The organism is Tepidiforma flava (assembly GCF_027594505.1).
GTDB lineage: Bacteria > Chloroflexota > Dehalococcoidia > Tepidiformales > Tepidiformaceae > Tepidiforma > Tepidiforma flava.
This window is the reverse complement of the sequence record NZ_CP115149.1, coordinates 2,662,147-2,718,145: the sequence shown is the minus strand read 5'-3', so window position 1 is coordinate 2,718,145 and position 55,999 is coordinate 2,662,147. Positions and strand designations below refer to the sequence as shown.

Annotated in this window: 58 protein-coding genes, 1 other RNA gene and 1 pseudogene (2 of these 60 running past the window's edge); 38 read left to right on the top strand and 22 right to left on the bottom strand. The window is 70.1% G+C overall.

Features of this window, described 5'->3' with window-relative positions:
* A protein-coding gene (gene mutL / locus O0235_RS14770; RefSeq protein WP_270056535.1) for a DNA mismatch repair endonuclease MutL crosses the window boundary here: on the top strand, positions 1-982 show its 3' portion. The gene continues 815 nt to the left of window position 1, outside the view; 982 of the gene's 1,797 nt are visible here — the last part of the coding sequence; the start codon falls outside the window, past its left edge; its stop codon occupies positions 980-982.
* A gap of 10 nt (positions 983-992) precedes the next feature.
* Here the strand turns inward: mutL and O0235_RS14765 are convergent, their stop codons facing one another.
* The 6 genes and pseudogenes from O0235_RS14765 to O0235_RS14740 all read right to left on the bottom strand — a co-directional run bounded on the left by O0235_RS14765 (position 993) and on the right by O0235_RS14740 (position 4,610).
* On the bottom strand, positions 993-1,586 hold the full coding sequence (locus O0235_RS14765; RefSeq protein ID WP_270056534.1) for a Fe-S-containing hydro-lyase: 594 nt from the start codon (positions 1,584-1,586) through the stop codon (positions 993-995).
* A pseudogene (locus O0235_RS14760) lies at positions 1,579-1,964 on the bottom strand (GNAT family N-acetyltransferase). The gene O0235_RS14765 and the pseudogene O0235_RS14760 overlap by 8 nt, the downstream one beginning before the upstream one ends.
* Positions 1,965-2,089: 125 nt before the next feature.
* On the bottom strand, positions 2,090-2,650 hold the full coding sequence (locus tag O0235_RS14755) for a GNAT family N-acetyltransferase (protein WP_270056532.1): 561 nt from the start codon (positions 2,648-2,650) through the stop codon (positions 2,090-2,092).
* A gap of 1 nt (position 2,651) precedes the next feature.
* On the bottom strand, positions 2,652-3,497 hold the full coding sequence (locus O0235_RS14750; protein ID WP_270056531.1) for a fumarate hydratase: 846 nt from the start codon (positions 3,495-3,497) through the stop codon (positions 2,652-2,654).
* Between the two features lie 54 nt (positions 3,498-3,551).
* Positions 3,552-3,731, bottom strand: coding sequence for a hypothetical protein (locus O0235_RS14745; RefSeq protein ID WP_270056530.1), 180 nt, complete (start codon positions 3,729-3,731; stop codon positions 3,552-3,554).
* Between the two features lie 81 nt (positions 3,732-3,812).
* On the bottom strand, positions 3,813-4,610 hold the full coding sequence (locus O0235_RS14740; RefSeq protein ID WP_270056529.1) for an enoyl-CoA hydratase/isomerase family protein: 798 nt from the start codon (positions 4,608-4,610) through the stop codon (positions 3,813-3,815).
* A gap of 124 nt (positions 4,611-4,734) precedes the next feature.
* On the opposite strand from O0235_RS14740, the gene O0235_RS14735 reads away from it, so the two are divergent.
* From O0235_RS14735 to O0235_RS14645, 19 genes are all read left to right on the top strand, one after another.
* Complete coding sequence (locus tag O0235_RS14735; RefSeq protein ID WP_270056528.1) at positions 4,735-5,904, top strand: acyl-CoA dehydrogenase family protein; 1,170 nt, start codon at positions 4,735-4,737, stop codon at positions 5,902-5,904.
* Positions 5,905-5,949: 45 nt separating this feature from the next.
* Positions 5,950-6,330 carry a preQ(1) synthase gene (gene queF, locus O0235_RS14730; protein ID WP_270056527.1) on the top strand — a complete coding sequence of 127 codons (381 nt, stop codon included), beginning with the start codon at positions 5,950-5,952 and terminating at the stop codon, positions 6,328-6,330.
* A gap of 64 nt (positions 6,331-6,394) precedes the next feature.
* Entirely contained in the window at positions 6,395-7,171 is a 777-nt protein-coding gene (locus tag O0235_RS14725; RefSeq protein WP_270056526.1) for an NAD(P)H-hydrate epimerase, read from the top strand.
* A 91-nt stretch (positions 7,172-7,262) separates the two neighbouring features.
* Positions 7,263-7,640 (top strand): NADH-quinone oxidoreductase subunit A, encoded by a 378-nt coding sequence (locus O0235_RS14720; protein WP_270056525.1) that lies wholly within the window; start codon positions 7,263-7,265, stop codon positions 7,638-7,640.
* Positions 7,637-8,161, top strand: coding sequence for an NADH-quinone oxidoreductase subunit C (locus tag O0235_RS14715; protein ID WP_270056524.1), 525 nt, complete (start codon positions 7,637-7,639; stop codon positions 8,159-8,161). Before O0235_RS14720 ends, O0235_RS14715 begins: the two co-directional genes overlap by 4 nt.
* 5 nt (positions 8,162-8,166) lie before the next feature.
* A complete protein-coding gene (locus O0235_RS14710; RefSeq protein ID WP_373324452.1) occupies positions 8,167-9,267 on the top strand; it encodes an NADH-quinone oxidoreductase subunit D in 1,101 nt (366 codons plus the stop codon).
* Complete coding sequence (gene nuoH / locus O0235_RS14705; protein ID WP_270056522.1) at positions 9,264-10,517, top strand: NADH-quinone oxidoreductase subunit NuoH; 1,254 nt, start codon at positions 9,264-9,266, stop codon at positions 10,515-10,517. The genes O0235_RS14710 and nuoH overlap by 4 nt, the downstream gene beginning before the upstream one ends.
* Positions 10,517-11,035: an NADH-quinone oxidoreductase subunit J family protein gene (locus O0235_RS14700; RefSeq protein WP_270056521.1), complete on the top strand. Its 519-nt coding sequence runs from the start codon at positions 10,517-10,519 to the stop codon at positions 11,033-11,035. Before nuoH ends, O0235_RS14700 begins: the two co-directional genes overlap by 1 nt.
* Positions 11,032-11,346, top strand: coding sequence for an NADH-quinone oxidoreductase subunit NuoK (gene nuoK, locus O0235_RS14695; RefSeq protein ID WP_270056520.1), 315 nt, complete (start codon positions 11,032-11,034; stop codon positions 11,344-11,346). Before O0235_RS14700 ends, nuoK begins: the two co-directional genes overlap by 4 nt.
* Before the next feature lie 6 nt (positions 11,347-11,352).
* Positions 11,353-11,550 carry a hypothetical protein gene (locus tag O0235_RS14690; RefSeq protein ID WP_270056519.1) on the top strand — a complete coding sequence of 66 codons (198 nt, stop codon included), beginning with the start codon at positions 11,353-11,355 and terminating at the stop codon, positions 11,548-11,550.
* Positions 11,551-11,553: 3 nt separating this feature from the next.
* Positions 11,554-13,509 carry an NADH-quinone oxidoreductase subunit L gene (gene nuoL / locus O0235_RS14685; protein WP_270056518.1) on the top strand — a complete coding sequence of 652 codons (1,956 nt, stop codon included), beginning with the start codon at positions 11,554-11,556 and terminating at the stop codon, positions 13,507-13,509.
* Positions 13,510-13,518: 9 nt separating this feature from the next.
* Positions 13,519-14,982, top strand: coding sequence for a complex I subunit 4 family protein (locus tag O0235_RS14680; protein WP_270056517.1), 1,464 nt, complete (start codon positions 13,519-13,521; stop codon positions 14,980-14,982).
* Positions 14,979-16,436, top strand: a complete 1,458-nt coding sequence (locus O0235_RS14675; RefSeq protein ID WP_270056516.1) for an NADH-quinone oxidoreductase subunit N — start codon at positions 14,979-14,981, stop codon at positions 16,434-16,436. The genes O0235_RS14680 and O0235_RS14675 overlap by 4 nt, the downstream gene beginning before the upstream one ends.
* A 3-nt stretch (positions 16,437-16,439) precedes the next feature.
* Entirely contained in the window at positions 16,440-16,925 is a 486-nt protein-coding gene (gene ybeY / locus O0235_RS14670; RefSeq protein WP_270056515.1) for an rRNA maturation RNase YbeY, read from the top strand.
* Positions 16,926-16,993: 68 nt separating this feature from the next.
* Positions 16,994-18,493, top strand: a complete 1,500-nt coding sequence (gene dnaX / locus O0235_RS14665; protein ID WP_270056514.1) for a DNA polymerase III subunit gamma/tau — start codon at positions 16,994-16,996, stop codon at positions 18,491-18,493.
* Positions 18,493-18,870, top strand: a complete 378-nt coding sequence (locus tag O0235_RS14660; protein WP_270056513.1) for a YbaB/EbfC family nucleoid-associated protein — start codon at positions 18,493-18,495, stop codon at positions 18,868-18,870. Before dnaX ends, O0235_RS14660 begins: the two co-directional genes overlap by 1 nt.
* A gap of 21 nt (positions 18,871-18,891) precedes the next feature.
* Positions 18,892-19,500 (top strand): recombination mediator RecR, encoded by a 609-nt coding sequence (gene recR / locus O0235_RS14655; RefSeq protein ID WP_270056512.1) that lies wholly within the window; start codon positions 18,892-18,894, stop codon positions 19,498-19,500.
* Position 19,501: 1 nt separating this feature from the next.
* Positions 19,502-20,263, top strand: a complete 762-nt coding sequence (recO, locus tag O0235_RS14650; protein WP_270056511.1) for a DNA repair protein RecO — start codon at positions 19,502-19,504, stop codon at positions 20,261-20,263.
* Positions 20,264-20,369: 106 nt separating this feature from the next.
* Complete coding sequence (locus tag O0235_RS14645) at positions 20,370-20,810, top strand: FmdB family zinc ribbon protein (RefSeq protein ID WP_270056510.1); 441 nt, start codon at positions 20,370-20,372, stop codon at positions 20,808-20,810.
* 9 nt (positions 20,811-20,819) lie between these two features.
* Here the strand turns inward: O0235_RS14645 and O0235_RS14640 are convergent, their stop codons facing one another.
* The 4 genes from O0235_RS14640 to rsmI are packed head-to-tail and all read right to left on the bottom strand — an operon-like array spanning position 20,820 to position 25,140.
* Positions 20,820-21,797: a polyprenyl synthetase family protein gene (locus O0235_RS14640; RefSeq protein ID WP_270056509.1), complete on the bottom strand. Its 978-nt coding sequence runs from the start codon at positions 21,795-21,797 to the stop codon at positions 20,820-20,822.
* The gene (locus O0235_RS14635) at positions 21,794-22,612 is read right to left on the bottom strand and encodes a TatD family hydrolase (protein WP_270056508.1); all 819 of its coding nucleotides are present in this window, start codon (positions 22,610-22,612) and stop codon (positions 21,794-21,796) included. The genes O0235_RS14640 and O0235_RS14635 overlap by 4 nt, the downstream gene beginning before the upstream one ends.
* Complete coding sequence (gene metG, locus O0235_RS14630) at positions 22,609-24,288, bottom strand: methionine--tRNA ligase (RefSeq protein WP_270056507.1); 1,680 nt, start codon at positions 24,286-24,288, stop codon at positions 22,609-22,611. The genes O0235_RS14635 and metG overlap by 4 nt, the downstream gene beginning before the upstream one ends.
* A 12-nt stretch (positions 24,289-24,300) precedes the next feature.
* Complete coding sequence (gene rsmI, locus O0235_RS14625) at positions 24,301-25,140, bottom strand: 16S rRNA (cytidine(1402)-2'-O)-methyltransferase (protein WP_270056506.1); 840 nt, start codon at positions 25,138-25,140, stop codon at positions 24,301-24,303.
* A 143-nt stretch (positions 25,141-25,283) separates the two neighbouring features.
* On the opposite strand from rsmI, the gene O0235_RS14620 reads away from it, so the two are divergent.
* A complete protein-coding gene (locus tag O0235_RS14620; protein WP_270056505.1) occupies positions 25,284-26,507 on the top strand; it encodes a GuaB3 family IMP dehydrogenase-related protein in 1,224 nt (407 codons plus the stop codon).
* The gene (locus O0235_RS14615; protein ID WP_270056504.1) at positions 26,488-27,081 is read left to right on the top strand and encodes a hypothetical protein; all 594 of its coding nucleotides are present in this window, start codon (positions 26,488-26,490) and stop codon (positions 27,079-27,081) included. The genes O0235_RS14620 and O0235_RS14615 overlap by 20 nt, the downstream gene beginning before the upstream one ends.
* On the opposite strand, the gene O0235_RS14610 is transcribed toward O0235_RS14615, so the two are convergent.
* The 10 genes from O0235_RS14610 to O0235_RS14565 all read right to left on the bottom strand — a co-directional run bounded on the left by O0235_RS14610 (position 27,078) and on the right by O0235_RS14565 (position 36,112).
* A complete protein-coding gene (locus O0235_RS14610) occupies positions 27,078-27,875 on the bottom strand; it encodes an HAD family hydrolase (RefSeq protein ID WP_270056503.1) in 798 nt (265 codons plus the stop codon). The two genes, O0235_RS14615 and O0235_RS14610, sit on opposite strands and share 4 nt — an antisense overlap.
* On the bottom strand, positions 27,866-28,687 hold the full coding sequence (prmC, locus tag O0235_RS14605) for a peptide chain release factor N(5)-glutamine methyltransferase (RefSeq protein WP_270056502.1): 822 nt from the start codon (positions 28,685-28,687) through the stop codon (positions 27,866-27,868). The genes O0235_RS14610 and prmC overlap by 10 nt, the downstream gene beginning before the upstream one ends.
* Positions 28,684-29,760, bottom strand: a complete 1,077-nt coding sequence (gene prfA / locus O0235_RS14600; RefSeq protein ID WP_270056501.1) for a peptide chain release factor 1 — start codon at positions 29,758-29,760, stop codon at positions 28,684-28,686. Before prfA ends, prmC begins: the two co-directional genes overlap by 4 nt.
* A gap of 83 nt (positions 29,761-29,843) precedes the next feature.
* Positions 29,844-30,284: a 3-hydroxyacyl-ACP dehydratase FabZ gene (gene fabZ / locus O0235_RS14595; RefSeq protein ID WP_270056500.1), complete on the bottom strand. Its 441-nt coding sequence runs from the start codon at positions 30,282-30,284 to the stop codon at positions 29,844-29,846.
* 2 nt (positions 30,285-30,286) lie between these two features.
* Positions 30,287-31,141, bottom strand: a complete 855-nt coding sequence (locus O0235_RS14590) for a PHP domain-containing protein (protein WP_270056499.1) — start codon at positions 31,139-31,141, stop codon at positions 30,287-30,289.
* Entirely contained in the window at positions 31,141-31,908 is a 768-nt protein-coding gene (locus O0235_RS14585) for a TIGR00282 family metallophosphoesterase (RefSeq protein WP_270056498.1), read from the bottom strand. The genes O0235_RS14590 and O0235_RS14585 overlap by 1 nt, the downstream gene beginning before the upstream one ends.
* Before the next feature lie 7 nt (positions 31,909-31,915).
* On the bottom strand, positions 31,916-33,445 hold the full coding sequence (gene rny, locus O0235_RS14580; protein ID WP_270056497.1) for a ribonuclease Y: 1,530 nt from the start codon (positions 33,443-33,445) through the stop codon (positions 31,916-31,918).
* A 113-nt stretch (positions 33,446-33,558) separates the two neighbouring features.
* Positions 33,559-34,191, bottom strand: coding sequence for a trimeric intracellular cation channel family protein (locus O0235_RS14575; protein ID WP_270056496.1), 633 nt, complete (start codon positions 34,189-34,191; stop codon positions 33,559-33,561).
* Between the two features lie 35 nt (positions 34,192-34,226).
* Positions 34,227-35,228, bottom strand: a complete 1,002-nt coding sequence (ilvC, locus tag O0235_RS14570; protein WP_270056495.1) for a ketol-acid reductoisomerase — start codon at positions 35,226-35,228, stop codon at positions 34,227-34,229.
* Between the two features lie 68 nt (positions 35,229-35,296).
* Complete coding sequence (locus O0235_RS14565) at positions 35,297-36,112, bottom strand: nuclear transport factor 2 family protein (RefSeq protein ID WP_270056494.1); 816 nt, start codon at positions 36,110-36,112, stop codon at positions 35,297-35,299.
* 228 nt (positions 36,113-36,340) lie between these two features.
* Between O0235_RS14565 and pepN the strand changes: the two genes are divergently transcribed.
* The 12 genes from pepN to O0235_RS14505 all read left to right on the top strand — a co-directional run bounded on the left by pepN (position 36,341) and on the right by O0235_RS14505 (position 50,716).
* Entirely contained in the window at positions 36,341-38,872 is a 2,532-nt protein-coding gene (gene pepN, locus O0235_RS14560) for an aminopeptidase N (RefSeq protein WP_270056493.1), read from the top strand.
* Positions 38,873-38,945: 73 nt separating this feature from the next.
* Positions 38,946-40,214, top strand: a complete 1,269-nt coding sequence (locus O0235_RS14555; protein ID WP_270056492.1) for an isochorismate synthase — start codon at positions 38,946-38,948, stop codon at positions 40,212-40,214.
* A complete protein-coding gene (gene menD / locus O0235_RS14550; protein ID WP_270056491.1) occupies positions 40,211-41,932 on the top strand; it encodes a 2-succinyl-5-enolpyruvyl-6-hydroxy-3-cyclohexene-1-carboxylic-acid synthase in 1,722 nt (573 codons plus the stop codon). Before O0235_RS14555 ends, menD begins: the two co-directional genes overlap by 4 nt.
* A complete protein-coding gene (gene menH, locus O0235_RS14545) occupies positions 41,929-42,771 on the top strand; it encodes a 2-succinyl-6-hydroxy-2,4-cyclohexadiene-1-carboxylate synthase (protein ID WP_270056490.1) in 843 nt (280 codons plus the stop codon). The genes menD and menH overlap by 4 nt, the downstream gene beginning before the upstream one ends.
* A complete protein-coding gene (menB, locus tag O0235_RS14540) occupies positions 42,768-43,598 on the top strand; it encodes a 1,4-dihydroxy-2-naphthoyl-CoA synthase (protein WP_373324332.1) in 831 nt (276 codons plus the stop codon). Before menH ends, menB begins: the two co-directional genes overlap by 4 nt.
* On the top strand, positions 43,595-44,683 hold the full coding sequence (locus O0235_RS14535) for a mandelate racemase/muconate lactonizing enzyme family protein (RefSeq protein WP_270056489.1): 1,089 nt from the start codon (positions 43,595-43,597) through the stop codon (positions 44,681-44,683). The genes menB and O0235_RS14535 overlap by 4 nt, the downstream gene beginning before the upstream one ends.
* Entirely contained in the window at positions 44,680-46,155 is a 1,476-nt protein-coding gene (gene menE, locus O0235_RS14530; RefSeq protein ID WP_270056488.1) for an o-succinylbenzoate--CoA ligase, read from the top strand. Before O0235_RS14535 ends, menE begins: the two co-directional genes overlap by 4 nt.
* A gap of 27 nt (positions 46,156-46,182) precedes the next feature.
* A complete protein-coding gene (locus O0235_RS14525; RefSeq protein WP_270056487.1) occupies positions 46,183-47,118 on the top strand; it encodes a TIGR03560 family F420-dependent LLM class oxidoreductase in 936 nt (311 codons plus the stop codon).
* 37 nt (positions 47,119-47,155) lie between these two features.
* Complete coding sequence (locus O0235_RS14520) at positions 47,156-48,310, top strand: 1-deoxy-D-xylulose-5-phosphate reductoisomerase (RefSeq protein ID WP_270056486.1); 1,155 nt, start codon at positions 47,156-47,158, stop codon at positions 48,308-48,310.
* The gene (locus O0235_RS14515; RefSeq protein WP_270056485.1) at positions 48,307-49,494 is read left to right on the top strand and encodes a M50 family metallopeptidase; all 1,188 of its coding nucleotides are present in this window, start codon (positions 48,307-48,309) and stop codon (positions 49,492-49,494) included. Before O0235_RS14520 ends, O0235_RS14515 begins: the two co-directional genes overlap by 4 nt.
* Positions 49,494-49,799 carry a hypothetical protein gene (locus O0235_RS14510; protein ID WP_270056484.1) on the top strand — a complete coding sequence of 102 codons (306 nt, stop codon included), beginning with the start codon at positions 49,494-49,496 and terminating at the stop codon, positions 49,797-49,799. The genes O0235_RS14515 and O0235_RS14510 overlap by 1 nt, the downstream gene beginning before the upstream one ends.
* On the top strand, positions 49,796-50,716 hold the full coding sequence (locus O0235_RS14505) for a sugar phosphate isomerase/epimerase family protein (protein ID WP_270056483.1): 921 nt from the start codon (positions 49,796-49,798) through the stop codon (positions 50,714-50,716). Before O0235_RS14510 ends, O0235_RS14505 begins: the two co-directional genes overlap by 4 nt.
* On the opposite strand, the gene nadC is transcribed toward O0235_RS14505, so the two are convergent.
* Both nadC and O0235_RS14495 read right to left on the bottom strand, forming a co-directional pair.
* Positions 50,713-51,567, bottom strand: coding sequence for a carboxylating nicotinate-nucleotide diphosphorylase (gene nadC / locus O0235_RS14500; RefSeq protein WP_270056482.1), 855 nt, complete (start codon positions 51,565-51,567; stop codon positions 50,713-50,715). The genes O0235_RS14505 and nadC overlap by 4 nt on opposite strands.
* Complete coding sequence (locus tag O0235_RS14495; protein ID WP_270056481.1) at positions 51,557-53,104, bottom strand: L-aspartate oxidase; 1,548 nt, start codon at positions 53,102-53,104, stop codon at positions 51,557-51,559. The genes nadC and O0235_RS14495 overlap by 11 nt, the downstream gene beginning before the upstream one ends.
* A gap of 121 nt (positions 53,105-53,225) precedes the next feature.
* Here O0235_RS14495 and O0235_RS14490 point away from each other — a divergent pair, with 121 nt between their 5' ends.
* The 4 genes from O0235_RS14490 to O0235_RS14475 all read left to right on the top strand — a co-directional run.
* Positions 53,226-54,776 carry an acetyl-CoA carboxylase biotin carboxylase subunit gene (locus O0235_RS14490; protein WP_270056480.1) on the top strand — a complete coding sequence of 517 codons (1,551 nt, stop codon included), beginning with the start codon at positions 53,226-53,228 and terminating at the stop codon, positions 54,774-54,776.
* A complete protein-coding gene (locus tag O0235_RS14485; RefSeq protein WP_270056479.1) occupies positions 54,758-55,276 on the top strand; it encodes an acyl-CoA carboxylase biotin carboxyl carrier protein subunit in 519 nt (172 codons plus the stop codon). Before O0235_RS14490 ends, O0235_RS14485 begins: the two co-directional genes overlap by 19 nt.
* Positions 55,277-55,331: 55 nt before the next feature.
* Positions 55,332-55,594, top strand: an RNA gene (gene ffs, locus O0235_RS14480) — signal recognition particle sRNA large type.
* Between the two features lie 66 nt (positions 55,595-55,660).
* Positions 55,661-55,999: the 5' portion of a ubiquitin-like domain-containing protein gene (locus O0235_RS14475; RefSeq protein WP_270056478.1), read on the top strand. Its footprint extends 1,125 nt past the window's final position; the window shows 339 of its 1,464 coding nt (coding positions 1-339); the start codon lies at positions 55,661-55,663; its stop codon lies off the right edge, out of view.

Genomic DNA, 55,999 nt, shown 5'->3' with positions numbered 1-55,999 from the left:
GGCCTACCAGTCGCAGCTGCCCGTCGGCCGGTTCCCCGTCGCGGCGCTCCACCTCCGCCTCCCGGACGACGAGGTCGATGTGAACGTCCACCCGGCCAAGGCCGAAGTCCGCTTCCGGGATGAGCGGCTCGTCGCGCGCGCTATCCGCCTCGCGGTCCGCGCCGCCCTCGAGGCGGCCGCGCCGGTCGCATGGCGCCCGGTCATCTCCGTGACTCCGCCGGCGGCCGAGCGGGCGGGCGGCCAGCCGCCCTCACCCGCGCCGCCAGCGGACGCAGACGCCGCAGCCGCCCCGCGCGTCGAGCCGCCGCCGGCCCTCCGGGGCCCGGTCCCGACCCAGGGCGTGCTGGCGCTGACCCGCCCCGTGCAGCCCGCGCCGGCGCCGGCCCAGCCGGCGCCCCACCGCGACCTCCTGCCGCTCCTCCGCGTCGTCGGCCAGCTGAACGCGACGTACATCGTCGCCGAGGGCCCCGACGGCATGTACCTCGTGGACCAGCACGCGGCCCATGAGCGGGTCGTCTACGACCGCATCCTCGCCCGGCGCGCTGCCGCGGGGCCACCGGCCGTCCAGCCCCTCCTCGAGCCGGTGCTGGTGGAGGTCGGCGCTGCCCTCGCGGCGGTCGCTGAGGCTGCCGCCGCTGACCTCGCCGAACTCGGCCTCGTCCTCGAACCGTTCGGCGACGGCGCGCTGCTGCTGCGGCAGGTGCCCGACGGGTTCCGCGCCGATGACCCGGTCGACGCCGTGCGGAGCGTCCTCGACGCCATCGAGCGGGACGACCGCGTGCCCGCCGGGTTCGGCCGCGCGGCGGCGACCATCGCCTGCCATTCGAGCGTCCGCGCCGGGATGGCCCTTTCGATGGAGGAGATGCGCCGCCTCGTCGACGACCTCGCCGCCGCGGCCACGCCCCGCACCTGCCCGCACGGCCGGCCGACGCTCATCCACCTCGGCACCGAGGCGATCGAGCGCCAGTTCGGCCGCCGCTGACCGCCGCCCGCTACCCCCCGAGCGACTGCACGGCCGGGATCGGCCGCGAACTCGTCCGGTACTGCCGCTTGCCGGCTTCCAGCAGGTCGCCGCCGTGGCAGTCGTTCACGACGATGGCCGGGAAGTCCTCGACTTCCAGCCGCCGGATCGCCTCCGTCCCGAGGTCTTCGAACGCGACGACCTCGGCCGACTTGATGTGCCGGTTGAGGAGCGCCCCCGTCCCGCCCACGGCGATGCAGTAGACCGCATGGTGCTGTTTGATCGCCTCGCGGATGGCCGGTCCCCGCCCGCCCTTGCCGATGATCCCCTTCAGGCCAGCCTCGAGCATCGGGATGGTGTACGGGTCCAGCCGCATCGCCGTCGTCGGCCCCGCCGACCCGATGACGGCCCCCGGCCGTGGCGGCGTCGGCCCGACGTAGTAGATGACCTGCCCGCGGAGGTCGATGGGCAGCGGCTCGCCCCGCTTCATCAGCTCGATCATCCGCTTGTGCGCCGCGTCGCGCGCCGTGTAAATCACGCCGCTGAACGTCACGTGCGTCCCAATCGTGAGTCCCTCGATCACGTCGTCCGTCAGCGGCGTCGTCAGCCGTACCGAATCAGCCATGTGGTGCCTCCGCGGGGTCTTCCCCCAGTGTTTTGGACATAACGATGAAATGGGCCGGCGCCTTCAGCTCGTGCAGCGCCTCCGCGGGCCACGGTTTCGCACCCGTGACGCGGTAGCCGAGCCGCGCGTAGTAGGCCGGCAATTCCGTGCGCGGGCTGGCCACCTCGAGCGACATCCGCAGGCAGCCCGCCGCCCGTGCTCGCGCCTCTGCCGCTGCGACGAGCCGCCGCCCGAGGCCGCACCCCTGTGCCCCGGGTCGACGGCGAGCATCCCGAAGTGCCCCTCCGGCGGTTCCGCCGCGACGCGAACGCACCCGGCGATGCTCCCGTCTGCCTCCCGGGCGACGAGGAACGTCTCGCGCTCGAGCAGCTGGCGCACTTCGTCCAGCGTCGTCCGGTCGGCCGCCTTGAAGAAGTCCTCCACCCGGTAGGCGCTGTTGATCAGCCGCGCCAGGGCGACCGCATCGCACGGGCTCGCTTCTTCGATCACCAGCGCATCCGGCCTCACAGCGGCTTCACCATCTCGCAGTACCGGTGTGGCACGAGGAAATCCCAGTGCCCCGCCGCGTGTTCGACTTCGTGGATGACGCGGTAGCCGAGCCGTTCGTAGTAGTCGACCAGCCCGAATTCGCGCACCGTGCCGAGCGCGACGGCCCGGTAGCCCTCCTTCCGCCCCAGCTCCTCCGCGAACGCGACCATGCGCCGGCCGAGCCCGCCGTTCATCCGCGCCGGCTCGACGGCCGCCATTCCGAAGTAGAGCGCCCCCTCCCACGGGTGCCCGGCCGGGATGGCGCCCGGGGCGGGCCGCGGCGTCCCCGCCGGCCCCAGCATGTCCGGCTCGATGAACCGCTCCGCCGCCGCGACCAGCGCGCTCCCGATGAGCACGCCGTCCTCTTCGGCCACGATGAAGCGCGCGCCCGGCCCTGCTTCGGCCAGCAGCTCCGAAGGCGTCGTCCGCTGGCCGGCGAACAGGTGCCGGTACCGCGCGTACGCCCGGTTCACGAGGTCCGCGACCCGCTCAGCGTCCACGGCCTCGGCTGGCACGAGCCGGAGCGGCGCCGTCATCTCAGATGACCGCCTGCTTGGTCCGCGCGCTGTGGCACTGGATGTTGACGGCCACCGGCAGCGCGGTGATGTGCGTCGGGTACGTCTCGACGAACACGTCCAGCGCCGTGGTGCTCCCGCCCACCGCCTGCGGCCCGACGCCCAGCTCGTTGACTGCCTGCAGCAGCTCCTGCTCCAGCTCCGCCACCTCCGGGTCGGGGCTGCGCTCGCCGATCTTCCGGAAGAGCGCGTGCTTCGCCATCGTCATCGCCTTTTCGGCTGTGCCGCCCACCCCGACGCCGATCACCAGCGGCGGGCACGGGTTGCCGCCCGACATATCGACCGTCTCGCAGACGAAGTCGATGACCGCCTGCTTGCCCATGCCCGGCAGGAAGTTCTGGTAGCGCGACATGTTCTCGCAGCCGCCGCCCTTCGGCATGAACATCACCTTGATCCGGTCGCCCGGCACGATCTCCGTGTGGATGACGCCCGGCGTGTTGTCGCCGGTGTTCACCCGCGCGCTGAACGGCCGCGCCGCGATCGACTTCCGCAGGTAGCCTTCGCTGTAGCCGCGCCGGATGCCCTCGTTGACGGCGTCGATGACGTAGCCGCCGGTAATGTGCACGTCCTGCCCGATTTCGAGGATGACGACTGCCGTCCCCGTGTCCTGGCAGAGCGGCAGCATCCGCTCCCGCGCCACCTGCGCGTTTTCGAGAATTTCGTCGATGATCTGGACCGCCAGCGGCGACCGCTCGGTCTGGCGCGCCGCGCGGATCGCCCCTTCGACGTCCTCGGGCAGAAAGTGCGTCGCTTCGATGGCGAGCCGCGCCACCGTCTCCGTAATCAGCTCAGCCGGAACCTCTCGCATGCGCATCCCACAGTGGTGATGCACAGAGCGTAGCAGCCGAACCCCGCTCGTTCTTCAGGCGCTCCGGTCGAGGTGCTTCCCCACGTTCGGGTCCAGCAGCCGCACGAGCTCGGCCTGCATCTCCGCGGAGGCCTTCACCGCCTTCACCGCTGCGGTGAAGGCGACCCGGCCCGCAATCCCCTCCACCGGGTCCGCGGGCACCGACTTGGGCGCGATGGCAGACAACAGGTTCATGCCATAAGTGTCAGCCGCACCGAAGCAGCGTGCCGGAACAGCGGCGGTGCTGAGAGGTGACAACCTGGTGGCGTCTCTTCATTAGCGCCCCTTGAACCGCGGCTCCCGCTTCTCGAGGAACGACTGCCGCCCCTCGGCGGCGTCCTCGGTCGCGTGCGTAATCTGCTGCAGGAACTGCTCCAGCTCGATCTGCTCATCGAGGCCGCGCGTCGCGCCCTCCTGCACGAGCCGCTTCATCAGCTCGATCGCCACGCTTGGGCCGCGCGCGATGGCCCCGGCCAGCGCGCCGGCCGCGGCCGGCAGGTCGTCGTCCGGCACGACCTCGCTCACGAGCCCGATCCGCTCCGCCTGCCGCGCGTCGATGATCTCGCCCGTGTACAGCAGCCGGTACGCCCACTCCGGGCCGACCAGCCGCGGCAGCAGCCAGGTCGACCCCGTGTCGGCGACGATGGCGCGCTTCACGAAGATGGCGCTGAACCGCGCCGACTCGGCGGCGATGCGGATGTCGCAGGCCATCGCGAGCGAAAACCCGGCACCCACGCACGGCCCGTTGACCGCCGCGATCGTCGGCTTCCGGCAGTGGTACACCTGCGCCGTCGCGAGGAACCGCGACCGCATCATCCCCGCCCGCCCGGGGAACGGCCGCGCCGGCCAGTCCTCCTCCCGGGTCGCCGTCGTCAAATCCGTCCCGGCGCAGAAGCCGCGGCCCGCGCCGGTGAACACCACTGCCTTCACCGCGTCGTCCGCTTCGGCCATGGCGACGGCATTTTCGATCTCGGCCCATGAGCCCCAGGAGAGCGCGTTCAGCTTCTCCGGCTTGTTGAGCGTAATCCGCGCCACGCCCTCGTGAACGTCGTAGATGATGTCGCGAAACTGCATCAGGCTGTCTCCGTCGAGGTAGGGTGGAGGAAGCCTACGCCACCCGCGCCGGCCTGCCCACCGCCCGCTGCCGCCCGCCCGGCTATACTCGCCCTGCCGAGATCCTGACAGCCCGGACCGCCCCATGCTTTTCCGCGACGCTCCCGAACACGCCGCCTTCCGCGCCGAGGTGCGCGCCTTCCTCGATGCCGAACTCCCCCGCGAGACGTGGGACATGCGCAACGACCGCGAGGAGATGACGCCCGAGGAAAAGGAGTTCACCCGCCAGTTCCGCAAAAAGCTTGCCGCCCGCGGCTGGCTCACCATGGGCTGGCCGAAAGAGTTCGGCGGCGCCGGCGCCAGCTACATGACCCAGACCGTCTACATGGAGGAGATGAGCTCCGCCGGCGCCCCCGGGGCCTACGACCAGGGCGTCTGGCTCGCCGGCCCCGCCCTCATGATGCACGGCACCCCCGCCCAGCAGCAGCGCTGGCTCCCCGGCATGCGCACCGCCGACGACCACTGGTGCCAGCTCTTCTCCGAACCCGGCGCCGGCTCCGACCTCGCCTCGCTGCAGACCCGCGCCGTCCGCGACGGCGACGTCTACGTCATCAACGGCCAGAAAATCTGGACGAGCGGCGCGCAGGAGGCCGACTGGGGCATCCTCCTCGCCCGCACCGACCCCGAGGCCCCCAAGCACCGCGGCATCAGCTACTTCATGGTCGATATGCGGCTGCCCGGCATCACCGTTCGCCCGCTCGTCAACCTGATGGGCAGCCACCACTTTTGCGAAGTCTTCTTCGACGATGTCCGGGTGCCCGCTGACTGCCTCGTCGGCGAAGAGAACCGCGGCTGGTACATCGCCACCACCACGCTCGACCAGGAGCGGTCGAGCATCAACCGCGTCGTCATGACGCGGAGCACTCTCTATGCGCTCATCGACTACGTCCGCGAGCACCCGCACCTGCGCCGCGATGAAATCCGGCACGAGCTGGCCGAGCGGTACCTCGAGTTCGAAATCGGCCGCTGGCTCTGCTACCGCGTCGCCCAGATGCAGAGCGAGGGCAAAGTCCCGAACGCCGAGGCCTCAGTCTCGAAAATCTTCGGCACCGAACTCCAGCGGCAGATGGGGATCACCGGCCTGCGCGTGCTCGGCCTGCCCGGCCAGCTCGAGCCCGGCTCCCGCTGGGCGCCCCTCCGCGGCAGAGTCGAACGCTGGGCGCTCGCCGCGCCCAGCTACACCATCGCCGGCGGCACGAGCGAGGTGAACCGCAACATCATCGCCACCCGCGGCCTCGGGCTGCCCCGCGGTTGACCTTGCGTCTGCGCGGCCGCCGTCCGAACCTGCAGGTGACACGCCATGAACCCGAACAACACCTTCCGCACCGACGGCACTATCGACGCCTTCGACAACCAGTTCCCCGGGCGCGACTACGTCATCGAGTTCATCGCGCCCGAATTCACCAGCGTCTGCCCGATGACCGGCCAGCCGGACTTCGGTACCATCCGCGTCACCTATGTGCCGGACCGGAAGTGCATCGAACTCCGCTCCTTCAAGTTCTACCTCCATGCCTTCCGCAACCGCGGCATCTTCTACGAGGACGTCGTGAACACGATCCTCGATGACATCGTGGCTGCCGTGCAGCCCCGCTCGGCCACCGTCACCGGCGAATTCAACACCCGCGGAGGCATCAGCGCCCGTGTCACTGCTTCGTACCCGTCTCGGCCTGCCGGGGCATGACGCGGCCCCGGACGATTCCGTAGACTCCAGAGCCCGTGGCCCCCGGTGGGGCCGTGAGGTGCGTATGCCCGTCAAGCCCGACCCTGCCGGGTTCCCCCAGCGCCGCTGCTCCGACGTCTGCTCCGTTACCGCCGCGCAGATGCGCGACGTCCAGCGTCTCGCCCAGGAAGAGTTCGGCCTCGATATCCTCCAGCTGACCGAGAACGCCGGCCGCAGCGCCGCCATCCTCGCCTTCGCCATGCTGGGGGGCCGCGGCCGCGGCCAGCGCGTCGTCGTCCTCGCCGGCGGCGGCAACAAAGGCGCTGCCGGCCTCGCGGCCATCCGCCACCTCGCCAACTGGGGCTGCCGGGTCGAGCCCGTCATCGGCGGCGTCGAAGAGGAGGTCTCCTTCACGGCCCGCCGCCAGCTCCACATCCTCAGGCAGACCGGCCTCCTTCAGCCCGCCGACCTCGAGACCAGCGAAGTCCGCCTCGAAGAGCAGCTCGCCGGCGCCGACCTCGTCATCGACGCCCTCGTCGGCTACGGCCTCGAAGGCCCGCCGGTCGGCGTCGCAGCCGCCGTGACGCGCCTCGCGATCGAATCGCGGCGGCCCATCCTCGCGCTCGACATCCCCACCGGCGTCAACGCGACCACCGGCGAAGTCAGCATGCCGGCCATCCGCGCGGTCACGACGCTCATGCTCGACCTCCCGAAGCGCGGCTGCCTCGATCCCCAGGCGCGCGGCATGGTCGGCGAGCTCTACCTCGCCGATATCGGCATCCCGCTCAACGTCCACCAGCGCCTCGGCATCCCCGTCGGCCAGCTCTACGCCGAAGGCCCCATCGTCCGCCTCCGCCGCTGACCCGGTCCCTGCCGGCGCCTTTGTCCGGCACGGGAGCCCGTGCTATAGTCAGCGCCGGTCCTTAGGGACGAATTTCACAAACGGCCCCCGCGTGCTGTACGAATACGGTCACATCGGCATCCTCGTCATCATCGCGCTGATCTTCCCGCTCGGCGCTGTCGTCACGTCGTGGGCGCTCCAGTTCGCCCGCATCCGCCCGAAATTCCGCCCCGATGTCGTCCGCGACGACATCTACGAATGCGGTCTCCGCACCGAAGGGCCGAGCCTCGTCCAGTTCAACTTCCGCTACTACTACATCGCCCTCCTCTTCGTCCTCCTCGACGTCGAAATCATCTTCCTCTTCCCCTGGGCGATGGTCTTCGACACCGTCGGGTGGGTCGGCTACGGCAAAGGCCTCCTCTTCATCGCCACGTTCGTCGTGGGCGGCATCTACGCCTGGCGAAAACGAGCCCTGGAGTGGCGCCTGTGACCCGCGAACTCACCGGTTCCGAAGCCGCCGCGCTCGCCGAAGCGCTCGTACCCGGCTCCGTCGACCGCACGACGGAGACCGCCTGCTACCTCAAGCCCGACAGGCTCGTCGAAACGCTCCGGGCTCTCCGCGACGACCCGGACGCGAACCTCGTCCACCTCACGAACCTTTGCGGCGTCGACTACTGGGACCACTTCGAAGTCGTCTACCACATCCAGTCGTTCGAAAAGAACCACCTCGCCTGCTTCAAAGTCGAAGCGTGGGGCCGTGAGAACCCCGAGGTTCCCAGCGTGACGCCTGTCTTCCACGGCGCCTGGATGCAGGAGTGCGAAGCCTACGACCTCTTCGGCATCCGCTTCGCGGGGCACCCGAACCTCTACCGCATCCTCCTCTGGGAGGGCTATCCCGGCTGGCCGCTCCGCAAGGACTTCCTCGCGATGCCCGGCGGCCTTCAGCCGGGCCTCGGCGAATTCGCCGGCGTTGCCCGCCGCCAGGAGCCGCCCGTGAAGGTGATCGAATGACCGGCATCATCAAGAGCGAACCGTTCGTCATCAACATCGGGCCCCAGCATCCTTCCACCCACGGCGTCTTCCGCATCAAAGCGACCGTCGACGGCGAAAAGGTCATCGACGCCGAGATGGTGATGGGCTACCTCCACCGCTCGATGGAGAAGCTTGCCGAGGAGCGCACCTACACCCAGAACATCCCCTTCACCGACCGCACCGACTACCTCAGCAGCATGTCGAACAACCTCGGCTACTGCCTCGCGGTCGAAAAGCTCGCCGGCATCGAAGTCCCGCCCCGCGGCAACGCCATCCGCGTCATCATGGCCGAGCTCCAGCGGCTCGCCAGCCACTGCATGGCCATCGGCGCCTTCGCCAACGACACCGGCGCCTGGCAAACCCCGGTCATGTGGGCCTTCCGCGAGCGCGAAAAAATCCTCGACATCTTCGAAGTCACCTCCGGCGCCCGCCTCACCTGCAACTACATGCGCATCGGCGGCGTCGCCTTCGACCTCCGGCCCGAGTTCGAGCCGATGGTCCGCCGTGTCCTCCGCGAGTTCCCGCCGTTCATCGACGAAATGGAGGGGCTCCTTTCCGGCAACGAGATCTTCATCGCCCGCACCCGCGGCGTCGGCGTCCTGACCCCCGAGATGGCGACCAACGCCTCGCTCTCCGGCCCGATGCTCCGCGGCAGCGGCATCGCCTGGGACATCCGCAAGGCTGACCCGTACTGCGGCTACGAGCAGTACGACTTCGACATCCCCATCGGCTACAACGGCGACAGCTACGACCGCTTCATCGTCCGCCTCGAAGAGATGCGGCAGAGCCTCAAGATCATCCAGCAGGCGCTCGATGGCCTCCCCGGCGGACCCTTCCGCACCGAGGTTCCCCTCGCGCTCCGGCCCCCGAAGGGCGAAGCCTACGCCCGCATCGAAAGCCCGCGCGGTGAACTCGGCTACTACCTCGTTTCCGACGAGGGGCCTTCGCCCTACCGCTTCCACATCCGGCCGCCCTCGTTCATCAACCTCTCCGCCCTCAAAGAGATGACCGTCGGCGGCACCGTCGCAGACGCCATCGTCGTCCTCGGCTCCATCGATATCGTCGTGGGGGAGATCGACCGGTGACCCCGTTCCTCGTCTCGGACAAGTGGTACGACATCCGCGACCTCGGCAACCTCTCCCGCGAAATTCTCGAGGCGGCCGACCGCATCCTGCCGTTCGGCGTCGTCTACGTCCTCGCCGCGCTCATCGGCTTCGTCGCGAGCTTCCTCCTCTTCGTCCTCCCCTCACAGCTCATCGTCGGCGTCTACGGCGAGCGCCGCATCATCGGCCGCATGCAGTCGCGCCTCGGCCCCAACCGGGTTGGCCCCTTCGGCCTCCTCCAGCCGATCGCCGACGCCATCAAGCTCATCCAGAAGGAAGCGCTGACGCCGACCCGCGCTGACCGGGCGGTGATGTACATCGCGCCAATCGTCTTCGTGATGCCGGCCGTGCTCCTCTGGGCTGTCATCCCCTTCGGCGAGAACATGGTCATCGCCGATATCCCCGTCAGCCTGATGTACTTCCTCGCGGTCTCCTCCCTCCCGGTCATCGCCACGTTCATGGCCGGCTGGAGCGCCAACAACAAGTACAGCCTCTTCGGCGCGATGCGCATCGTCTCCATGGCGATCAGCTACGAATCGCCGCTCGTCCTGGCGCTCCTCGGCGCCGTCGTCATGACGGGCACCATCAGCCTTTCCGGCATGGTGGCCTGGGCTGACGAGTTCAACATCTGGATGGTGTTCGTCCAGCCCCTCGCGCTGGTCATCTACTTCATCTGCGTCAGCGCCGAGCTCAACCGCACCCCGGTCGATATCGCCGAGGCCGAGTCCGAAATCGTCGCCGGCTACCTCACCGAGTACTCCGGCATGAAGTGGGGCCTCTTCTACGGCATGGATATCGGCTACGCCCTCGCCGCTTCCGGCTTCGCGGCGACCGTCTTCCTCGGCGGCTGGACCTTCTTCGGCCTCGAGCAGTGGGTGCCCGGCTGGCTCATCTTCATCGCCAAGACCCACCTCTTCTACTTCCTCTTCATCTGGACCCGCGGCACGCTCCCGCGTCTCCGCGCCGACCAGCTCATGGCGTTCGCGTGGAAGTTCCTCCTGCCGCTTGGCGTCTTCAACCTCCTCATCGTTAGCACGGAGCGCATGCTCTGGTCCGAACAGGACTACGCGAAGGGGCTCATCTACGTCTTCGCCCTCGTCAACATCGTCCTCTCGGTCGCGCTCGTCTACGCCTGGGCCCGCTTCAACGGTTACCGGCCCGAGCAGACGCCGACTCGCCCGCGCCTCGTCAAGCAGGCTGGCGGCTACATCCCCGTCGGGGAGCGGTCCTGATGGAAGGTTTCGGTCCGTCCTTCGCTTTCTGGGTGCTCGCCGCCCTCACGCTCGTCGCTGCGGGCGGGGTGATGGTCTCCCGCAACCTGCTTCACGCCGTTCTCTTCCTCATCCTCACCTTCATCGGCGTCGCCGGGTTTTTCGTGCTCCTCTCGGCCGATTTCATCGCCATGGCGCAGGTCATCATCTACGTGGGCGCCATCGCGGTGCTGGTGCTCTTCGCCGTGCTGCTCACGCCGCGCTCCGGCCGCGATAACGGCGAAACCCGCTGGGCGCTCCCCGGCATCCTGCTCGCCGTGTGCCTTGCGGCCATCTTCCTCTTCGTCGTCCATGACACGGCGTGGAACACAGTCGACGAAGCTCCTGCCGGCCTCGATGCCCGCGCCCTCGGAACTGCGCTGCTGACGACCTGGGTGGTGCCGTTCGAAATCGCGAGCGTGCTGCTCACCGCCGCGCTCGTCGGCGCCATCATGCTGACCCGCAGCCCCGAAGAAGAAGCGGAGGATGCCCTCGTATGACCCCCGGCATCGAACACTTCCTCACCGTCGGCGCCCTCCTCTTCTGCCTCGGCCTCGCCATCTCCCTCTCGAAGCGGAACGCCATCGGCGTCCTCATGGGCGTCGAGCTGATGCTCAACGCCGTCAACCTCACGCTCATCACCTTCTCCCGCTTCGCCGTGAGCCCGAATCCGATTGCCGGGCACACCTTCGTCGTCTTCATCCTCACCGTGGCCGCTGCCGAAGCCGCGGTCGCCCTTGCGCTCGCCGTCGCCGTCTACCGCAACCGCGAAACCATCGACGTCGACCGGCTGAATCTCCTCAGGTCGTGAAGCAGCATGTGGGTTGAATTCATGACGGTCCGCAACGCCTACGTCGCCCAGACCTGGGCGGAACTGTTTGCCGCCGAGGCGCTCTCGGTGCGCATCGTGCCGCCCATCGGCTACGGCGAAAAGGCGTCCATGCTCGATGAACGCACCCTCTACGTGCCGACGGGCAAGGCGCACGTCGCCCGCGAAATCCTGAGGAAGATCTAGCCCATGCTGTTCCTCGCTGCCGAGCCGTCCGCCGCTTCGACGCCGACGATCGACCAGGCCGTGCTCTGGGCCATCATGGCCTGCCCGCTCGTCGCCTGGGGGCTCATCGCGCTCTACCTCCGAAAGCTCCCGGCCATCGCTGGCTACACCGCGATCCTCGGCATCGGCGCCGCGATGGTGCTGAGCTACGTCACGCTCTTCAACGTCATCGATGCCGGCGGCGGCGTCGCGCAGTACACCCACCAGTGGTTCACCGCCGGCGACCTCAGCGTTCCCATCGGCGTCCGCGTCGACGGCCTCACCGCGGTCATGCTGGTCGTCGTCACGACCGTCGCGTTCCTCGTCCAGGTCTACTCCACCGGCTACATGCAGGGCGACCACGGCTACGGCCGCTACTTCGCCCACATGTGCCTCTTCACCACCTCGATGCTTGGCCTCGTCCTCGCCGACAACCTCTTCCAGATGTTCGTGTTCTGGGAGCTGGTCGGCCTCTGCTCCTACCTGCTCATCGGCTTCTGGTTCCACAAACCCAGCGCCGCAGCCGCCGCGAAGAAGGCCTTCATCGTCACCCGCATCGGGGACCTCGGCCTGCTCGCCGCCCTCCTCCTCATCTGGACCCGCGCCGGCACCTTCGACGTGACCGCCATCCAGGAGTGGGCCGCCAGCGGCGAGGTGAAGAGCACCATCGTGACGCTCTTCGCGCTCGGCCTCTTCGCCGGCGCCGCCGGCAAGTCGGCCCAGTTCCCGCTCCACGTCTGGTTGCCCGACGCGATGGAAGGCCCGACCCCGGTGTCCGCCCTCATCCATGCCGCGACGATGGTCGCCGCCGGTGTCTACCTCGTCGCCCGCTTCTTCCCCGTCTTCGAAGCTTCCGCCGATGCGGCCAACGTCGTGGCCTGGATTGGCGCCATCACCGCCATCCTCGCGGCCACCATCGCGCTCGTGCAGACCGACTTGAAGCGCGTCCTCGCCTATTCGACGGTCTCCCAGCTCGGCTACATGATGCTCTCGCTTGGCGCGCTCGGGTACGTGGCCGCCATTTTCCACCTCTTCACCCACGCCTTCTTCAAGGCGCTTCTGTTCCTCGGGAGCGGCTCGGTCAACCACGCGACCAACACGTTCGACATGCGGAAGATGGGCGGCCTCCGGAAACACATGCCGGTGACCTACTGGACGTTCGTCATCGGCTCGCTCAGCCTCGCCGGCATCTTCCCGCTCGCCGGCTTCTGGTCGAAAGATGAAATCCTGCTCGATGCATGGCGCCACGACCGCGCGCTCTGGGCGATCGGCGCCGTCGTCGCCTTCATGACCGCCTTCTACATGTTCCGGGCCATCTTCCTGACCTTCCACGGCACCTACAAGGGCGGCGAACCGGTGGACCACCACGACCCGGACAACCACTTCCACGGCGACCCGGCCCACCCGCACGAATCGCCCTGGTCGATGAAAGGCCCGCTCATCGTGCTTGCGGTCCCCTCCATCGCCGCCGGCTGGTTCGCCTACGACCACATGTTCAAGGACTTCATCGAAGCCGCGCTTCCGCATGCCGGCCACCACGGCAGCACGTTCGAACTCGGCATCGCCATCTCCTCGACCATCATCGCGCTCGCCGGCATCGGCACCGCCTACGCCATCTACATCCGCCGCTGGGTCGACTCGGCGTCCATTCGCGCCACCTTCGCGCCCTTCGCCCTGGTCTTCGAACGGAAGTACTTCCTCGACGACCTCTACGAAGGCCTCTTCGTCCGCAACATCTTCTACCGCGGCTGGTGCCGGCTGCTCGAGACGATCGACCGCCGCGTCGTCGATGGCATCGTGAACGGGACCGGCCAGCTCGGCCGGGCTGCCAGCAGCCGGTTGCGGGCCGTGCAGGTCGGCGAAGTCCAGTCCTACGGCCTCGGCGTCGCGGCCGGCGTCATCGTCATCTTCATCGCCGTCATCGTGGCGAATCCGCTCTAGGAGGTCGTGGTGGAACTGAGCATCCTCATCTTCCTGCCCGCCATCGCGGCCGCCCTCATCCTCCTCCTCCCGCAGCGGATGGAGCAGCAGGCGAAATGGGTGGCGCTCGCCGCCGCCGCCGCGATGTTCGCGCTCTCCATCGCGATGTTCTTCCGCTTCGACCCCGGCGCGCAGGGCTACCAGTTCGTCGAGCGCCACTCCTGGGTCGATATCGGCGCTTTCAACCTCCAGTACTTCGTCGGTGTCGACGGCCTGAGCCTGCCGCTCGTCGTCCTCACGACCTGCCTCACGCTCGCGTCCGTCCTCGTCTCGTTCAGCGTGACCCACCGGCCGCGGGCCTACTTCGCCTGCCTCCTCATCCTCGCCAGCTCCGTCGTCGGCGTATTCGTCTCGCTCGACCTGATGCTCTTCTTCCTCTTCTGGGAGCTCGAGCTGTTCCCCATGTACCTGCTCATCTCCATCTGGGGTTCGGGCCGCAAAGAGTACTCGGCGACGAAGTTCGTCCTGTACACGATCGCCGGCTCCGCCTTCATGCTCATCGGCATCCTCGTGCTCGCCTTCGACGCCCGCACATTCGACATCGAGCGGCTCGCCTCAGCAGACTTCCGCGATACGCTCCTGCCGCTCGGCTGGGTGTTCTTCTTCCTCTTCGTCGGCTTCGCCGTGAAGCTGCCCATCGTCCCGCTGCACACGTGGCTGCCCGATGCCCACTCCGATGCGCCCACCGCCGTCTCGGTCTTGCTCGCCGGCGTGCTGCTCAAGATGGGCGGCTACGGCATCATCCGCCTCTGCGTCACCCTGATGCCCGAAGTCGCCCATGACTGGGACGCCTGGATGGCCGGCATCGGCGCCTTCAGCGTCCTCTACGGCGGCTTCATCACCCTCCGTCAAACCGACGTGAAGCGGCTCATCGCCTACTCGTCGGTCTCCCACATGGGTCTCGTCCTGCTCGGCATCGGGGCGCTCGGCTCGACCGGCCTCACCGGCGCGACCTACCAGATGCTCGCTCACGGCCTCATCACCGGGCTGATGTTCGTGATGATCGGCCTCATGTACGAACGAACCCACACCCGCGAGATCGCCCGCCTCGGCGGCCTCGCCCGCCAGATGCCGCTCATCGCCACCGGCATGGTCTTCGCCGGGATGGCCTCGCTCGGCCTGCCGGCGCTCGCCGGCTTCATCGCCGAGGTCACCGTCTTCCTTGGCGCCTTCCAGCGGTTCGAGTGGGCCGTCCTCGCCGCCATCATCGGCGTCGTCCTCTCCGCCGGCTACATCCTCTGGATGCTGCAGCGCGTGATGTTCGGCCCCGTCCGCCACGAGTGGGATGAACTCACCGACCAGCGGCACTGGTGGGAGCACGCCGTCGTCGCCGGCCTCGCCGCCCTCGTCATCCTCCTCGGCGTCTACCCCGCACTCCTCATGGACGTCATCGAACCGGCCATGACCACCCTGGCTGCGAGGTTGCAGGCATGAACGGAATCGACGTACTCGGGCCGCAGATCAGCGTGCTCGTGGCGGCCGGCGTCGTCCTGGTCGTCGATGCCCTCTTCCCCGGCCAGCGCCGCCTCCTGCCCTTCCTCGCCCTCGCGGGGCTGCTGACTGCCGCGCTCTGGACCACCTCGTGGGTGGGCCGCGGCGACTACCAGACAGTCTTCGATGGGACCATCGTCCTGGACCGCTACGCCGTCTTCTTCCAGTACGTGTTCGCCGGCGTAACCGCGACGGTCATCCTCGCCTCCATCGACTGGGTCAACCGCGAAGGCCGCCGGCAAAGCGAGTACTACGCGCTCGTCCTCACCGTTTGCGCCGGCCTCATGCTCCTCGCCGGCGCCCGCGACCTCATCACCATCTTCATCGCCCTCGAACTCTCCTCCATCCCGCAGTACATCCTCGCCGGCTGGGGGAAGGATGCGAAGTCGTCCGAGGCGGGGCTCAAGTACCTCCTCCTCGGCGCCGTCGCGTCATCGCTCCTGCTCTACGGCATGGCGCTGCTCTACGGCGTCACCGGCACCACCATCCTGCCCGACATCGCCGCCGCTATCGAGGCGAACGGCGAATCGTACCGCGCGCTCCTCATCGTTGCGATGACGCTCCTCATCGCCGGCTTCGGCTTCAAAATGGCCGTCGTGCCGTTCCAGATGTGGGTGCCTGACGTCTACCAGGGTGCCCCGACCCCGGTCGCCGCCTTCCTTTCCGTCGGCTCGAAGGCCGCCGCGTTCGCCGTCGCCATCCGCGTCTTCTTCGAGGCGCTCGGCGCCGACTTCCTCAGCAGCGATTGGTCGATGATCTTCGCCGTCATCGCCGCCGTCTCGATGACCCTCGGCAACCTGATGGCCATCGTCCAGTCCGACATCAAGCGGATGCTCGGGTACTCCTCCATCGCGCAGGCCGGCAACTTCCTCGTCGGCCTCGCCGCCATCTCCGTCGCCGGCGAAGAGTTCACCCTCGGCGCGAGCGGCATCCTGCTCTTCGTCGCAGCCTACGCGTTCACGAACCTCGGCGCGTTCGTCGCCGTCATCGCGATCTCCCAGCGCATCAACTCCGACCGCATCGCCGACTACGCCGGGATGTGGAAGACCTCGCCTTTCCTCGCCCTCGGCCTCGCCTTCTGCCTCGTGTCCCTCACCGGCATCCCGCCAACCGTCGGCTTCTGGGCGAAGCTCTACATCTTCAACGCGGCTGTCCGCGCCGACCTCGTCTGGCTGGTCATCGTTGGCGTGCTCAACTCGGTCGTCTCGGCCTACTACTACCTCGGCGTCGTCCGCGTGATGTTCCTCGGCGAACCCGGCACGGAGCAGCGCTTCCGCGCCTCGCCCTCGATCGCCGTCGCCCTCACCGCCACGGCGGCCGGCGTGCTCGTCTTCGGCATCGTGCCCGCGCCCCTGATGTCCGCGGCCCGCGACGCCGTCGAAATCTTCGCCCGCTAGCCCGTGGCTGCCGAGCCCGCCTACGACATCGCCTTCGAAACCGAGGTCGACGTCCCGGATGCTGACCTCTCGGCCCTCGAAGCGCTGGCCGCCCGGGTCATGGCCGGCGAGGACGTTCCGCCCGGCACCGCACTCGCCGTCGTCATCACCGATGACGCCGAAATCCGCCGCCTGAACGCCGAATTCCTCGGCGTCGATGAGCCGACCGACGTCCTCTCCTTCCCCGAGGAAGCCCCCGGCGGCGACGACTTCGTCGCGCCCCCGGACGCCCCCCGCGGCCTCGGCGACATCGCCATCTCCATCGACACCGCGCGCCGGCAGGCGGCCCAGCTCGGCCACAGCTTGCAGGACGAGCTCGCCCATCTGCTCGTCCACGGCATCCTCCACCTCTGCGGCTACGACCACGTCAACAGCCCCGAGGAGGAAGCGGAAATGCGCGCCCGCGAGGAGCATTACCTCGGCGACCTCCGGCACTTCCACGCGCACTGACGCTGCCGCGCCATGCCGGCGTGGCACACCTGTTCTATACTCAGGGTACCCCGCGCACAGGAGCGCTTGTGCTCTACGGAAAGTGGCGGCCGAAGGGTTTCGCCGAAGTCGTCGGACAGGACCACATCGTTCGCACGCTGAAGAACGCCCTCGCCACCGGGCAGGTCGCGCACGCCTACCTCTTCAGCGGCCCGCGCGGCACCGGCAAGACGACCACCGCGCGCATCCTCGCCCGCGCCGTCAACTGCCAGGCGCTGCGCGAGGGCGAACCCTGCAACGAGTGCGCTCCCTGCCGCGCCATCCTCGGCGGCTCCGCGCTCGACCTCATCGAAATGGACGCCGCCAGCAACCGCGGCATCGATGACGTCCGGGAACTCCGCGAGAAAATCGCCTACGCGCCCTCCGACCTCGCCCGCAAGGTCTACCTGCTCGACGAGGTGCACATGCTCACCGAGGGCGCGTTCAATGCGCTCCTCAAGACGCTCGAAGAGCCCCCGCCGCACGCCATCTTCATCCTCGCCACGACCGACCTCCACAAGGTCCCCGCGACGATCATCTCCCGCTGCCAGCGCTACGACTTCCACCGCGTCCCGAACGACGCCATCGTCGACCGCCTCGCCTACATCTGCGAGCAGGAGGGCGTAACCGTACCCCGCGAGGGGCTCCTCGCCATCGCCGTCCAGTCGCGCGGCGGCCTGCGCGACGCGATCACGATGCTCGAGCAGGTCATCGCACGCTACGGGGCTTCGCCGACGGTGGAGGATGTGCGCGCCGCCCTCGGGCAGGTCCACGACCCCCGCGTGGCCGGCCTCGTGCGCGCCCTCCTCGAATCGGACCTCGCCGCCGCGCTCGATATCGCCCGGTCCGTCGCCGACGATGGGCTCGACATCGCCCGCTTCACGCGCGGCGCCGTCGATATCGTCCGGCAGCTGCTCGGGGCGGTCCTGCGCGACGGTTCGGTACCCGTCGACGACGAGCTGCTGGCCGCGGCCCGCGCCCGTCCCGATGCCGTGCAGGTCCTCGCGTCGGCGCTCGCGGAGCTCGCCCGCGCCGATTTCCGGCTCGACCCCGCGAGCCCCATCCCGCTCGAAATCGCCTGCGCAGCTATCATCCTCGGCCCCGCCCGCCCGGCAGCCGCTCCCGCGCCGGTTACGGCGGCCCCGGCTTCGGCGCCCCGGCAGGCTGGCGGCAGTCCGGAAGCGCCGGCCCGGCAGCCTGCCGCGAACAGCGCCCTCAGCCGCGAAGAGCGCTTCGCCCGCGACCTCTACGAACACTGCAAGATGGTCAACCCCTCCCACGCGATGTGGCTCAACGGCTCGTTCGAAGTCCTCCAGATGGACGGCGACGAGCTCGTGCTCGGCTTCCAGCGGAAGATGCCCCTCGAAAAGGTCGATACCGTCTGCCGCGCCATGGTCGAGCAGCAGGCGGCCGCCATCCTCGGCCGAGAAGTCCGTCTCACCGTGAAACTCATCGAAGGCACCGGCCAGCCGAAGCGCGAACCGCGCCGCGGCCACCTCGTCGAAGCCGCGAAATCCATGGGCGGCCGGCCCGTCGGAAAGGAATCCTGATGGCGAAAGGAAGCGGCAACAACCGGTACCTCCGCCGCGCCGGCGGCGGTCTCCCCGGCCGCAGCTCCATGGGCGGCAACGCCAACGCCCTCGCGCAGGCGCAGGAGCTCCTCGCAAAAGCGCAGGCCGAACTCGCGGCCGCCACCGTCGAAGGCACCGCCGGCGGCGGCGCGGTCCGCATCACGATGTCCGGCGAGCAGAAAATCCTCGGCATCAAACTGGAACCTGACGTTGTCGACCCCGAGGACGTCGAGATGCTGCAGGACCTCATCATGGCCGCCATCGCCGACGCCACCCAGAAGGCGGCCGAACTGCAGCAGAAGTCGTTCGGGGCCATCACCGGCGGCCTCGGCCTCCCCGGCCTCGGGCTCGGCTGACGCCGGAGTTCCCGCCCGCCCATGCCTGAGTCGCTCGCCACCCCGGAGCCGATCCAGCGCCTGATCGAGGCGCTCCACCGCCTGCCCGGCATCGGGCCCAAGTCGGCCCAGCGGCTCGCTTACCATATCGTTCGAACCTCCCCGCAGGAGGCCGAGGCGCTCGCCCGCGCCGTCACGGAAGCCCGGGAGCGCATCCGCTATTGCTCCGTCTGCGTCAATCTCACGGAGCGAGACCCCTGCGCGGTCTGCTCCGACCCCCGCCGCGACGCGGGCACCATCTGCGTCGTCGAACAGCCGCTCGATGTCCTCGCCGTCGAACGCGCGGGCATCTACCGCGGCCGCTACCACGTGCTCCACGGCATCCTGAACCCGATGGAGGGCATCGGCCCCGAGCACCTCCACATCGATGCTCTCGTGGCGCGCGTGAGCACCGGCGAGGTGCGCGAGGTCATCATGGCGACGAACCCCAGCCTCGAAGGCGAAGCAACGGTCATGTACGTGCAGCGCGTGCTCGCCCCCCACGGCGTGCGGGTCACGCGGCTGGCGCGGGGGCTCCCTTCCGGCGCCGACCTCGAGTACGCCGACACCATGACGCTCGCCCGCGCCCTCGAAGGCCGCCAGGAGCTCTGACATGCCCGGCCGGCCACCCCGCATGATTGCCGCCGAAGGCATCGTGCTGCGCCGGCGCCCTTCCGGCGAGGCCGATGCGCTCCTCGTGCTCCTCACGCCCGGCGAAGGCCGTATCGATGCCGTCGCCCGCGGCGTCCGCAAGCCGCAGGCGAAGCTCCGCGGCCACGTCGAGCCGGTCACCCGGTCCCGGTTCCTCCTCGCCCGCGGCCGCGGCCTGGATGTCGTCGCCCAGGCGGAGACGCTGGATGCCCACCTTCGCCTGAAGGCCGACCTCGAAGCGCTCGCCGCCGCGATCTACTGCTGTGAACTCGCCGAACGGCTCTCCACGGCCCACGCACCGCAGCCGGAACTGTACGAGCTCCTCGTCGACGCCCTGGCAGCCCTCGATGCCGGCGCTTCCCCCGCGGCGGTCGCCCGCTACTTCGAACTCCACCTGCTCGCTGTCTCCGGCTACGAGCTCCAGGTCGCTGCCTGCGTCTCCTGCGGTGCCGACCTCCCGGAGGCCGAAGCCTTCTTCGCCGCCGCGGCAGGGGGCATCCTCTGCGCCGGCTGCCGTGCGGAGGTCCCGGGCCGCCTGCTCTCGGTCCGCGCGCAGAAGGTGCTCAGGTTCGCGCGACGCTCTTCGGTCGCTGAATTCGCAGCCCTCCGGATGCCGCCCGAGACAGCTGCCGAGGTGCGCGCCGCCCTCGCCGATGCCCTCCGCGCCGTGCTCGACGCCGAGCCCCGCTCGAGTACGTTTTTCGAAACACTGACCAGGCCGTGAGCAAACCGCTGCGCTTCCCCGCGCCGTACCCACCGTGCATGTACAATGCGGGTGCACCGCGTAACCCGGGAACAGCCCCGAAACCCGAACCGTGAGGAGGGGGAGGATGCCCCTGTACGAGTACTACTGCGAGCCCTGCAACGGCATCTTCGAAGAGCTCCGCCCGATGCGCGAAGCCAGCGACCCCGTCCCGTGCCCCGTTTGCTACAAGGACGCGAAGCGCATCATGCCCACGTCCTTCGCCGCCTTTACCTTCCGCGACGGCTACCCGCGGCGCATCCCCGACGACGGCAAGTACTGGCACCTGGGCAAGAAGGTCTCGAAGCTCGTCACCCACGCCCGGCCGAACGAGCACCCCGAGGTCAACAAACCGGAGCCGAAGAAGCGCAAGACGAAGGGCGAGAAGCAGGAGCTCCAGGATATGCAGGAGCTCGCCGCGAAGCGCGAGCTCACCGACCTCTACGGCAACGAAATCAAGCCCGAGGAAGTGCCCGACGTCGTCGAGCAGGGCCGGGTCGTCCGGAAGGGCACCCCACGCGGCCTCTGACCGCGAGCCTCAGCTCTTCCGCGTGAGCACGTAGTCGCTGAGGTCGATGAGGCAGCGCTTCGTCTCCGATTCGGGCAGGAAGGCGATCGCCTCCTGCGCCCGGCGGATGTAGTCCCGCGCCATGTCCATCGAGGCGTCGATGCAGTCGGAATTCCGGACCGCCTCGATCGCTTCCCGCAGCCGCGCTTCGCGGTCCCGCCGCGCGAGGATGAACCGCCGGATCGGGTTGTCCTTCGGGTAGCGCTCGAGGAAGAGCAATCCCGGGAGCGTGATGGTTCCTTCGAGCAGGTCGCTGCCGACCGGCTTGCCCATCACCGCTTCGTCGCCCACGAAATCCAGCACGTCGTCGACGATCTGGAAGGCCATGCCGAAGCTGTAGCCGTAGGTCCGCATCGCCTCGATCGTCCGTTCGTCGCAGTTCGCCAGCATCGCGCCGCCCTCGGTCGCATTCGCGAACAGCGCCGCCGTCTTGCCGCCGATGCGCCACAGATAGTGCTGGACGTCCTTGCCGGCGTCGAACGCGGCGGCGTCCTGGTCGAGCTCTCCGCTCGTCATCTTCATCAGCGCCAGCGCGAACAGCCGCGTGACCGCGAGGCTGCCGGTGCGCGTCACCATCTCCGCCGCGTTCGCGAACATGTAGTCGCCGAGCAGCACCGTCAGCGCGTTGTCGAAGACCGCGTTCGCGGTCGGCCGGCCGCGCCGGCTCGTCGCGCCGTCCACGACGTCATCATGGACGAGGCTCGCGGTGTGGAGCAGCTCGATCGCCGCCCCGAGCGGCACCAGCCGGTTCAGGTTGTAATCGCCGAGGTGACCGGCGAGCAGCACCAGCGCGGGCCGGAGCCGCTTCCCCCGCGCCTCCAGCGCATGGTCGAGCATTCGCTTCAGCGGCGGGAGGTCGACGTTCTTGGTCGACTCGAGCAGGTCCTCGACGAGGATCATGTCCTCGGCCACCGGCCCGTACAGCGCCGTCACCTGCGTCGCCGTCATCGCCGCGAAGCCCCGCCGACCGCTGCCGCGACCAGCCGCCGCGCGTTCATCGTGGTCAGGGCCGCGATCTCCCCGAAGGTAACGCCGCGGGCCGCCGCGACCGCGCGGGCGGTCTCGACGATGAATGCCGGTTCGTTCCTCTTTCCTCGCATCCCTTGAGGTGGAAGGTACGGACTGTCGGTTTCGATCACAAGTGAGCGCGCTGGCAACCCGGCCGCGAGCGCCCGCGTCTGGTCGTTCTTCGGGTAGGTGACCGGGCCCGCGATAGACACGAGGAAGCCGAGCTCGGCGAAGGGCATCGCCTCGTCGAGCGTCCCGCCGAAGCAGTGCATGACCCCCGGCGTCGCCAGGCCCGCCCGCTCAGCGGCGGCGGCGAACTCGCGCAGCGGGGCCRGGATCGCTGCCTCCGCAGCGCGGGAGTGCACGCACACCGGCTTGCGCACCTCCAGCGCCAGCTCCAGCTGCGCACCGAGCAGCTTCCGCTGCCGCTCTTCCGACGACCAGCCCCGGTAGAAGTCGAGCCCGAGTTCGCCGACCGCCGCGACTGCAGGGTCAGCCGCGAGGTCGCGCAGGCGGGGGAGGAGCTGCTCCCATGCGGTGTCCGCTTCATGCGGGTGGAGCCCAACCGCCGCGTGGACGCGCCCCGGGAAACGCCGCGCGAGGGCGACAGCGGCCTCACTCGAGGGCAGGTCGTATCCCAGCGTCAGCAGTTCGGCCACACCCGCCGCCGCCGCCCGCGCGACGACGGCATCGGCCTCGGCGGCCAGCTTTGGGTCCGTCAGGTGGGCGTGGGTGTCGACCAGCGCTGCCGTCACGTCCCCGCGGCCTCGCGCGTCTCGATTTTCGCGTAGAGCGGCCGCGGCGCCTGGAGCTGCGTCCCGGGCGTGACCCGCCGGAAGCTCCACCCCTCCTCGCGCAGGCTGCCGGGCAGGCCGAGGTCGCGGTGCAGGCGCTCCGTCGAGAAGGGCAGCACCGGGTGGAGGAGCACCTTCAGCGCGTTGATGGCGTCCAGCGCGGTCGCCAGCGTCTCTGCTGCGTGTGCGCGGTCCTCCTTCACCGCCTTCCACGGCGCCCGCTCGTCGAGGTACTTGTTCGCCGACTGAGCGAGCTGGAGCGCCGTCTGCAGGCCGCCCCGGAAGTGGCACCGTTCGAACTCGTCGCCCACGGCGTCGAACATCGCCTCGCACTCGGCCAGCAGCGCCGTGCTCTCCGGCGAGGGTCGCTCCACCGCCGGCACCACCCCATCGAAGTTCCGGTGCAGCATCGAAATCACGCGATTCGCCAGGTTGCCCCAGGTCGCGATGAGGACGTCGTTGTTCGCCCGGATGAGCTCGTCCTCGCTGAAAACGCTGTCGTTGCTCTCCGGCATGATCGTCGTCAGGTAGAAGCGGATGACGTCCGCGTCATACTGGTCGAGCAGGTCGAGCATCCACGTCCCCGTGCCCTTCGACTTGCTCTGCTTCTGCCCGGCGGCGAAGTTCACGTACTGGTTCGCCGGCACATCGTAGGGCAGGTTCAGCCCGCCGTAGCCGAGCAGCATCGCCGGCCAGATGATCGTGTGGAACGGGATGTTGTCCTTCCCAATGAAGTAGTACGACCGCGTCGCCCCGTCCTGCCAGAACGGCCGCCACGCCTCGGGGTTGCCGGAGGCCGCGGCCCACTCCTTGCTCGCCGACAGGTAGCCGATGACCGCGTCGAACCAGACGTAGATGCGCTTGTCCTCGTATCCCGGCACGGGCACCGGCACGCCCCACGAGATATCCCGCGTGATGGCCCGGTCCTTCAGCCCCTCGTTCAGCATCCCGAGGGTGAAGTTCTGGACGTTTCGCCGCCAGTGCGGCTGCCGTGCGACCCACTCCTTGAGCGGCGCTTCGAATGCCGACAGCTTGAGGAAGAAGTGCTCCGAAGGCCGGAGCACCGGCCGGGCGCCGCTCAGCTTGCTCCGCGGGTCGCGCAATTCCGTCGCATCGAGCGTCTTGCCGCAGTTGTCGCACTGGTCGCCGCGCGCCTCCGTGAACCCGCAATAGGGGCACGTGCCCTCGACGTACCGGTCTGGCAGGAATCGCCCGACCTCCGGGTCGAAGAGGTACTCGTCGGTCCGGCGGTACAGGTATCCCTGCTCCAGCAGGCGGAGGAACACGTCCTGCGTGACGGCGTAGTGGTTCTCGGTCAGCGTCGAGGTGTACAGGTCGAACGAGATGCCGAACCGCTCCCACACCTCGAGGATCTTCGGGTGGTACCGGTCGACGACCTCCCGCGGCGTGATGCCTTCGCGGTCCGCGGTGACGGTGATCGGCGTGCCATGGCAGTCGGACCCGGAGACCATGAGCACCTCGCGCCCCCGCAGCCGCTGGTAGCGCGCGAAGATGTCGGCCGGCAGGTACGCGCCGGCCGCCTGGCCGACGTGCAGCAGGTAGTTCGCGTACGGCCACGCGACGCAGACGAGAACACGGTCGGGCACGGTGCACCTGGGGAGGAGTCTCTCGACCATGCTACCACAGGGTCACGCTTCGCCGTCCCCGTCGAGCTCATCCCACAGCGCGTAGAGCGCCGACCGGTCCGCCCCCGTGAGCCGCGCCACTTCGCCAGCGGCAGCGCTCCGCCGCGCCCCGGCCCGCCGAAAGGCTGCCAGCAGCGCCCCCGGCTCGAAGGGGGTGACGGCCGCTGGCGCCTCCGCCGGGCCGATGACGACCGTGACCTCGCCCCGGGCCTCCCGGAACCGCGCTGCCAGGTCCGAGGCGCGTCCCCGCGCGACCTCCTCGTGCAGCTTCGTCAGTTCGCGGCAGACCACCGCCTCGGGGTCGCCGAGCGCCTCCGCCGCATCCCTGAGCAGGGCAGCGAGCCGCCCGGGGGACTCGAAGCAGACGACCATCCGGTCCGGCCCGGCCAGGCCGGCGAGCCGCGCCCGGCGCTCGCCCTGCTTCCGCGGCAGGAACCCGGCGAACACCACGACCGGGGCGTCGAAGCCGGCGACTGAAATCGCCGCGGCCAGCGCGGACGGCCCCGGGACGGGCGCGACCCGCACCCCTGCGGCATGCGCCGCCGCCACCAGGCGCGCGCCCGGGTCGGACACGCCGGGTGTCCCGGCATCGCTGGCGAGCACGGCGACGCCTTCGGCAGCTGCCGCCAGTACCTCCGGCGTCCGCTCCCGCACGTTGAATTCGGTCAGGCTGACGAGCCGCGCCGTGCTCCCGGCCGCCCGCGCCAGGCGGCCGGTCACCCGCGTATCCTCCGCCGCGATGAGCGATGCGGCCCGGAACGCCTCCTTCGCCCGCGGGGAGAGGTCCTCGAGATTCCCGAGCGGCGTGGCAACGACATAGAGCCCGGGATGCCACGCCGTCATCGAGCCGGCCAATCCGAGCTATTGCACATAAGCGACACCGCCGAATCCGAATTGTGTTGACCCGTCAACCTGCCCCTCCTACACTCGAATGCAACGCCGCGGCCGCTGCCAGGCCGCAATTCTAGCCCCGGGATTGCGCTGAATTGAGTACTGCTGTCAACCTCTCCTCCGCCGCCTCCGATGAGCCGGAGCGCGGCCCCGCGCCGTACCCGCAAGGGGACCAGCCCGCTCCGACCTTCAAGCAGCTCCGACGCGCCTACGGCTTCGACGAAGTCGCCATCGTTCCCGGCACCGTGACCATCAACCCCGAGCTGACCCAGCTCGGCCTCGATATCGGCCCCCACCACTTCGCGATCCCGTTCATCGCCTCCGCGATGGACGCCGTCGTCGACCCCTCCTTCGCCATCGCGATGCACCGGGCCGGCGGCCTCGCCGTCCTCAACCTCGAGGGTGTCTGGACGAAGTACCACGACCCGGGCGCCATCCTGCAGGAAGTCGCCTCGGTCAGCCGCGATGAGGCGACCGCGCTCCTCCAGCACGCCTACCAGCAGCCGATCCGCGAAGACCTCATCCATCGCCGCATCCAGGAGATTAAAGCTGGCGGCGCCGTGGCGGCCGTCTCCGTGACCCCGATGAACACGAAGCGCTGGGCGCCCCTTATCCAGGAAGCCGGCGCCGACATCCTCGTCGTCCAGAGCACGGTGACGACCGCCCGGCACGAGTCGACCAGCATCGAGGGCCTTCGCTTCGAAAAGCTGCTCAAGGAGATCCACATCCCGGTCGTCGTCGGCAACACGGTCGGCTTCGAAGCCACGCTCGAACTCATGCGCACCGGCGTCGCCGCGGTCCTCGTCGGCGTCGGCCCCGGCGCGGCCTGCACCAGCCGCGAAGTCCTCGGCATCGGCGTCCCGCAGGTCACCGCCACCATCGACTGCGCCGCCGCCCGCGAGTACTACTTCCGCGAGTCCGGCCGCTACGTGCCGATCATCACCGACGGCGGCATCCGCACCGGCGGCGACGTCTGCAAGTGCTTCGCGGCCGGCGCTGACGCGGTCATGATGGGGTCGCCGTTCGCCGCCACCACGGAGGCGCCCGGCCGGGGCTACCACTGGGGCATGGCCACGCCCCACGCCCACCTGCCGCGCGGCACCCGCGTCGCCGTCGGCGTCAATACCACCCTCCAGAAACTCCTCTACGGTCCGACCAGCCGCACCGACGGGACCGAGAACCTCGTCGGCGCGCTCCGCACGGCGATGGGCATGTGCGGCGCCCGCACCATCCGCGAGTTCCAGCAGGCCGAGATGGTCATCGCCCCGGCCATCAAGACGGAAGGCAAGATCTACCAGTTTGCGCAGGCTGGCACCTAGCATCGCGCTCGCGTTCGCGCTCCTGCTGGCGGTCCCGGCTCACCCGGCCGGGGCCGCCGGTCCGTGTATCGAGGCCGACCCGGCGGCGCTCGAGCCCGCCGTCCTCGCTGCGAACCTCATCGTCGTGGCGGAAGTTCGCGAGGCGTCCCCGCTGCCCGAACTCGCCCCCGAAGCGTTCCTCAAGGGCACGGTGACGCGCCAGGCGATCCGCTTCGCCGACGTTGCCGCGCCCCCTTCGTGCGCGCCCGCGGCCCTCCCGCGCGGCGCCCGGGTGCTCGCCTTCCTCTCCACCGAAGGGGGCGGCGCGCGCTGGCCCGCGGCCTCCGCCCTCTTCGTCCTCCGCGATGGCACGGCGCTCCGCGCCGACGGTGAGGTCCCCCCCGTCGCAGAAGCGGACCTGCTGCAGCGCGTCCGCGCCCTGACCGGTCAGCAGGCGGCCCCGCCGTCCGGCGCCGAATCCGGGGCCGGCATCGACTGGTCCGGCACGATCCTTCCCGTCGGCGCGCTCCTGCTCGCCGTCTTCGGTATCGGCCTCGTCCTGATGCGCACCTGGCACCGCATCGACCCGAGCTAGCGCGCCAGCGATTCGAGGAAGTCCGCCAGCCCCGCTTCGCCGGGCTCCAGCACGACGTCCGCGGCGTCCAGCGCATACCGGTCCGCGTGCGCCATCGCCGCACCGATGCCCGCCCACGCCAGCATCGAGGCGTCGTTGACCGAGTCCCCGACCGCGGCCACCTCGTGCCGGTCGATGCCCCAGCCCTCGCACAGCAGCGACAGCGCGTGGCCCTTGTTCGCCTCCGGCGCGACCGCGACGGTCACCTCCGGAAAATCGAGCACGTGCAGCCTGTCGCCGAACCGCGCCGTCAGCTCCCGGTGGATGGCTGGCGCTGCGCCGGCGTCGGAGATGATGCCGACGCCGGTCGGGACGACCCCCGAGTGCTCCGGGTCCGCCCGGTACTCGGGTTCGATGCCGCTGACTTCGCCGTACCGCCGCGTCGCCTCCGAGGGTGCGCTCGCGATGTAGCGGACCGGGTTGAACCACTCGTAATCGCGCCCGATCGCCCGGGCATAGTCGATGACGTCGAGCGCCGTCCGGCGGTCAATCGGGAAAACGTGGAGCATCTCCCCATCCAGCCGATGCACGGAACACCCCTGCTGGCAGACCACCGGCGTCACGAGCCGCAGCTCCCGCGCCACCCGCACCGTCCCCGGGAACATCCGCCCGCTCGCCAAAACGACATAAATGCCGGCGGCGGTCAGCCGCCGCACGGCCTCCCGAACCCGCGGCGGAGGAACGTGGTCGCCGTGGCCGTTCCCGGGCGGGATGACCGTCCCGTCGATGTCGAGCGCAACGAGTTTCACGCCCACCGGAGGCACACCACCCGGTCGATGCCGGCAAGGTCCGGGAGCGTCGATGCGGCCGCGCCGAGGCTGCGCCCCGCCGCGGCCACGGCGTCGGCCTGCCCGAACCCGACTTCGAGCGCGAGCAGCCGCGGCCGCAGCCGCTCCGCGCAGTCCCGGATGAGCCTGCGGATGAGCTGCAGGCCATCGTCGCCGCCGTCGAGCGCGACGCGCGGCTCCCATGCGCTCACCTCCGGCTCCAGCGCGTCGATTTCGCCGCTCGGGACGTACGGCAAATTGGCAAGCACGACGTCCGCCCGCCGGACTGCCGCCGCGAGGTCGCACCGAACCAGCTGGACGCCCGGCGCGTGCGCAGCAGCGTTCAGCGCGGCGAACCGGAGCGCCTCCGGGCTGAGCTCCGTCGCGATGACCGTCGCCTCCGGCGCTTCCGCGGCGACTGAAACTGCCACCGCGCCGCTCCCCGTCCCGACTTCCAGCACCACCGCCCCGCGGCCTCCCCGCACGGCGTCGAGCCCGACGTCGACCAGCAGCTCGGTCTCGGGCCGGGGCACCAGCACGCCGCGCCCGACGGCGAAGCGTCGGCCGTAGAATTCGCGCCAGCCCGTGATGTAGGCGAGCGGCTCGCGCCGTTCGCGCCGGGCGAGCCAGTGCTCCAGCCGCGCGCGGGCCTCCCCGTCGAGCACGGCACCGGCGAAGTATGCTGCCCGGGAGATGCCGGCCGCCTCCCTGACCAGGACCTCCGCCTCGAACCGCGCGTCCTCCAGTCCCGCCGCTTCCAGCCGCCGCGCCGCCGCCCCCGCGATCTCCCGCGCGTTCATGCCATCGCTTCGAGCCGGGCAGCCTCGTCCGCCGTCGCGACCGCATCGATGATGTCGTCGAGGTCGCCGTCCAGCCGCTGGGAGATGTTGTGCACCGTCAGGCCGATGCGGTGGTCGGTGATCCGGTCCTGCGGAAAGTTGTACGTCCGGATTTTCTCGCTCCGGTCGCCCGTGCCGACCTGGCTGCGGCGGCTCGCCGTCAGCTCCGCTTCCTGCTTCTGCTGCTCGAGGTCGTACAGCCGCGACCGCAGGTGGGTCATCGCCTTGATCCGGTTCTTCAGCTGCGAGCGCTCGTCCTGGCATACCACCACGATACCCGTCGGGATGTGCGTGATGCGGACGGCCGTCGCCACCTTGTTCACGTTCTGGCCGCCCGCGCCGGACGAATGGAAGATGTCGACCCGCAGATCCTTCTCGTCGATGTCGACGTCCACCTCTTCGGCTTCCGGCAGGACTGCCACGGTCGCCGTCGATGTGTGGATTCGTCCCTGCGCCTCCGTTTCCGGAACCCGCTGCACGCGGTGGACGCCGCTTTCGTACTTCAGCCGCGAATAGGCGCCTTCGCCGCGCACCTCGAACACGACTTCCTTGAAGCCGCCCTTGTCCGATTCCGATGCGCTCAGGATTTCCGTCTGCCAGCCTTTCCGCTCGGCGTACCGCTGGTACATCCGGTAGAGCTCGTGGGCGAAGAGCGCCGCTTCCTCGCCGCCGGCCCCGGCGCGGATTTCGACGATGACGTTCCGGCTGTCGCGCGGGTCTTTCGGCAGCAGCATCCGCCGCAGCTGTCCCTCGAGCTGCTCCATCCGCTGCTCCGCATCTTCCAGCTCCGCCTGGGCCAGCTCCTTCATCTCGGCGTCGCCGTCTTGCAGCAGGGCGCGGGCTTCTTTGGCCGCGTCCTGCGCCGCCCGGTACTGCCGGAATACCTCCACGATCGGCTCGATCTCCGCGCGCTCCTTCGCGAGCCGGCTGACCTGCTCGAAATCGGCAGCAACCTCCGGCCGGCCCATCTCTGCCGTGAGCTCATCGAAGCGGGCGTTCACCCGCTCCAGCTGCGCGAGCACCGTCTCGTCCATCGAACTCCCGAACACGATGACGGCCCGCCATGGGCGGACCGCCGCGACGTTTCACTCCTCGTTCGAGTATACCACCGTGATGCTCAGGCCCCCGCCGGGTCAGCGAGCGCGAACGTAATCGTGCCCTCCGCCGCGACCTGCCCGTCCACCGTCGCGCGCACCCGTCCCTTGCCGACCGGTCCCCGCATCTTCTCGAGTTCGAACTCCAGCTGGAGCTGGTCCCCCGGCACCACCGGCCGCCGGAAGCGGAGCTGCTCGATGCCGCCGAACAGCGGCAGCTTCCCGCCGGTGTCCGTCCCGCGGAGCAGCGTGACCGCCGCCACCTGGGCGAGCGCCTCCACGATGAGCACCCCCGGCATGATCTTTCGCCCCGGGAAATGGCCTTCGAAAAACCACTCGTTTGCCGTCACGTTCTTGATGCCGACGCCGCGCCGACCTTCCTCGATCTCGATGACGCGGTCGACCAGGAGGAAGGGATACCGGTGCGGGATGATCCGTTCGATTTCTTCGATGTCGATGGCCATGGTCACACCTCGATGGCGCCGCAGGCGCAGTTCGCGTCGATGAAGTCCACGAATTCGCGGACCCGCTCCTCCGGGAACGGGATGTCGCCGATGTCCCGGTCGTCCGGGTTGCCCAGCCCGTGGAAGTCGCTCCCGCCCGAGGCGGCCATGCCCAGCTCCTGCGCCAGCGCGGCGTGCTGCGCGACCGTCTCCGGCGGGTAGTGCTTGTAGTAGGTCTCGATGCCGTCTGCCCCCAGCCCCCGGAGCATGCGAATCACTTCGACATAATCCTCACCGATGAACACCGGGTGGGCGACGAACACCACACCGCCGTGCTCGTGGATGATGGCGATGGCGTCCTGCGGGTCCAGCTTCTCCCGGTTCACGTCCGCGGGCTTTCCGTTCCCCAGCCACAGGTCGAATGCCTCCTGCACGCTCGCCACGTATCCCTTCTCGACGAGCGCCCGCGCCACGTGCGGCCGTCCGACCGTTGCCTCGCCGGCAATCTCGAGCACCCGCTTCGTCTCGAGCGGCATCCCGTGGTCGCGCAGGATGCCCACGATCTTCTCGACCCGCGCGAGCCGGCCCTCCCGCTGCCAGCGGAAGAACTCCTGCAGCCGCGGTCCCGAAGGGTCGAAGCCGAAGCCGAGCAGGTGGACGTCCGCCTTCCCGACCTCGGTGCTGATCTCCACCCCCGGGATCAGCCGCAGCCCGAGCCGGCTCGCTGCCGCTGCCGCTTCCGCCAGGCCGTCCGTGGTGTCGTGGTCCGTCAGCGAGAGCACGCGCACGCCGTTCGCCGCAGCCCGCTCCATCACCCACGTCGGCGTCTGCACCCCGTCCGACGCGGTCGAATGCAGGTGGAAATCGCCCACCGCCATCAGCACACCTCCCGGTCGACCCGCTCGATGCGCACGGCCCGGCGCGTCCGGTCGTCGGCCTCGACCAGCACGCCGTTGATGACGGCCGGGCCTTCGGCCGGGACCAGCCGGGTCGGCATCTGCGTCAGGAAGCGGCTCAGCACCGCCTGGATATCGTCGCCGATCACCGAATCCTTCGCCCCGCACATCCCGGCATCCGTGCAGTAGGCGGTCCCGTGCCGCAGCAGCCGGCAGTCTGCCGTCGGCACGTGCGTGTGCGTCCCGACCACGAGCGTCGCCCGCCCGTCGAGGTGCCAGCCCATCGCCTGCTTCTCGCTCGTCGCCTCGGCGTGGAAGTCGACCACGATGAACCGGTTCGCCGACATGCCGGCGAGGGCCGCATCGACCGCCCGGAACGGGTCGTCATACTCCGCCGGCATGAATGCCCGCCCAATCAGGTTGATGACGACGAGGTCGCCGCACTCGGCGATGCCGCGCCCCGGAGCGCCCGGCGGGTAGTTCAGCGGCCGCGTGATGCCCGGCGTCGATTCGAGGTACGGGTACAGCTCACGGTGCTGGAACGTGTGGTTTCCGCCGGTGATGACGTCCACGCCTGCGGCGAACAGCTCATCGGCGTGCCGGGGGATGAGCCCCTTCCCGCCCGAGCAGTTCTCGCCGTTGGCCACGACATAATCGAGCCTCAGTTCGTCCCGCAGCCGGGGCACGGCGCGGACCACCGCCTCGCGCCCCGCGCTGCCGACGATGTCGCCGAGGAACAGGAGCCGCATCGCCGCGCTACCGGGCGTACTCGGTCGCGCGCGTCTCCCGGACCACCGTGACCTTGATCTGGCCCGGGTACTCCATCGTCTCCTCGATCTTCTGGCTCACATCGCGGGCAATCCGCATCGCCTCGAGGTCGTCCACTAGCTCCGGCTTGACGATGACGCGCACTTCCCGCCCGGCCTGGATGGCGAACGCCGATTCCACGCCCTTGTAGCTCTTGGCGATGTTCTCGAGCGTCTCCAGCCGCTTGATGTAGGCCTCGAGCGACTCCCGCCGCGCGCCCGGCCGGCCGCCCGAAATCGCGTCCGCCATCATCACGATGATGGCCTCCACCGTGCGCGGTTCGACTTCTTCGTGGTGCGCCTCGATGCAGTGGGCGATGGCCTCTTTGACCTTGTAGCGGCGCGCGATGTCGGCCCCGATCAGGGCGTGTGTTCCCTCCACCTCGTGGTCGACCGCTTTGCCCAGGTCGTGCAGGAAGCCCCCGGCCCGCGCGACCTCTACGTCGGCGCCGATCTCCTGCGCAATCATCGCCGCGATGTGGGCCGTTTCCACCGAGTGGCGCATCACGTTCTGGCCGTAGCTCGTGCGGTACTTCAGCCGGCCGAAAATCTTCAGCACTTCCGGGTGGAGGTTCAGCACGCCCGCCTCGACCGCGGCAGCCTCCGCGGCCTCCATCATCGTCGCCTCGACGTCGCGGCGCGCGCGGTTCACCGCTTCCTCGATGCGGGTCGGGTGGATGCGCCCGTCCTGCACGAGCATCGTCAGCGCCTGCCGCGCAATCTCCCGCCGCACCGGGTCGAACGCGCTCACCGTCACGGCGTCCGGCGTGTCGTCGATGATCAGGTCCACCCCGGTCGCTGCCTCGATCGCCCGGATGTTCCGGCCCTCGCGGCCGATGATTCGGCCCTTCATGTCATCGCTCGGGATCGGCACCACCGAAACGGTCGTCTCAGCCGTGACTTCGGAGGTGTACCGCTGGATGGCCGTCGCGAGGATCTTCCGGGCGCGCTGCGCGGCCGTCGCCTCGACTTCCTTCTCCATCTCCCGCACGCGGCGGGACGCTTCTTCGCGGATTTCGACCTCGACGGCGGCGAGCAGCTGCTGCCGCGCTTCCTCGACCGAGAGATTCGCCACGCGCTCGAGCTCGGTCGCCTGCCGCTGCCGCAGCTCCTCCGCTTCGGCCCGCAGCTGTTCGATCTGCGCCTCGCGGTCGCGCAGGGCCTGCTCCCGCCGTTCCAGCGTCTCGAGCTTCCGGTCGAGGTTCTCTTCCTTCTGCGCGAGCCGCTGCTCGATGCGCGAAATCTCCGCCCGCCGCTCCTTCATCTCCGCTTCGAGCGAATTCCGGAGCGCGAGCGTCTCTTCTTTTGCCTGGAGCAGGAGCTCCTTCTGTCGTGTCTCGGCCTCAGCGAGGATCCGGCTGGCCTGTTCCTCCGCTTGTTGCAGCGATGTCCCGGTAACGCGGCGGCGGTACATGACGCCCGCCCCCGCACCAACCAGCAACCCCACGAGGCCGACGATAATCGCAGTTATCGCCAGCATGTGATATCTCCAGGGCGGTCATACGAGATGACACGGGTGATACCCCGGCGCAAAACTCGCCGAAAGTTCTCTTTTCCATCCTACGCCCCGGCCACCCAAAACGGAACCGCGCATCACCGCTTCGCGCCGCTTCGGCCGCCCGGCCGCGGCAGCCGCAGGTCGAACGCTGCGCCCGCCGAGTACACCAGCGCCGCCACCGAGAGCCCGAACACGGCCGCCACGCTGTTCGACTGGCCGTACACCGCCCACGTCGCCAGCCCGCCGAGGCCCGCCGCCGTCGCGTTCACCTCGCTGTGGAGCACGACCGGCACCCGGTCCGCCAGCACGTCCCGGATGACCCCGCCCCCGACCGCCGTCACGATGGCCATCAGCATCGCCCCGCTCCAGCCCAGCCCGGCCCCGATCGCGGTCAGCGACCCCGCGACTGCAAAGGCGCCCAGCCCGCCCGCCTCCGCGACCCGCAGCACGAAACGGGGGTAGCGCGCGCGCCGCCAGATGAGCACGACGGCTGCAACCGCGCCGCCGACGGCCCACGCGAGGTAGTCCGGGTGCGCGAGGATGAGCGGCAGCCGGTCGAGGATGACATCCCGCATGACGCCGCCGCCCGTCGCGGTGACGACGCCCATCACCAACAGCCCGAAGACGTCCAGGTTGCGCCGCGCCCCGACTTCGACCCCCGAAAACGCGAACGCGACGATGCCGGCCCGGTCGAACGCGCCCACGAGGGTCGCCGTGTCGAACTCCACCGGGCACCTCCGCAGTCGCAGCGCTGCGCGCCGGGTCAGTCCTTCGGCTTGTTCAGCCAGCTCATCATGGCGCGCATCTCCGCGCCCACTTTCTCCACCGGGTGCTCGGCCTCCAGCCGCCGGGTCGCGAGGAAGTGCGGCCGGCCCGCCATGTTCTCGAGGATGAACTCCTTCGCGAACTGCCCGGTCTGGATCTCCCGCAGGATCTTCTTCATCTCCGCGCGCGTCTGTTCGGTGATGATCCGCGGCCCGCGCGTGTAATCGCCGTACTCGGCCGTATCGCTGATCGAGTACCGCATCCGCGACAGCCCGCCCTCGTAGATGAGGTCCACGATCAGCTTCAGCTCGTGCATCGTCTCGAAGAACGCGCTCTCCGGCTGGTAGCCGGCCTCCACCAGCGTTTCGTAGGCCGCCTTGATGAGCGATGACAGCCCGCCGCAGAGGATGACCTGCTCGCCGAAGAGATCCGTCTCCGTCTCCTCGCGGAAGGTCGTCTCGAGCACGCCGGCCCGGGTGCCGCCGATGCCCTTCGCGTATGCCAGCGCCAGCTGGAGCGCCACCTCGCTCGCATCCTGGTGCACCGCCACGAGGCAGGGCACGCCGCCCCCTTCCGTGTACACCCGCCGCACGAGGTGCCCCGGCCCCTTCGGCGCGATCATCGTCACGTCGACGAACGGCGGCGGCTGAATCTGCTGGAAGTGGATGTTGAACCCGTGGGCGAACATCAGCATCTTGCCCTCGGAGAGGTTCGGCTCGATGCCCGCCTGGTAAATCTGCTTCTGCACCTGGTCCGGCGCGAGGATCATGATGATGTCGGCCTCGCGCGCCGCTTCTTCGACGCTCGCCACCCGGAGGCCTGCCGCCTCAGCCGCAGCCCGCGACTTCGAGCCCGGGTACAGCCCGACGATGACATCGCAGCCGCTGTCGCGCAGGTTGAGCGCATGCGCATGCCCCTGCGAACCGAACCCGATGATGGCGATCTTCCGCCCGTTGAGCAGGCTCAGATCGGCGTCGTCGTCGTAGTACATCTTGGCCATGGCAGGCTCACCTCGAGGAAAGTATCAGGAGAGGCGGAAGCGCGCCCCCGCGCCGGCGGGGGATGAGGTCAGGCGGGCATGATGACGCGGCGCTGGTGCCGGTCCTGCGCGTAGTTTTCGTACGGGTTGATGCCCAGCTCCCGGAGCATCGCGTACCCCTCGATGACCTGGATTTTGCCGTCGACCAGCCGCACCCAGTCGGCGAAGCGCGGCCGCGCCGGGTCGATCGCGAGCTCCACCATCGCCATGTGGTCGCCCGCCATCAGGTTCGTCACCCGGAGCTTGCCGAACGCCGGCATCGGGATGGAGGCGAGCAGCCCGAGCACGTTCTCCGGCCCGGTCACCACCCCGTAGACCCCGTCGATGATGGTCGCCTTCGGCGAAAGCTTCTCGAGCGCTGCGTCCCGGTCGCCGGCGAGGAGAGCGTCGTAGAACGCCTGCACCACCTGCCGCGTCTGCGACGGGTTCCCGCCCCGGTACCCCAGCGCGTCGTTCAGCGCTGCCGTGGCCGGCTTATCGAGCGTGATGTCTCGCAGCGTCGCGTACAGCCGCCGCCGGGCGACTTCTTCCTCGTCGTCGCCATCGAACTCGAAAATCTCGATGACCCGCTGGGTGAACGGCCGCCAGTCGTAGCCCTTCGCCTCGATCGTTGCCCGCACCGCGACGGCATTGCCTTCCTCGATGTATTCGAGGTCGGCGTAGTTGCAGTCCTGGTAGTCGCGGAGGAACTCGCGGTGCCAGTCCGCAATCGACACCGAATCGCGCAGGGTCGGCCCGCGGAACGACTGGAACACCGCGTCCGGCCGGTGCCGCGCTTCGATCTCGGCGAACCGGTCGAAGTTGATGGCGGTGATCAGGGCATTGACGGCGGGGATGTGGGACATAGGCGGCGGTTACCTGCGCTGGGGTCGGCCGGATTGTACCCCGGTTCACGAAATGGGTCACCGCAGCGCCTGTTCCGCCGGGAGCGCGTCCCGTTTTCCCGTGCCCCACCGCGGAAAATCGCCTACCCTGACGCTCGTTACCCTTTTCGAGAGCGGCACCGGGCCGCGCTGGAGCCACCGATGGCGAACGCCCCCGCACCAAATCAACCCGTATCACCGCCCCGCGATGTGCTGACCCGGCAGGAAGCCGAAGCCCGCGCCGCCCGCGTCCGCGCCTGCGACTACGTGCTCGAACTCGACCTCGCGGCCGGCGCTCCAACCTACCGCGGCGACGCGACCCTTCGCTTCGATCTTGCCGGCGAAGGCGACCTCTTCCTCGACTTCCGCGGCCGCCGCATCGAGCGCCTCGAAGTCAACGGCCGGCTCCTCGATTCGCCAACGTGGAACGGCTACCGCCTCTGGCTCCCGGCCGATGCGCTCGCCGCTTCGAACACGGTCCGCGTCGTCTACGAAAACGACTACGACCACGAAGGCGACGGCTTCCACCAGTTCGTCGACCCGGAAGACGGCGAGGAGTACCTCTACACCAACTTCGAGCCTTACGAGAGCCACCGCCTCTTCCCGCAGTTCGACCAGCCCGATATCAAAGGCACCTACCGCCTCACCGTGACGGCACCGGCCGGCTGGGAGCTCATCCACAACACCGCGCCGGCCTCGGTCGAACCCGGGCCGGATGGCCGGCGCCGCTGGGCCTTCCAGCCGACGAAGCGCTTCTCGACCTACCTCTTCGCGCTCGTCGCCGGCCCCTACCACGTCGTGCGCGACCGCCACGGCGACACCGACCTCGGGCTTTTCTGCCGCAAATCGCTCGCCCGCTACCTCGATGCCGACGAGATTTTCGAGGTTTCGAAGCAGGGCCTCGACTTTTACGCCGACTTCTTCGGGGTCGCCTACCCGTTCGGGAAGTACGACCAGGTCTTCGTGCCCGAGTTCAACTCCGGCGCCATGGAGAACGTCGCCTGTGTCACCCACAACGAATACATGGTCTTCCGCGACCCGCCGACCACGAACCAGCGCCGTTCGCGCGCCGAGGTCGTCCTCCACGAGATGGCGCACATGTGGTTCGGCAACCTGGTCACCATGCGCTGGTGGAACGACCTCTGGCTGAACGAGAGCTTCGCTACCTACATGTCCTACCTTTGCATGGACCAGGCCACGAAGTTCGATAGCGGCTGGCTCGATTTCGCCTCCTCCATCAAGAACTGGGCCTACCGGCAGGACCAGCTCGTCACCACCCACCCCATCGCGGGCATCGTCGAGGACACGGACCAGACGTTTCTCAACTTCGACGGCATCACCTACGGCAAGGGAGCCTCCGTCCTGAAACAGCTCGTCGCGGCCGTCGGCCTGGAGGGCTTCCGCGAAGGCATGCGGGAGTACTTCCGCCGCTACGCCTACGGCAATGCGACCCTCGCCGACTTCCTCGCAGCCGTCGAGCATGGCAGCGGCACGTCGCTCGCCGAATGGGCGCGCTTCTGGCTCGAAACCCCGTCCCTCAACACTATCGCCGCCCGCTGGACCGTCGAAGCGGACCGCGTCGCCTCCCTCGCGCTCGAGCAGTCCGCTCCCCCGGAGTATCCCTACCTTCGCCCGCACCGCCTCGACGTCGGGCTTGCCCGCGAGGAAGAGGCCGGTCTCCGCGTCACCGTCCTGCCGGCATCGATCGCCGGCCCGCGCGCCGAGCTTCCCGAAGCGGTCGGCCTGCCCCGGCCCGATTTCGTCTTCCCCAACTACGGCGACCACGGCTACTGCAAAGTCGCCCTCGACCCGGTCTCGCTCGAGTACGTCCTCGCCAACATCGACCGCGTCGATGACACGCTCCTTCGCCTCCAGCTCTGGGCCTCGCTCTGGAACATGGTGCGCGACCAGCAGCTCTCGTCGTTGCGCTACCTCGCCCTCGTCCGGGAGAAGGCGCCGGGCGAACACCACCCGGAACTGCTCGAAGCCATCACCTCGAACGCGCTCCTCGCGCTCGGCCGGTACGTGCCCGATGAGGCGTTCGAGCCCGAGGCCCGCCGGTTCTTCGATGCCGCCCTCGCCGCCCTCCGGCAGGCCCCGCAGGGGGACCTCCAGAAACTCTGGGCACGGACCGTCATCGGCGCTGCCGCCGCGCCCGGGGACGTCGAAACCCTCTGCCGCCTCGCCGACGGCGAGATTGACGTGCCCGGCCTCGTCATCGACCAGGAGATGCGCTGGGCCATCGCTGCGAAGGCCGTCGCGCACGGGCTGCCCGGGGCCGCTGAACGGCTCGCCGCCGAGGCCGCGCGCGACCCCTCTGACCGCGGCGTCCGCGCCCGCCTCCGCGCGGAGACGTCGGCACCCGACCCGGCGGTGAAGGAGGCTGCCTGGGCCAGGTTCCTCGGCGAGGGGTACGGCTCGCTCTACCTCACCGCCGCGGCCATGTCCGGCTTCAACTGGCACCATCAGCGCGACCTTCTCGAACCGTACGTCGAGCGCTTCTTCGACGCCGTCCCGGCCATCTTCGCCGAGCGGGACAAGGAGTTCGCCACCGACTTCTTCCGCAACCTCGCGCCCGCCTACCGCGTCGAGAAGCCGGTCATCGACCGCGCCCGGCGGCTCCTCGAGCGCGCGGGCGACCATGTGCTCCTCCGCCGGACGGTGCTCGAGTTCATCGATGACATGGAGCGGGCGCTCCGGTGCCGTGAATTCGCCCGCGCCGGCACCGGCCCGGCAGGGTGAGCCCACGTACAGCCCGTAGCGGCCCCGGGCGGTAGCCTGTTGTCGAACCCCGCAGAAAGAAGTTCAACGGCCGATGTCTGCTCCCTCGACGACTCGTCCCGCAGCGCCGCCCGGCCGCATCATGGCGACGCCCCTCTCTTCGGCGACCGTCGCGTGGTACCGCGCGCGCGGCGACCGCTGGCTCCGCGAACACGCCGCCGTCACCTGGGAGCGTCCCTCCCGCGGCCTGCAGATCTTCGGGATCGGCGTCGCGGTCCGCGCCGCCGGCCCCCGCGGAGAAGGCTTTGCCGCCGCGCGGGATGCGGTCACGGACCTGCTGCGGCGCCTGGACGTTGACGCCTCCGCCGTCCGGCCCCTCATCTTCGCCGGTGCGAGCTTCGACCCCGGCGCCCCGCGCCGCGACCCGGCCTGGGAGGTCTTCGGCGGCTGGCAGGTGCTCCTCCCCGCCATCACCATCATCCGCGAGGGCGAACGCTGGTCCGGCGTTGCCTGTGCCGGTGACTTCCCTGCGCCGGAGGACGAATCCGCCGCGCCCGGCGATACGGCGCCGCACGACTCCCTCGCGAATGCCATCGCCGAGGCGGTGCGCGAGATTCGCGAAGGCCGGTACGAAAAGGTCGTCCTCGCCGGCTCGCGCCTCGTCCCGCTCGACGGTGTGACGGTCCCCGACGTCCTCGCCCGCCTGGTCGCCGCCTTCCCCACCTGCTGCGTCTTCAGCTTCCGCGCGGGCGGGAGCACGTGGCTCGGCGCGAGCCCCGAGCCGCTCGCCGCAGCCGCCGCCGGCCGGGTCGAACTCGTCTCGCTCGCCGGCTCCCGCCGCCGGGGTGCGTCCCCCGACCTCGACCGGCAGCTCGAAGCGGAGCTGCTCGGCAGCAGCAAGGAGCGCTGGGAGCACCGCCTCGTCGTCGAGGCCATCCTGCGCGAGGCGGGCGAGCTCGTCGGCGGCCTCCAGTTCCCGTCCGAACCTTCGGTCATGAAGCTCGCCAACATCCAGCATCTCTACACGCCGATTTCCGGCCGGCTCGAACCCGGCGCGTCCCTTCTCGATGTCGTCGAGCGGCTCCATCCCACCCCGGCGGTCGGGGGCTGGCCGCGGCCCGCGGCGCTCGATGCCATCCGCCGCCTCGAACAGATGGACCGGGGCTGGTACGCCGGGCCCATCGGCTGGGCCGACCCCGCGGGCGACGGCGAGTTCGTCGTCGGCCTCCGCACGGCGCTCCTCGGTGGCGCGGCAGCCCGGCTGTACGCGGGCGCCGGCATCGTCGCAGATTCCACCCCCGCGGCCGAGCTCGACGAAATCGAATCCAAGCTCGACGCCCTGCGGGGAGTCATCACGCGGTGAGCATCGCCCGCGCCAACACCGCTGCGGCCCGCGCGCTCGTCGCGGGGCTCGCTCGCGCCGGCGTCCGGCATGCGGTCGTCACGCCGGGCAGCCGCTCGACGCCCCTCGTCTTCGCCCTTGCCGAACAGGATGTCATCTGTCCGCGGCTCGTCATCGACGAGCGTTCGGCAGGCTTTTTTGCGCTTGGCTTAGCCCGCGCGACAGGAACGCCCGTCCCCATCGCCTGCACCTCCGGGACTGCCGTCGCGAACCTCTTCCCTGCCGTCGCGGAAGCAAACCTTTCGCGCGTGCCCATCATCGCCCTCACGGCCGACCGCCCACCGCGGCTCCGCGACGTCGGCGCAGCCCAGACCATCGACCAGGTCCACCTCTTCGGCCGCCACGTCCGCTGGTCGGTCGACCTTCCCGCGCCCGCGAGCCCGTCCGACGCCCCCGCGTATGAGGTCGCGGGCCGCCGCGCCGTGAGCATGGCGCTCGCCGGCATTCCCGGCCCGGTGCAGGTCAACGCCCCGTTCGAAGAGCCGCTGGTCGAAGCCCCCGCCGACCATCCTGCCGGCTGGCACCCCGCGACGGGGACGCTGCCCCGGCCGGTCCACCCGCCAGACGCCGCTGCGATCGCTGACGTTCGCCTGCAGCTCGAGCGTGCCCGCCGTCCGCTCATCGTGGCCGGGCCGGAAACCGGCGGCCTTCCCTGCACGCCGCTCCTCCGGCTCGCTCGCGCGCTCGATGCGCCGGTGCTCGCCGACCCCCTCAGCGGCCTCCGCGCCGGCGTCGACGAAGGCGCGCCCGTGCTCGACGCCTACGACGCCTGGCTGCGGGCCGTGACCCCTCCGGCTCCCGATTTCGTGCTTCGGTTTGGTTCGGCGCCCACCTCGAAGGTGCTCAACCAGTTCCTTGCCTCGCTCGGTGGCGTCCCACAGGTCCTCGTCGACCTCCCCGGCGGCTTCCGGGAACCGAACGGCCTCGTCCCCGCGCTCCTGCCCGGCGACCCGGGAGAGGCCGCCCTGGCGCTCGAGGACGTCCGCGCCGCCATTGAGCCCGGCTGGTGCGCCGCCTGGGTCGAAGCCGACCGTGCGGCGCGCGCCGCGCTCGACGGCGCCTGCCGGCAAGAAGACGGCGCCTTCGAGGGCCGCGTCTTTTTCGAACTGCGTGACGCTTTGCCGGCCGGCGCCGCGCTCGTCGCCGGCAACAGCATGCCCGTGCGCGACCTCGATGATTTCTTTGGGCTTCGGGAAGCCCCGCTGGACATCGCCGCGAACCGGGGCGCAAACGGCATCGACGGCGTCGTGTCGACCGCTGCGGGTGCTGCGGCCGGGGGGCGGCCGACCGCGGTCGTCGTCGGCGATGTGTCGTTCCTCCACGACCTGAATGCGCTGTGGCTGGCCCGGGAGCACGCGCTGCCGCTCCTCGTCGTGGTCGTCAACAACGACGGCGGCGGGATCTTCCACTACCTCCCGCAGGTGGCCCACGAGCAGCAGTTCGAACGGTGGTTCGCGACACCGCCGCGCATCGACGCCTGCCGGGCGGCCGCACTCTTCGACCTGCCAGCGGCGGGCGTCGAAAGCTGGCCTGGCTTCCGGGCACAGGTGGCGGCGTGGCTGGAGCGGGGCGGCCCGGCGGTCCTGGAACTGAAGTCCGGCCGCGCTGAAAACGTGGCCATGCACCGCCGCGCCTGGGAGGCGGCCGGCCGCGCCGCCGCAGAGGTGTTCGGCCGATGACGCGTGTCGAGGTCGCGCCCGGGTTCCGCCTCAACGTCGAAACGTGGGGCGCGGGACCGCCCCTCGTCTTGCTCCACGGGTTCACTGGCTCCGCCCGTGCGTGGGGCGAGTTCGGCCAGCTGCTCGGCCGCTCGTTCCGCTGCGTCGCGGTTGACGTCGTCGGCCACGGCGACTCCGACGCCCCGGATGACGTCACCTGCTACCGCATCGAACGCGCCGCTGCTGACGCCGTTGCGGCGGTGCGCGCCTGCGGCGTCGACCGCGCGCCGTGGCTCGGCTACTCGATGGGCGGCCGCACTGCGATTGCGGTCGCCTGCCTCCACCCGGGGGCGGTCTCCGCCCTCGTCACCATCGGCGCATCGCCCGGCATCGCCGACGAATCCGAGCGCGAGGCGCGCCGGCTCGCCGACGACGCCCTCGCGGACCGCATCGAACGGGAAGGCATCCCGGCCTTCGTCGCCTACTGGGAATCGCTCCCGCTCTGGGCGACGCAGGCGCGGCTCCCCGCCGGGGTCCGCGAAGCCCAGCGCGCAATCCGCCTCGCCAACCGGCCGCGGGGGCTCGCCAACAGCCTGCGCGGCATGGGCGCCGGCGCGCAGCCGCCCTTCCACGACGCGCTCCGGGACCTCCGCATCCCCTTCCTCGCGCTCGCCGGCGAACTCGACACAAAATACGTGCAGGCTGCGGCCGAGATGGCCGCGCTCGCGCCCGCCGCGCGGGCCGGCACGGTCCCCGGCGCCGGCCATGCTGCCCAGCTCGAAGCCCCGGCAGAAACGGCCGCGGCGGTAACCCGCTTCCTCGCCGAATCCGCCCATCTCCCACTGGAGGCCCACCTGTGACTGCAATCGACTGGCAGACCGTCCACGAGTACGACGACATCATCTTCCAGCGCGCCGAGGGCATCGCCCGTATCAGCATCAACCGGCCCGAAGTCCACAACGCCTTCCGGCCGAAGACGACGTTCGAACTCATCGATGCCTTCTCCCGCGCGCGCGAAGACCCGGAGGTCGGCGTCATCCTCTTCACCGGCGAAGGCGGCCGCGCCTTCTGCTCCGGCGGCGACCAGCGCGTCCGCGGCCACGGCGGCTACGTCGGCGAAGACAACGTCCCGCGCCTCAACGTCACCGACCTCCACAAGCTCATCCGCTCCATCCCGAAGCCGGTCATCGCGCTCGTCGCCGGCTGGGCCATCGGCGGTGGCCACGTTCTCCACGTCATCTGCGACCTCACCATCGCCGCCGAAAACGCTCGCTTCGGCCAGACCGGCCCGAAGGTCGGCAGCTTCGACGGCGGCTTCGGCGCCATCCAGCTCGCCCGCAACGTCGGCCAGAAGAAGGCCCGCGAAATCTGGTACCTCTGCCGCCAGTACGACGCCCGCGAAGCGCTCGACATGGGGCTCGTCAACGCCGTCGTCCCCCTCGACGAGCTCGAGGCCGAAGGTGTCCGCTGGGCGAAGCAGATCCTGAAGATGAGCCCGCTCGCCATCCGCATGCTCAAGTCGGCCTTCAATGCCGAGCTCGACGGCATGGCCGGCATCACCGAGCTCGCCCACAACGCGAACATGCTCTTCTACATGACCGACGAGGCGAAAGAGGGCCGCAACGCGTTCCTCGAAAAGCGCGAGCCCGCCTACTCCGATTTCGCGAAGTTCCCCCGCAGGCCGTGACGCCCATCGCTGCTGCCCGGCTCGTGCCGTACCGGCTGCAGCTCGCCGCGCCGCACACCGACGCCCGCGGCAGCTTCACGACCCGGGAGGGCGTGCTCCTCGAGCTCACGGACGCGGACGGGCGCTCGGCGCTCGGCGATTGCTGCCCGCTGCCCGCACCCGGCGCCCCGTTCGAGGCGGCGGTTGCCGCCCTCCGCGAGGCCGCGCAGGCGCTCCCGGGTGCCGCGCCTGCGGACCTTTTCGAACGGCATGCGGAAGTCCCCAGCCCGCTGCCCGGCGCCGCCGCGTTCGCCCTCGAGAGCGCCGTCGGATTCCTCGCGGCCGCCCACCGCGGCCTCACCCTCGCCGCGCTCCTCGAACCGGGCGCGCCGCGCCCGGCCGCGCTGTCCGTGAACGCGCTGGTCGACGCTGCCGACGTCAGCGCAGCGCTCGAGCAGGCCCAGCGGGCCGCCGCCGGGGGCTACGCCGTCCTGAAAGTGAAGGTCGGGCTCGGCCGGGCGCGCGACCTCGCGCTGCTCCGCGCCCTCCGGGGACGGCTCGGCCACGGCGTCCGGCTCCGGCTCGACGCCAACGGCGCCTGGACCGGCGGCGAGTTCCTCGCCCTGGCCCCTGCCCTGCGGGAGGCAGGCGTCGAGCTCGTCGAGCAGCCGGTTGCGCCTGGAGAGGCCGCGGCGCCGGGCCGTCTCGCGGAGCTGCGCGCCCGCACAGGGCTGCGCATCGCCCTCGACGAGTCCCTCGCTGACCCCGGCGCCGCTGACCTGGTCGCTCCGGAAACCTGCGATGCCATCGTGCTCAAGCCGTCGCAGCTGGGCCTCGCGTATGCCGCCCGCCTCGCGCGCGCTGCCCGAGCGTCCGGCATCGAGGTCATCGTCACCGGCGCGTTCGAGTCGGCGGCCGGGTTCGCGGCCGTGCTCGAATTCGCTGCGGCGTTCGGCTCCCCGGGCACGGCGCACGGGCTCGCGACGGCCCTCGCCGTCGTCGGCGACCCGGTCGAAGGCGTGCCGAAGCCAGCCGCCGGCGCCATTGAGCTCCCCGCGGCGGGGGTCGTTCCCCGGCTCGCCGCAGCCAGGGAGCCGTCCCGGTGAGCGCCGGCGGTCTGCCCGCGGCGTTCGACTGGCTCGCCCACCGCGCGGCGGTGCTCCCGGCGCACCCCGCGGTCGAATTTGGGGCTGAGGTTTGGTCCTTCTCCGAGCTCGACCGCCGCGCATCGGCCGCTGCTGCGCTCCTGCTGGACGCCGGCCTCGAACCGGGCGACCGGGCGGCGCTGCTCGCGGCGAATTCCAACACGTTCGTGGCCGCGGTCTTCGGCGCCGCCCGCGCGGGAATCCGGCTGGCCCCGCTCAACTGGCGCCTCACCGCCGGCGAACTCGCCTGGCAGGTGCAGCGGCTCGGCGCACGCGCTGTTCTGCACGACGCCGCCTACGCCGACGCGGCGACCGCCGTCGCCGCCGAGGCAGGCAGCCGCGCCCTCGACCTGGAAACCGCGGGCCGGCACGCTGCGCGCTCCCCCGCTGCCGGCTGGCCCGGGACCTGGACCGGCGATTTCATCCTCATGTTCACGTCCGGCACCACGGGCCGCCCAAAGGCCGCACGCCTCACCTTCGAGAACTTCTTCGCGAGCGCTGCCGCGTCGGCCTTCAACATCGGCGTCGACCCTGCCGACCGCTGGCTCGCCTGCATGCCGCTCTGCCACGTCGGCGGCCTCTCCATCGCCACGCGCTCCCTCATCCAGGGCACGACCATCGTCATCCACCCGGGCTTCGATCCCGCCGCCGTGAACCGCGCCCTGCGCCGCGAGCGCATCAGCCTCCTCTCCGTCGTGCCGACGATGCTCGCCCGGATGCTCGAAGCCGACCCCGACCCGTTCCCGCCCTCGACCCGGGCGGTCCYGGTCGGCGGCGGCCCCGTCTCCCGCGGGCTCCTCGAACGGGCCGCAGCCCGCGGCCTGCCCGTGCTCCAGACGTACGGTCTGACCGAAGCGACCAGCCAGGTCACGACCCTCTCCCCCGCCGACGCCCTGGAGCACCTCGGCTCCGCGGGCAAGCCTCTCTTCTCCATCCGCGTGGCCGTCGACGCGCCACCCGGCGAACCGGGCGAAATCCTCGTCGCGGGGCCGACCGTCTTCGCCGGCTACTTCGATGACCCGGAAGCGACCGCCCGCGCGCTCCAGGGCGGCTGGCTGCGCACCGGCGACATCGGCCGCCTCGACGCCGAAGGCTTCCTCTACGTGCTCGACCGCCGCGACGACCTCGTCGTCTCCGGCGGCGAGAATGTCTACCCCGCCGAGGTGGAGGCCGCGCTCGAAGCGCACCCCGCCGTTCGCGAGGCCGCGGTCGTCGGCCTGCCGGACGACCGCTGGGGCCAGGTCGTCGGAGCCGCGGTCGTCTTCGAGCCCGGCGCCTCCGCCGGCTGGGGCGACCTCGAAGCGTGGCTGCGCGGCCGGCTGGCCGGCTACAAGCTCCCGCGCCGCTGGCTCGAGGCCGGCAAGCTCCCGCGCACCGCGAGCGGCAAACTCCAGCGCCACCGCGTCCGCGCCTGGTTCGAAGCCGGCCCGTAGAATCGGCCCCACTTCAGGGGGTGCCGCATGAACTTCGGCCTGCACATCGGCCAGCAGAACATCTCGATGGAAGAGCTCCGCCGGCTCTGGCGCTGGGCCGATACGGCCGGCTTCGACTGGGTCGACTTCTGGGACCACTTCTACGAAGCCCCGCCGGTCGACGGCAACGGCTCCTGCTTCGAAGCCACGACCTGCATGGCCGCGATGGCCTGCGAGACGTCGAACGTCCGCGTCGGCGTACTGGTCCTCGGCATGGGCTATCGCCACCCGGCAGTCCTCGCGAACGCGCTCTGCACCATCGACCACCTGAGCGGCGGCCGGCTCGAAATCGGCCTCGGCGCCGGCTGGCACGAGCCCGAGTACCGCGCCTACGGCATCCCGTTCCCGCCAATCAAGGAGCGGCTCGACATGCTTGAAGAAGGCATCCAGGTGGTCCGCCTGCTCACCACCCGCGACCGCTCCGATTTCGCAGGCCGCTACTACCGGCTCGAAAACTCCGCCTGCAACCCGAAGCCGATCCAGCCGCGCCCCCGCATCTGGGTCGGCGGCAACGGCGAAAAGCGGACCCTGCGCATCGCCGCCCGCCACGCCGACGGCTGGAACACGCCCTACACCTCGCCTGAGGAGTTCGCCCGGCTCTCCTCCGTGCTCGACCGCTGGTGCGAGACCGAAGGCCGCGACCCCGGCTCGATCGAACGGACCGTCAATCTCTCGTTCCACATGGCGGCCGATGCCGCCAGCCTCCCCCGGGCCGAGGAGCAGTTCCGCGCCACCTGGGGCCCGGCCGCCGACGCCATGCGCAGCCGCGGCGTCGTGACCGGCCTTCCCCGGCAGGCCGTCGACCTCGTCGGCCGCTATCGGGACGCCGGCGCGGCGCGCGTCAACATCGCCATCCGCCCGCCGGTCGACTGGGACGCCCTGCACGCCTGGGCGAACGAAGTCATCCCGGCGTTCGCCCGCTGACTGGCCGGCCGGCCCCGAACCGCCGTACGATCGGGACGTGAACGCACCGCGCCGCATCGCCGTCCTCGGCTCGACCGGCTCCATCGGGCGGCAGGCGCTCGACGTCATCGCCCGCTCGGCCGGCCGCTTCGCCGCTGTCGCTCTCGCCGGCGGCGGGAACACCGCCCTCCTCGCCGAGCAGGTCGCCCTCCACCGCCCGCGCTACGTGCATGCGCCGGCGCCCTGCGCTGCGCTCGAAACCGCTGCCGCCGCGTCGGGCGCCCGGTTCGCCCCGCCCGAAGAAGTCGCTGCCGCGCCGGACGTCGATATCGTCCTCGTCGCGACCGCCGGGGCAGCCGGGCTGCTGCCCACGCTCGCCGCGCTCCGCGCGGGCAAACCGGTCGCCATCGCCAACAAGGAAGTGCTGGTGATGGCCGGTCACCTGGTCCGCCGCGCCATGGCGGAAGGGGGCGGCGACCTCCGCCCGGTCGACAGCGAGCACTCCGCCATCTGGCAGTGCCTCTGGGGCGAAACGCCCGGGACCGTCCGCCGCATCATCCTCACCGCCAGCGGCGGCGCCTTCCGCGACCTGTCGATGGAGCAGCTCGCCGCCGTGACCCCTGAACAGGCCCTTGACCACCCCACGTGGAAGATGGGCCGCAAGATCACCGTCGATTCCGCGACGCTCATGAATAAAGGTATGGAGACGATCGAGGCGATGTGGCTGTTCGATGTGCCGATGGCGGCCGTCGACGTCGTGCTCCACCGCGAATCGATCGTCCACAGCCTCGTCGAGTTCTCCGACGGCAGCGTCAAGGCGCAGCTCGGTGTGCCCGACATGCGCCTTCCCATCCAGCTCGCCCTCAGCTACCCGGAACGGATGCCCGAACCGGCCGTCCCGCTGCTCGACCTCGCCGCGGCCGGCGCACTCCATTTCGGGCGGCCCGATACCGAGCGCTTCCCATGCCTCCGCCTTGCGATGGAGGCCGGCCGCGCCGGCGGCACCGTCCCCGCAGCCATGGCCGCCGCCGATGAGGTCGCGGTCGAGCGCTTCCTCAGCCGCGAGATCGGCTTTCTCGACATCCCGCGCATCATCGAGCGCGTCCTCGAACAGCACCGGCCGGTCGCGGACCCCTCCCTCGATGAGGTGCTCGCCGCCGACGCCGAGGCGCGCCGGCTCGCCGCCGCAGTTCCTGCAGGAGTGCCGGCATGATCTTCCTCGCCATCGACCCTGCCGCCATCCTGCAGGCCGCCGTTCCGTTCCTCGTCATGCTGGTCGTCCTCGTCGTCATCCACGAGTTCGGCCACTTCATCGCGGCGAAGGCGTTCGGCATCAAAGTCCTCGAATTCGGCATCGGCTTCCCGCCGCGCGCCTGGACCTTTCTCCGGAAGGGCGAAACCGAGTACACCCTCAACTGGCTTCCCATCGGCGGCTTCGTCCGCCTCCTCGGCGAGGAGGACCCGAGCGACCCCCGCAGCCTCGCCGCCCAGGCCGCCTGGAAACGCCTCGTCGTCATGTCCGCCGGCGTGATGATGAACCTCGTCACCGCCATCGTCCTCCTCGCCGTCGGCTTCATGGTGCCCCGGGAGCGCGCGCTCACGATGGCGCAGGTCATCGAAGTCGCCCCCGGCTCCCCGGCGGCGGAAGCGCGCATCGAGGGCGTCATGCGCGACGGCTCCGCGCCGCAGCAGGGCCTCCAGCCCGGCGACATCGTCCTCGAAGTCGAAGGCAAGGAAGTCCGCAACACCTCCGAGCTCGTCTACGCCAACCGCCTCCACCTCGGCGAAACCCAGCGCTGGGTCATCAACCGCGGCGGGGCCACGCTGACTGCCTACGTCTACGCTCGCTGGGACCCGCCCCCCGGGCAGGGCCCGACCGGCATCCGCATCGGCGCGCCCGCGAGCTGCACGGCTGACGCCGACGGCAACCCGACCTCCTGCCAGCTGCTCTATCCCTACACCGAAAAGGTCTGGGACTGGCCGTGGGTGGCGTTCCCGAAGGCCATCAGCTCGCTCGGCGAGACCTTCCGCCTGACCGTCAATGAAATTCGCGTCATGGTCGCCGGCACCTCCGGCGCATCGATGTCGAACGGCCAGCCTGCCTTCACCGGCCCGGTCGGCATCGCTGAGACGACCGGCAACCTCATCGATCAGCAGGGCTGGCGGCCACTCATCGAGCTGGCCGCGCTGCTCAGCCTCAACCTCGCCATCTTCAACGCCCTCCCCATCCCGATGCTCGACGGCGGGCGCATGCTGTTCGTCGTGATCGAAATCCTGCGCGGCGGCCGGCGCATCGCCCCCGAAAAAGAGGCGCTCGTCCACTTCATGGGCTTCGCGCTCCTCCTCTTCGGCGTGCTCATCGTCACGTACTTCGATATCGCCCGGCTCGTCAGCTGATGTACACGGCCATCTTCGTCGGGCTCTACCTTTTCGGCTGGAGCATCGCCGCCTTCCTGCCGTGGCTCGGCTGGAGCGTCGCGACGCGCGGCCGGGCCGGGCTCTGGAACCTCCCGCTCTGCCTCTTCGCGGGCATCGTCGCCGCCCTCGCCGTCCCGATCGCGGGGGCGACCGGCGCGGCCGGGCTCGGCGCGAGCTTCGCCGCCGCGTTCTTCGTTCCGCTCGCGCTGATGGCCCTCCGGCAATGGGCCCGCCTCCCGACGCCCGCCGCCAGCCCCCGCCCGGGGGTGCCGCCGCAGCGATGAGCCAATTCGCGCTCTCCACCATGTTCGCCCAGCAGCCGCGCTTCGAGGACGGCGCTGCGTTCGCCCGGTTCGCCGCCGAAGCCGGCTACGACGCCATCGAGATCAGCCACTCGACGCCGCTCGAAAAAATCGCCGCCATCCGGGCCGCCAACCTCCTGCCTATCGTCTCCATCCACCAGCCCGCCCCCTACGAGAAGCTCCCGAACGGACGCGGCAACGGCAGCCTCAACCTCGCCGCGCTCGACGACGACGAACGCGGCGCGGCGGTTGCGGCCGCGCTCCGCTCCATCGACCTCGCGGCGGAGGTCGGCGCCCGCCGCGTCGTCGTCCACCTCGGCCACGTCGGCAGCCCGCGCGAACAATTCGACGAGGAGCTCGCCCTCCGCCGCGCCTTCGACGCCGGCGAACGGAGCGGCCCGCGGGTCGAGGCGCTCAGGGCTGCTCTCGTCGAACGCCGCGCCGCGCTGGCAGAGCCGCACCTCGCGGCTGCCCGCCGGTCGCTGGCGGAGCTCGTCGCCGCCGCGCGYCGGCGCGGTATCGCGATCGGCATCGAAAACCGCTACCACTACCATGAAATCCCGCACCCGGCGGAGTACGAAGTCATCCTCGAGGGTTTCGACCCGTCCGAAGCCGGCTACTGGCACGATGTCGGCCACGCCGAGGTGCTCCACCGCCTCGGCCTCATCGACCGCCGCGCATGGCTCAGCCGCTGGGCGCCCCGCTGCATCGGTGCCCACCTCCACGACGTCGACGGCATTGGCGACCACCGCGCGCCGGGCAATGGCGACGTCAGCTGGGAGTACATCGCCAGCGGCGTTGGTCGGCTCGAAAGCTACACGCTCGAAATCAACCAGCACCAGCCGGATGAACGAGTGCGCGCTGCCCGCGAGTTCCTCGCCGGCGTCGGACTTGCTTAGAACATCAGCTCGAGGCTGATATCCAGCGCCCGCGCGCTGTGGGTCAGCGCGCCGACCGAAATCGCATCGACCCCCGTCTCGGCGATGGCGCGCACCGTCTCGAGCCGCACCCCGCCGGAGGCTTCGAGCTTCGCCCGCCCCGCCGCCCGCCGCACCGCCTCGGCCATCGCCTCGAGCGGCATGTTGTCGAGCAGGATCCACTCGGGCCGGGCCGCCAGCGCCTCGTCGAGCTGGTCGAGCGCGTCGATTTCGATCTCCACGGCGACGCCCGGCCGCAGGGCCCGGATCGCCGCCGCCGCTTCCGCTAGCGTGCGCCCTTCGCGCCGAATCGCCTCGCGGTGGTTGTCTTTCACCATCGCCATCGCCGCGAGGTCGCGGCGGTGGTTCGTCCCGCCTCCGCACCGCACGGCGTACTTCTCGAGGTCCCGGAGCCCCGGCGTCGTCTTGCGCGTGTCGAGGATGACCGCCTTCGTGCCGGCGACGGCGTCGACGAACGCCCGCGTCAGCGTCGCCGTCCCGCTCAGCCGCTGCACGAAGTTCAGCGCGACCCGCTCAGCCTGCAGCAGGGCCCGGACTGGCCCGGTCACCGATGCCAGCATCGCGCCGCCAGCGAACCGTTCGCCCTCGGCGATGTGCTGGTCGAAGCTGCACCGCGGGTCGACCAGCCGGAAGCAGGCCGCCGCAACCGGCATCCCGGCGAGCACCCCCGCTTCCTTCGCGAGGAACGTCGCGCGCCCCTCCAGCCCGGGGTCGACCGTCGCCAGGGTGGTGACGTCGTCGAGCGCGCGGTCCTCCTCGAGCGCGGCGCGCGCCAGCCGCTCCACCAGCCCGGGGTCCAGCTCAGCGTTCACGGACGAACACCTGCCGGCGTTTCCAGTGCGCGTCGTCAGTCTCCGGGTAGTCACTCCGGTAGTGCCCTCCGCGGCTTTCCGTGCGGCGCAGCGCGGCGGTCAGCATCAGTGCGGCGACGGTGGTCATCTGCTGCCGTTCGAACGCTTCGCGGGTCACGGCCCCCTCGCCGCGCGCGGGCCAGCCGGCGATCGTCTGCAGGCCCCGCTCGAGCCCTGCCCCGTCGCGCTCGATCCCGGCGCACTCCCACATCATCGCCTGGAGCTCTGCGTGCGAGGGCGCGGCAGTCGCCGGCATCGGCAGCGCCGCGCGGTCCGGCGTCGCCGCCGCAGCGCCGCCGCCCCCCGCGGCGAGGTGCTCGACCACGCGCTTCCCGAACACCACCGTCTCCATCAGGGAATTGCTGGCCAGCCGGTTCGCCCCGTGGACGCCCGTGCATGCGCATTCGCCGCAAGCGTACAGCCGCGGGACCGTCGTCCGGCCCCAGGTATCCGTCCGAACCCCGCCCATCAGGTAATGCGCCGCCGGCGCCACAGGGATCGGGTCGACCCGGATGTCGATGCCGGCGCTCATGCAGTAGGCGAAAATCGCCGGGAACCGGGCCGCGAGGTCCACCGACTTCAGCCCCGTGCAGTCCAGCAGCACGTGGTCGCTGCCGTCGCTCCGCATCTCGCGCACGATGGCGCGCGCCACTACGTCGCGCGGCGCGAGGTCCGCCAGCGGGTGGTACCGCTTCATGAACGCTTCGCCGGCCCGGTTGCGGAGCACCGCCCCTTCGCCGCGGACCGCCTCGGAGATCAGGAACGTCGGCACGCCCGGGACCCGCAGCGCTGTCGGGTGGAACTGGTAGAACTCGATATCGGCAATCTCGGCCCCCGCATCGAATGCCAGAGCGACGCCGTCACCGGTCGCCACGTCCGGGTTCGTGGTGTGCGAGAAGAGCTGGCCCGCCCCGCCCGTCCCGAGCACGACCGCATCCGCCAGGTACACCTCGCGCTCCCCCGTTTGGAGCGCGACCGCCTCGACGCCCGCAGCCTCGCCCTCCCGCGTGATGACCCGGGTGACCAGCGTGTGGTCGAGGATGGTGATCGCCGGGTCCTTCGCGGCCTCCGAGAGCGCCGTCTCGATCTCCGCCCCGGTGCGGTCCCCGCCGGCATGCAGCACCCGCGCGCGGCTGTGCGCCGCCTCGCGTCCCAGCGCCACTTCGCCGCCGAGCGAGTCGAACGAGACCCCGTAGCGGACGAGGTCGCGGATGCGCGCCGGCGCCTCGTAGCACAGGATCCGCGCCGCTTCTTCGTCCACCAGCCCGGCGCCGGCCGCAATCGTGTCGGCGAGGTGCTGTTCCGGGGAATCGAGGGGGCCGACGGCCGCCGCGATGCCGCCCTGCGCCCAGCGCGTGTTGCAGTCGTCGATGCTCCCCTTCGTCAGCACGAGCACCCGTCCGAGGTGCCGCGCTTCCAGCGCGACGAACAGCCCGGAAATCCCGCTGCCGACGACGATGACGGCGAACCGCTCTCCCTGGAGACCCGGGCCTGCCATGGGAGTTAGTGTACGAGCTACACGAAGTGCCGACCAACACGACGCGCTGTTCGCCTGTCGCCAGCCGTCCGCGTATGCTGTGGAGCTATCGAGTTTCTTGAGAGAAGTAAAGGCCCCTACGATGTTTTCCAAGGTCCTCGTGGCGAACCGCGGCGAAATCGCCCTTCGCATCGTCCGCGGATTGCGCGACCTCGATATCCGTTCGGTGGCCGTGTATTCCGATGTAGACCGCCTGTCACAGCACGTCCGCTATGCGGATGAGGCGCACTACATCGGCCCGGCCGACGCCCGCCAGAGCTACCTGAACGTGGAGCGCATCATCGACGTCGCGAAGAAGTGCGGCGCCGACGCGATCCACCCCGGGTACGGCTTCCTGGCCGAAAACGCCGAGTTCGCCGAGGCCTGCGAGGCCGCAGGGCTCGTCTTCATCGGCCCCTCGCCCGAGTCGATCCGGCTCCTCGGCGACAAGATCGCCGCGCGCCGCATCGCGGAACAGGCCGGGGTTCCCGTCCTCCCCGGGAGCGGCGAACTCACCTCGGTCGACGAAGCCCTCGCCTTCGCCGAGCGCATCGGCTATCCGGTCATGATCAAAGCGGCGGCCGGCGGCGGCGGCCGCGGGATCCGCCTCATCGATTCGCCCGAAGCGCTTCCCGGCGCGGCGGCCCGCGCGATGCAGGAGGCCGCCGCCGCCTTCGGCAACCCCGCGATCTACGTAGAAAAAAATCTCAAGCGCGTCCGCCACATCGAAGTCCAGGTCATCGGCGACCGCTACGGCAACATCGTCCCGCTCGGCGAACGCGAGTGCTCCATCCAGCGCCGCCACCAGAAGATCATCGAAGAGTGCCCGTCCGTCGCCGTGAGCCCCCAGCTCCGGCGCACCCTCTCCCGCGCCGCCGTCCGCATCGCCCGCGCCGCGAATTACCATAACGTCGGGACGGTCGAGTTCCTGCTCAACGAGGACGGCCAGCACTACTTCCTCGAGATGAACACCCGCCTCCAGGTCGAACACCCGGTAACCGAAATCGTCACCGGCACCGACCTCGTGAAGGACCAGATCCTCGTGGCGGCGGGCGAAGAGCTGCCCTACGAAGAGGCGGACCTCCTGACGCGCGGCTGGGCCATCGAGTGCCGCATCGTCGCGGAAGACCCCTTCAACAACTTCCTCCCGTCGGTCGGCCGCGTCGTCTTCGCGCGCGAGCCCGCGGGCCCCGGCATCCGGGTCGAAAGCGCGCTCTACGACGGCATCGAAGTGACGCCCTACTACGATTCGCTGCTCGCGAAAGTCACTGCCTGGGGCCGCAACCGCGAAGGCGCCCGCCAGCGGATGAAGCGCGCGCTCGCCGAGTTCCGCGTCGTCGGCGTCGCGACGAACATCCCCTACCTCCAGCAAATCCTCGACCTGCCCGACTTCATCAGCGGCGACATCGATACCGGCTTCCTCGACCGCAACCAGGTCCTTGCCGAAGAGCACTTCGAAGAGCAGCGCGAAATCGCCGAAATTGCGGCCCTGCTCATGGTCACCAGCAGCGACCGCGACAACGGCGACCAGCCGCTCAACGGGCAGGCGGCGCCCTCCAACGGCTACCGCGCTGCCATCGGCGCCTGGCGGCAGCAGCAGGCCGGGCTCACATCCCGCGGAGGTGGCATGGGCCGATGGCCGAGAAGTTTCTAGTCCGCACCGAAGAATCGGCATCCACCTGGGAGATCGAGCGCGACGACGAGGGCATCCGCGTCCGGCGTGAAGGCCAGCATGCGTGGACCCGCGTCGAACTGCAGCGCGTCGGTGATTCTCAGCTCTACCTGCTCATGCTCGAACACCGCCCCGTCGAGATTTACCTCGAACGGCGGCGCGGCGGCGCCCGCGCCACCATCGGCCGGCACGCCTTCGACTTCAACGTCGAGCGGTGGCGCCCCCAGGCGGCCAAACTCGCAGCCCAGCAGGCGCAGACCGGCCTCCGCCGCATCACCGCGCCGATGACCGGCTCCATCGTCGAAGTCCGCTGCAAGGCCGGGGACCGGGTCGCCCAGGGCGACGTCCTGCTCGTCATCGAATCGATGAAGATGAATAACGAGCTGCGCTCGCCCGCTGCCGGCGTCGTCGAACAGGTCGCCGTCTCGGGCGGTCAGCGCGTCAACGCCGGCGACCTCCTCGTCGCGCTCCACCTGGGCTAACGGCGGCGCTGGGCCTATTGACCCCCCGGCGCGCCCGGCGCTAGGGTAAGGATGGCTGTGCTAGACGGGGAGCTAGCGGTGCCCTGAACCCGCAATCCGCTATAGCGGGGTCGAATTCCTGCTCGAGGGCTGCGCTTTCGGGGACTGTCCTCTTCAGTCGGCGCCGAGGGTCTGGTCCTGCGCGGCGAGGCGCTCCGAACCTGGTCAGGTCCGGAAGGAAGCAGCCATAAGGGGTCTGCCTCGGGTGCCGCAGTCAACCGGGCCTGAGCCGGCTGTTGCAGAGCAAGCCCGGAATCCAGTTCGACAGCAGGTGCACGGCCACCTTCTCCAGCTTGCGACCGGCCCGGACCCGCACGGGCTCGCGTCAATCCACGAGGAGTGCGTGTGACGCAGGCCCTGCCCCGGCCGTACCTCCCGTCACGGCTGCGCGACGAACGCCGGCAGTTCGTCCGCCGCGCCCGCGCGCGCATCTTCCGCGGCCGCAACCACGCCGCCGCCGTCCTCGCCGTCGCCGCCGTCACCGTGCTCGGCGTGGTCGCCTTCCCGTCCCGCGACACCCTCGTCGTCTCCGAGAGCGGCGCCCGTCTTTACCACACCGTCTTCCCCGGCGAACTCGCCGCCCTCCCCGGGCTCGCGCAGCCGAACCAGCGCACCCGCGTCTTCGAGACGGCCGGCCTCTCGGGCATCGGCATCCAGGCGCCGCGCTCCGTCACGATCACCGTC

Bases quoted from the DNA above. Each gene is read 5' to 3' on its own strand.
- fabZ (WP_270056500.1), bottom strand. From the start codon at position 30,284: ATGGCCATCGACATCGAAGAAATCGAACGGATCATCCCGCACCGGTAT.
- menH (WP_270056490.1), top strand. From the start codon at position 41,929: ATGACGCGTGTCGAGGTCGCGCCCGGGTTCCGCCTCAACGTCGAAACG.
- O0235_RS14645 (WP_270056510.1), top strand. From the start codon at position 20,370: ATGCCCCTGTACGAGTACTACTGCGAGCCCTGCAACGGCATCTTCGAA.
- O0235_RS14690 (WP_270056519.1), top strand. From the start codon at position 11,353: ATGTGGGTTGAATTCATGACGGTCCGCAACGCCTACGTCGCCCAGACC.
- O0235_RS14725 (WP_270056526.1), top strand. From the start codon at position 6,395: ATGCCCGTCAAGCCCGACCCTGCCGGGTTCCCCCAGCGCCGCTGCTCC.
- prfA (WP_270056501.1), bottom strand. From the start codon at position 29,760: ATGGACGAGACGGTGCTCGCGCAGCTGGAGCGGGTGAACGCCCGCTTC.
- O0235_RS14755 (WP_270056532.1), bottom strand. From the start codon at position 2,650: ATGACGGCGCCGCTCCGGCTCGTGCCAGCCGAGGCCGTGGACGCTGAG.
- ilvC (WP_270056495.1), bottom strand. From the start codon at position 35,228: ATGGCCAAGATGTACTACGACGACGACGCCGATCTGAGCCTGCTCAAC.
- O0235_RS14745 (WP_270056530.1), bottom strand. From the start codon at position 3,731: ATGAACCTGTTGTCTGCCATCGCGCCCAAGTCGGTGCCCGCGGACCCG.
- recO (WP_270056511.1), top strand. From the start codon at position 19,502: ATGCCCGGCCGGCCACCCCGCATGATTGCCGCCGAAGGCATCGTGCTG.
- O0235_RS14735 (WP_270056528.1), top strand. From the start codon at position 4,735: ATGCTTTTCCGCGACGCTCCCGAACACGCCGCCTTCCGCGCCGAGGTG.
- O0235_RS14585 (WP_270056498.1), bottom strand. From the start codon at position 31,908: ATGCGGCTCCTGTTCCTCGGCGACATCGTCGGCAGCGCGGGGCGCGAG.
- O0235_RS14485 (WP_270056479.1), top strand. From the start codon at position 54,758: ATGGCCGAGAAGTTTCTAGTCCGCACCGAAGAATCGGCATCCACCTGG.
- nuoK (WP_270056520.1), top strand. From the start codon at position 11,032: ATGACCCCCGGCATCGAACACTTCCTCACCGTCGGCGCCCTCCTCTTC.
- O0235_RS14675 (WP_270056516.1), top strand. From the start codon at position 14,979: ATGAACGGAATCGACGTACTCGGGCCGCAGATCAGCGTGCTCGTGGCG.
- O0235_RS14660 (WP_270056513.1), top strand. From the start codon at position 18,493: ATGGCGAAAGGAAGCGGCAACAACCGGTACCTCCGCCGCGCCGGCGGC.
- O0235_RS14740 (WP_270056529.1), bottom strand. From the start codon at position 4,610: ATGCAGTTTCGCGACATCATCTACGACGTTCACGAGGGCGTGGCGCGG.
- O0235_RS14765 (WP_270056534.1), bottom strand. From the start codon at position 1,586: ATGGCTGATTCGGTACGGCTGACGACGCCGCTGACGGACGACGTGATC.
- prmC (WP_270056502.1), bottom strand. From the start codon at position 28,687: ATGAACGCGCGGGAGATCGCGGGGGCGGCGGCGCGGCGGCTGGAAGCG.
- O0235_RS14750 (WP_270056531.1), bottom strand. From the start codon at position 3,497: ATGCGAGAGGTTCCGGCTGAGCTGATTACGGAGACGGTGGCGCGGCTC.
- queF (WP_270056527.1), top strand. From the start codon at position 5,950: ATGAACCCGAACAACACCTTCCGCACCGACGGCACTATCGACGCCTTC.
- O0235_RS14525 (WP_270056487.1), top strand. From the start codon at position 46,183: ATGAACTTCGGCCTGCACATCGGCCAGCAGAACATCTCGATGGAAGAG.
- O0235_RS14700 (WP_270056521.1), top strand. From the start codon at position 10,517: ATGGAAGGTTTCGGTCCGTCCTTCGCTTTCTGGGTGCTCGCCGCCCTC.
- metG (WP_270056507.1), bottom strand. From the start codon at position 24,288: ATGGTCGAGAGACTCCTCCCCAGGTGCACCGTGCCCGACCGTGTTCTC.
- recR (WP_270056512.1), top strand. From the start codon at position 18,892: ATGCCTGAGTCGCTCGCCACCCCGGAGCCGATCCAGCGCCTGATCGAG.
- rny (WP_270056497.1), bottom strand. From the start codon at position 33,445: ATGCTGGCGATAACTGCGATTATCGTCGGCCTCGTGGGGTTGCTGGTT.
- O0235_RS14515 (WP_270056485.1), top strand. From the start codon at position 48,307: ATGATCTTCCTCGCCATCGACCCTGCCGCCATCCTGCAGGCCGCCGTT.
- nuoL (WP_270056518.1), top strand. From the start codon at position 11,554: ATGCTGTTCCTCGCTGCCGAGCCGTCCGCCGCTTCGACGCCGACGATC.
- rsmI (WP_270056506.1), bottom strand. From the start codon at position 25,140: ATGACGGCGTGGCATCCCGGGCTCTATGTCGTTGCCACGCCGCTCGGG.
- O0235_RS14590 (WP_270056499.1), bottom strand. From the start codon at position 31,141: ATGGCGGTGGGCGATTTCCACCTGCATTCGACCGCGTCGGACGGGGTG.
- O0235_RS14495 (WP_270056481.1), bottom strand. From the start codon at position 53,104: ATGGCAGGCCCGGGTCTCCAGGGAGAGCGGTTCGCCGTCATCGTCGTC.
- O0235_RS14640 (WP_270056509.1), bottom strand. From the start codon at position 21,797: ATGACGGCGACGCAGGTGACGGCGCTGTACGGGCCGGTGGCCGAGGAC.
- O0235_RS14555 (WP_270056492.1), top strand. From the start codon at position 38,946: ATGTCTGCTCCCTCGACGACTCGTCCCGCAGCGCCGCCCGGCCGCATC.
- O0235_RS14490 (WP_270056480.1), top strand. From the start codon at position 53,226: ATGTTTTCCAAGGTCCTCGTGGCGAACCGCGGCGAAATCGCCCTTCGC.
- O0235_RS14510 (WP_270056484.1), top strand. From the start codon at position 49,494: ATGTACACGGCCATCTTCGTCGGGCTCTACCTTTTCGGCTGGAGCATC.
- O0235_RS14565 (WP_270056494.1), bottom strand. From the start codon at position 36,112: ATGTCCCACATCCCCGCCGTCAATGCCCTGATCACCGCCATCAACTTC.